This is a genomic window from Micavibrio sp. TMED2, from assembly GCA_002168225.1.
GTDB lineage: Bacteria > Pseudomonadota > Alphaproteobacteria > TMED2 > TMED2 > TMED2.
Window position 1 is genome coordinate 1 of the sequence record NHBH01000007.1, and the last position, 57671, is coordinate 57671.

A 57671-nucleotide genomic window follows, 5' to 3' on the forward strand; every position below is an offset into this window, starting at 1 on the left:
CTATCGTGATCCGGCCAGCCTCAAGCCCCATCCGCGCAATACCCGCACTCATTCCAAAGCGCAGATCGAACAGATCGCACAATCGATCCGCAGCTTTGGCTTTACCAACCCGATCCTGATCGATGAGCAGAATGAGATCATTGCCGGCCATGGCCGGTTGTTGGGTGCCAAGGCTTGCAGTCTGACGCAGGTACCGGTCATTCAGCTTAGTGATCTCTCCGAGGTTCAGAAGCGTGCCTTGCGGATTGCGGATAACAAGATTGCGCTCAATGCCGGCTGGGACCGTGATTTGCTGGTGGCCGAGCTGGGCGAGATCCAGACCATGGATCTGGATTTTGATCTGACCCTGACCGGGTTTGAGACCGGTGAGATCGACGTGCTTCTGGATAGTGTTGGCCAGGATGAGGAGCCGCCAGTCCCGGAGGCGGCTGTAGTGCCGCGTGCGAGGCTGGGTGATGTCTTTGCGCTGGGCGATCATCGCTTGGGCTGTGGTGATGCCCGTGATGCCGGGTTCCTGCAGCAGGTAATGGGGCAGGGGCACCAGGTCGCAGCTGCGTTCATGGANCCGCCTTATAATGTNCCGATCAATGGTTTTGTGAATGCCCGTGGNNGGCATCAGGAGTTTGCCATGGCCTCGGGTGAGATGAGTGAAGCTGAGTTCCGAAGCTTCCTGACCGAAACCCTCTCGGTCGCCGCNNNTGNNTCAAAGAATGGGGCNGTTCANTTTGTCTGTATGGATTGGCGCCATATGGATGATCTCAGCCATGTGGGTGACGCGGTCTATGGCGATCTTCTGAACTTGTGTGTCTGGAACAAATCCAATGCCGGGATGGGNTCGCTTTATCGCTCCAAGCATGAGNTGGTGTTTGTGTTCAGGGTTGGTGACAAGCCGCACTTCAATGCGGTTGAGCTGGGCAAGCATGGTCGCCATCGCAGTAATGTCTGGGACTACGCCTCGGTCAATACCTTCCAGAAGAGCCGGGCCGCTGATCTGGCCCTGCATCCGACGGTCAAGCCGATCGCGCTGGTTGAGGATGCGATCAAGGATGTAACCCGGCGGGGTGAACGGGTACTGGATCTGTTTACCGGATCCGGCACGACCTTGCTGGCAGCAGAGCGTGCGGGTCGCCAGTTTGTNGGGCTGGAGATTGATCCGGCTTATGTCGATATCGCAATCGAGCGCTGGGAGCAGATGACGGGCCAGATCGCCAAAAAGCTGGAGCTTGCCGATGCGTGATTTCAGCGANGAGTATATGGNGCCTTNTCCCGAACTTCTGGAGACCGGGTCTGATGATGANGATGACGCTGGTCACAAACCGAGAAAGCGTCGGACCCGCCAATCCAAACAACAGCTTCTGGCGCTGGAGCTATCCCCCATAGAGGTGATGCTGGATGAGCCGATCCAAAAGGCTGATGGCGCTGCGCTCAGCATCGATGATGCGCTGATGTACAAGACGGTGCAGGATGCGCTTGCAGGTAAGCGGACCGCAATCAAGGAGGTTATACACGCCCTGATTGAGCGTGAGGAGCTCAGGGTTGAGCTGCGGGCAAAACATATCAAGCCAGCCCCTCTGCAGATTGTTGTGGAGACAGAGCCGTTCAATGCGTATCGGGCCATGGATGTCCTGGGCATTATGCTTCGGGTGGAAGAGCCGGGGTATGACTATCTCCTTAACAGGCTGGACAGTTGGGTGATTGAGGCGGCAATGGCCCGTCGGCGGACGGCTGGTGCGCTATCAGACACTGAGATGAATGCAGTCCGGTCGGCCGCAATTGACCCGAAACTCCCGGTTATTGAAGCGGAGTACGATGACTGATAGCGGCGCTTCAACCGATAATGGCGCCTATGCCGGTTATGGTGCGCCGCCAGCGCATGGGCGTTTCTGCAAGGGGCAGAGCGGCAACCCGCGCGGTCGTCCCAGGAAGCCGCCATTCGAGTTGCCGTATGATGCTGTATTCAATGCCAGCATTACGGTCATGCAGAACGGGCAGCCAAAGCAGGTGACAGTGGAAGAGGCTTTGATCCTGAAGATCAAGAAAGACGCACTCACTGGCACAGCACGGGCAACAACGGATCTGCGCAAGCTCCTGGCGATCGGGCCCAAGGTCAGGCAGGCCCGTCAGGCGGGTGTCCCTGACAAATTTCATATCCGGACAACGGAGGTGAACAGCATCGGTGAGGCAATAAGCGCGCTGCGGATTGTAAAGAAGTTTGATCCCTACGGGCCAAACTGCCGATACATGCTGGAGCCATGGATTGTGCAGCTGGCACTTAACCGTTTGGGCAATAGGCAGCTATCGGTTGAAGATCAGCAGCAGGTCTATGCCAGCACGAGAACCCCGCATAAGGTCGACTGGCCAGACTGGTGGGTTATTAAGCGGGGTTAGAGCTGTGGCTTTTGTCATCGTCTGAATGGCCTAACATAAAATAACTGCACCAATGACAATGATGCAAAAAATAACCCTTGAATTTATTGGTCTGAGGTGCATATTATGCATCATGATTGATGATGCGCCATATATCTGTGAGCTAAGTGAGATCGCCGAGGTTGCTGCAGGGTATCCTATTCGCGGCTCCGTGGAGTCGCTGCCTGAAGGCGAAGTCGGTGTGATCCAGCTTCGAAATGTGGATGCCGATCAGGCGATCCGATGGGGCGAGATCTATAAAGCCGATATCCCGCGAAAGAGAACGCAAAAGCGGCTGGATGAGCGATCAGTGCTTTTCAGTGGTCGCGGGCTAAACATTTATGCATTGAGCATTGGTCAAACGCCATTTCCAGCTGTGGCCTCGCCGCATTTCTTTGTGATTTATTGCACAAGCGATCTTCTAATCCCGTCCTTTCTTGCTTGGCAGCTGAATCAAGCGCCTGCGCAAAATTACTTTCGGTCGGTTTCGGCAGGCTCCGCCCAAAAGAGTGTGCGGCGTCGTGATCTGGAAATGCTGGAAGTCTCCGTTCCGTCCCTGTCCAAACAAGAAGCTATTTTGAATCTGTGGCGCACCGCTCAAAAGGAGCGCGAAGCGTTGCGCGCCATCGAGGCGTGTCGCATGCATCAACTTGAAGCGGTTGCAAACGATCTCCTCTCCAGCCGTCAGGAAAGAGCCAAATGACCACTGCCATCAAGCAAGAAGAAATCAATAAAGCCGTTTGGTCAGCCTGCGACACCTTTCGCGGTACCGTCTCTGCCGATATCTATAAGGACTATGTCCTGACCATGCTGTTCCTGAAATATATCAGCGATGTGTGGCAGGATCATTATGACCGATACAAAGGCGAATATGGCGATGAGCCCGAGCTGATCGCTGAGATGATGAAGTCTGAGCGCTTCATCCTACCTGAGAGCGCCAACTTTTATACCCTTCACAAGCGCCGTCATGAGGCGGGAAATGGTGAGCGCATCGATAAAGCGCTGCACGCCATCGAAGAGGCTAATATCGGCAAGCTGCGTGATGTTTTCCAGGATATCAGCTTCAATTCGAACAAGCTGGGTGAGGAAGCCCAGAAGAACGAGCTGCTCAAAGACCTACTCGAAGACTTCGCCAAAGACACCCTCAATCTGCGCCCGTCGCGCATCGGCAAGCTCGATATCATCGGCAACGCTTATGAGTATCTGATCAAGCAATTCGCGGCGGATTCAGGGCGTAAAGCCGGTGAGTTTTATACCCCACCGGAAGTATCCGAACTCATGGCAGAGCTAGTGGACCCGAAGGAAGGCGATGCGATCTGCGATCCAACCTGCGGCTCCGGCTCGCTTTTGATGAAATGCGGTCGGCTGATCCAACAGCGCTTTGAGGGCTCTAAGAAATACGCTCTCTACGGTCAAGAAGCCATTGGCAGCACCTGGGCGCTCGCCAAAATGAACATGTTTCTGCATGGCGAGGACAATCACCGGATTGAGTGGGGCGACACGATCCGTAACCCAAAACTCCTCGATGGCGAGGACCGGCTCCAGCATTACGATATTGTTGTCGCAAACCCGCCTTTTAGCCTCGACAAATGGGGGCATGGCAGCGCAGAGGCCGACAGGTTCAGCCGCTTCCGGCGCGGTATTCCGCCCAAGACCAAGGGCGATTATGCATTCATCCTGCACATGATCGAAACCATGAAGCCTAAGACAGGCCGCATGGCGGTGGTCGCCCCCCATGGCGTGTTGTTCCGGGGATCGTCGGAGGGGAAAATCCGCAAACAACTGGTCGATGAAAACCTCCTCGATTGCGTGATCGGCCTGCCGGAAAAACTGTTTTACGGCACTGGCATCCCGGCAGCCATCCTTGTGCTGAAAAAGCAGAAGGCTGACAACAAGGTCCTGTTCATCGATGCCAGCCGCGAGTTCCAATCCGGCAAGAACCAAAACCAACTATCCGATGACAACATCAAAAAGATCATCGAAACCTATCAGGCGCGCGAGACTGTCGACAAATATGCCTATCTCGCCACGCCGGACGAGATCGCCGAGAACGACTATAACCTCAACATCCCGCGTTATGTGGACACGTTTGAGGAAGAGGAAGAAATCGACCTGATGGCGGTGCGCGCTGAGCGTGAGAAGCTGAAGGCTGAGCTGGCCGAGCTTGAGACTAAAATGGACGGCTACCTCAAAGAGCTGGGGTATCTCTGATGAGCCAGGCCGAGCCGCCAAAGGGTGAGCTGATCCTCTATCAGACCGAGGATGGTGAGAGCCAGATCCAGCTCCGTGCCCTGGACGGGACCGTCTGGCTGACCCAGGCCGAGATTGCCGAGCTGTTCGACACCACGAAGCAGAATGTCAGCCTGCATCTCAAAAATATATTCGAAGACAGCGAGTTAGACGAGGATTCAGTTGTCAAGGAATCCTTGACTACTGCCGCCGATGGCAAGGGCTATCGGACAAAGATCTATAATCTCGAAGCGATACTCGCCATTGGCTTCCGCGTCCGCTCCCCGCGCGCGACCCAGTTCCGGCGCTGGGCCAACACGGCGTTGCGCGAGTATCTGGTGAAGGGCTTCGTCATGAATGACGAGCGCTTGAAAGACCCGGACGCGGATTATTTCGAAGAGCTGCTCGCCCGCATCCGCGACATTCGCTCCTCGGAAAAACTGTTCTACAAAAAGGTGCTGGAGATTTACGCGACCAGCATCGATTACGACCCGAGCGATGAGGCATCCCAGCGGTTTTTCCAGACGGTGCAGAACAAGATGCATTGGGCAGCCCACGGCCATACGGCGGCGGAGATTGTGGTCAAACGCGCCGACGCGGCCAAGGATCACATGGGCCTCACCGCCTGGGCCAACCAGTCAAAGGGCGGCCCACCACGCAAAGCCGACGCCGTTATCGCCAAAAATTATCTGAACCAAGAAGAGATCGAAGCGCTGAACCGCATCGTCACCGCCTATCTGGAATTTGCCGAGGTTCAGGCGATGAACCGTAAGCCCATGACCATGGGCGACTGGATCACCAAGCTGGACGATTTCCTCAAACTCGGCGACCGCGATGTCCTCACCCATGCGGGCAAGGTCACGGCCAAGCTGGCGAAGGACAAAGGCAGCGCGGAATACGAACGCTGGCACACCCGCGCCATCAACGCCCCCAGCCCGGTGGAGGAGCATTTCATCGATGCTATAAACAAAACCAAAAAGCTCGAAGCCGCCAAGCCGAAGGCAACGCGCAAGCGTTCAATCAAGAAGGGTACTGAGGAATGATTCCAGAAGGCTGGAAAGAAAGGCCGCTTTCACAACTCGTTTCGCGTCTGGATGCGGGTGTGAGCGTCAATTCAGGAGATCGACAGTCTGACGGGGTTGAGCCTGGCATTCTCAAAACGAGCTGCGTATCCAATGGAGTGTTCCGACCGCAAGAAAACAAAGTAGTCAATTCAGAAGTGGAAATCATTCGCCTAGCCGAGTCCGTTAAGGCGGGAAGTATAATAATCAGCCGAATGAACACACCGGCTTTGGTCGGCGCAAACGCACTAATCAAAAGAGACTTTCAATATCTTTTCCTGCCTGATCGCCTTTGGCAGGCAAAGCCTAGAAATTCCAAAGTAGATATGCCGTGGCTCGCCTACTATCTTGGAAGTCCACGTGGCAGACATGCACTCTCTGCAGGTGCGACTGGCACTAGTGGTAGTATGAAGAATATCTCGAAATCCGATGTATTTGCTATTCGATTGCTTGTTCCACCGCTTTCCGAGCAAAAGCGGATTGCAGAGATTTTGTCGACCTGGGACCGGGCGATTGAGACGACCGAGAAGCTGATCGCCAACAGCGAAGCGCAAAAAAAAGCGCTCATGCAACAACTCCTAACCGCCAAAAAACGCCTCCCGGGTTTCAGTGGGGAGTGGAAAGCAGTCGCTTTTAATGAGCTATTCGAGCGCGTGCGCGATAAAAATGTTGAGCTCAACGAAAATGTCTTAACGATCTCAGCCCAACATGGCTTGGTAAGCCAAACCGAATATTTCAAAAAGAGTGTAGCGGGTAGAGATCTGTCGGGATACACGCTGATCAAGCAGGGTGATTTTGCTTATAACAAAAGCTATTCAGCTGGTTACCCTATGGGCGCGATAAAGCCGCTTGAGCATTATCACAAGGGGATTGTGTCCAGCCTATACATCTGTTTTCGGGTTCTGGGACGATCGGCTCATCATGATTTTTATCGGCATTATTTTGAAGGAAGTTATTTCAATAAAGAGATTTACGGGATCGCCCAGGAGGGCGCACGCAACCATGGCTTATTGAATGTAAGTGTAACTGACTTCTTCAGTGCTCGAATTGTAGCGCCCCAGATTGAAGAGCAAAAAGCAATAGCATCTGTAATAAACGCTGCCGAGCATGAGATCATCAAGCTAGAAACACTTTGCCGTGACTTAAAAGCAGAAAAATCGGCCCTGATGCAGCAACTCTTGACCGGCAAGCGCCGCGTCAAACTCGATAAGGAGGTCGAAGCGACATGAAGTTTGGATTGTTTTTTGGCGCAGGCGCGGAAGTTGGTTACGGCCTGCCCTTGGGTGGGAAGTTCGCGATTGATCTCTTTCGACAAGACAATACGAAAGAAAAGAGTGCCCTTAGAGAAGTATTGAACGGGCTTAATAACCTTACGATGTACGCAACAAAATGGCTTCCTGATAACTACAAGGGAAAACGCATCCATGCATTTGGCAAGACAGAGTTTAGATCGTTAATTGAGTCTTCAATCGAGTATCGAAAAGCGACCATTGTAGAGCGGCTGAACGCGTTCGACCAATTGGCTGCAAACGCGCTGGATAGTTGTGATATTAAGCAGGAAATTCTTGAGCAAAAATTTAAAGAGTTCACAGGGAAAGATTATGGATCTGAGATTTACAGCCAAGAAATCAAAGTAAATCCAACGCTTACAGGTAATGTTCTTTTATTTGAATCGGAGTTCTACTCTGCAGTATTGGATGTAATTCGTAAAGAGGGCGACACAGCAGACATCGAAAAATACGCTACCTCGATCCTTCAGCTTCTAATCGGTGCATACGGGCAAGAACTCGTGCAAAAGGTTAATCAGGAGATATTTACAAAGGCCCCGGATGATCTCACAATACTGGACGACATCAGCGGCATGTTTCGCCTGGAATTTGACAAGATAGGAAACACAGCGCTTGGATTACTTCTCGCCTCGGGAGCTCGCTGCGAGGTAAATGATACCTCAGGAATTCAGGACATACTTCTCGCTGTTCTTCAAGAAGCATTGGAGCTTCTGTTCACTGAGGTGCTGGACTATCAATCGCTGATCGATAGTCATTGGCGCTACCTGTACTCACCGCGTGAAGATTGGGCCAAGTTCACAAAGATGGTGATCTTCCTGCACACAACCCGTAGTTACATGCTCCAACAGCTTGAAGCAAATATCGATGCTGACGCTGAAGGATATTATCACGATATGCTTAAGCTGCTGGATAGTAGCGATACAATTGAGGCAATCGGCACTGCAAACTATAATAACCTAATCGAGCGTGTATGCGGTAAAATTATCGAAAAAACTTCTATTTATCATTTAAATGGAAGCGTGAACGACTTCTATAATCCGTACAAAAATACTGTCATCCACGACGATGACGGGAAGATACCAACTGATCAAATCCATGTACCCTTTATGCTTACACAGAGCGGGGTCAAGCCACTTACGTCGATAAGCATGTCACGTCGTTACGTGGAGCTATTTGATAAATTCAAAGAGACAGATGCGATTATCGCTATCGGTTATAACTTCAACATTGATGACAACCATATTAATGGTCTGTTCCGACAGCTAATTGAAGATGAGGGCAAAACTCTATTCTGGGTGACCCCAATCGATGAAAAATCCGATGGTCATCTCACAAAAACGCTAGAAGAAAAAATGCGTCTTCCAACGTCTGTTAGAGATCAAGTTCATATAGTCCGCGTAAATCGAGAAAGCCGACAAACTGACGATGGATTATTATGGGTTGATCAAATCAGGGCAACTCTTGCCGAAAGCTCTGTAGAGAGTTCTGAGGCTAAATGACCCAAGCTCCAAACACCGCCGAGCAATATTCTGCGCATGTGCCTGCGTTGGCGACATTGATGGGGCTCGGTTGGGGTTATCTGCCGGCGGATAAGTGTGCGGCGCTGCGGGGTGGTAATAAGCAGGTCATCCTCAGAAGCGTGCTGATCGACGAGCTCAAGACGCGACGGTTCGACTATAAGGGCCAGAGCTATCCGCTATCGAATAACGCCATCGACCAGATTGTGCGCGACCTGTCCGCGCCGAAAATGCAGGAGGGCCTCGGCGAAGCGAATGAAAAGCTCTACCACATGCTCACCCTCGGCATCACCGTCACCGAGTTTGTGGAGGGTAAGAAGCATGCAGTCACCGTGCCCATCATCAACTGGGCGGAGCCGGAAAAGAACAGCTTTCTCGTCACCGATGAGCTGGAGGTTCTGACCACCGACGGCACCCGCACGCGCCGCCCGGATATTGTATGCTACGTCAACGGCCTGCCGCTGGTGATTATTGAGGCGAAGCGCCCGGATTCCGGCAATCCGAATAAATCCATGGTTGAGGAAGGAATCAGCCAATCGATCCGTAACCAGAAGAACGATGAGATCCCGCACCTCTTTGCCTATTCACAGCTGCTGATGTCGGTTAGCGGCACCGAGGGCCGCTATGCCACCACCAAAACGCCCAAGAAATTTTGGGCCACCTGGCATGAGGAGGAATTCGGCGAACCGCATTTCGCGCGTATCAAGAATGCGCCGCTGCCGCTGGCGGATCGCGACGCGCTACTGTTCGGGCGACCGCCATCGGTGCAGCGGCATTTCAACCGCCTGTGGGATGGTGAGCAATTCGTCACCGATCAGGACCGTTTGCTGATCAGCCTGTTGAGCCATGACCGGCTGCTTGAATTCATCCGCTATTTTATTATCTTTGATCGCAAAATCGGCAAGGTTGCCGCACGTTATCAGCAGGCTTTCGGTATTAAGGCACTGCTCAAACAGATAGCGAGTTTTCGGCCCGATGGCGGGCGTGAAGGCGGTGTGATCTGGCACACAACCGGCTCGGGCAAGAGCTTTACCATGGTCTTCCTGTGCAAAGCGCTGTTGCTGCGCGAAAGCCTCGCCGAGTGCCGGGTTGTGGTGGTGACAGACCGGGTCGATCTGGAGAAGCAACTGGCGCGCACGTTCCTGACCGGGGGTGCGCTCGGCCTCATGGATGGCGGACGACGTGAAGAGAACAAGGCGAAGGCGTCCACGGGGCGTGACCTTGCCAAACGGATCGGCCAGGGGAATGAGCGGATCATTTTCTCAATCATCAACAAGTTCGGAACCGCGTCCAAACTGCCGGAATGCTATAACCCATCAGAAAACATTATCGTCCTGATTGACGAAGGCCACCGCAGCCAGAGTGGTGAAAATCATGAGCGCATGAAGAAGGCGCTGCCCAATGCGTCCTATGTCGCGTTCACCGGCACGCCGCTGCTCAAGAACGATAAAACCACGAATAAGTTTGGCCCGATCATCCATGCCTACACCATGCAGCGGGCGGTGGAGGATGGCACGGTCACACCGCTGCTTTATGAAGAGCGCCGTCCAATCCTTGATATCAATGATACGGCAATCGACAAATGGTTCGATAAGATCACCGGCGACCTTTCGGACAAACAGAAGAGCGACCTGAAAGAGAAATACGGCAAGAAGGGGCAGGTCTATGGCGCGCAAGAGCGGATCAATCTTATTGCCTGGGATATCGCCACGCATTTCGAGGACAATTTCAAGGCGCTGAATAACGGGCTCAAAGGGCAGTTGGCGACCGACAGCAAGCTCTCAGCCATTCGTTATAAGAAGGCGTTGGACGCGACCGGCAAGGTAACCAGCGCCGTGGTGATCTCACCACCGGACACGCGCGAAGGCCATGAAGATGTTGATGAGTCCGAACTGCCAGAGGTTCAACAGTGGTGGAAGGACAACGTCCATGATGAGCCTGAGGAGTATGAGCGGAAGATCATCGAGGATTTTGGTGAGGAAGGCCCGCCTGATATTCTGATCGTCGTCGATAAGCTTCTCACCGGCTTTGATGAGCCCAAAAACGCGGTTCTGTATATCGATAAACCGCTGAAGCAGCACAATCTGATCCAGGCCATTGCGCGTGTTAACCGGCTGCATGAAGAAAAGAAATACGGTCTGCTTATCGATTATCGCGGCATCCTGAAGGAGCTGGATACGGCAATCTCGGAGTATCAAGACCTCGCCGAGCGCACCCAAGGCGGGTTTGATATCGATGACCTTGAAGGACTGTATACGGATGTCTCAACGGAGTACAAACGCATCCCCGGGCTCCATGATGCGCTCTGGGCCATCTTTTTTGGCGTCAAAAACAAAGGCGATCGTGAGCAATACCGTCAGCTTCTGATCCCAGCCTATGAAACTGACGATGACGGCGAGAGCATCGATGGCAACCAGAAGCGGCGCGAAGACTTTTATGATGCTCTGACGGAGTATGGGATGTGCCTGAAGGTAGCCCTCGGGTCGCAGTCCTTTTTTGAAGACCCATCAATCACTGAGAGCCAGATTGCCCGATACAAGAGAGACCTCAAGTTTTTCAGCGAAATTCGCCGGACCGCAAAGCAAGACGCGCAAGAGACTATCGATTTCAGCGCCTATGAAGACCAGATCAGAAGGCTTGTTGATCGTCACGTGGTTGGTGAGGACATCCGCGAGGCCGATGGTGTCTACCTGGTCAATGAGCTCGGTATCAAAGATGATCCGGAGGAGTGGTCAGAGGAAAAGCTCAGAAATGAAACCGATCTTATCAAATCGCGTTTGAAACGAACGATTGAACAGGAGCTCGCGGATGATCCCTATGCTCAGGCCCATTTTTCGGAGTTGCTAAAGCAAGCGATTGCCGAAGCTGATGCGCTTTTTGAGCATCCGTTTAAGCAGTATGCCCTCTTTAAGGAATTTGAGGAGGGGGTTAAAGACCGCGATATCAAGGCCATTCCTAATATCATCGCTGATAACAAACACGCCCGCGCCTATTTCGGCATTTTGACCCTCGAGGTTCCAGAAGGAGATCCAGACGAGTTTGCACAAATTGGGCTCTCTCTCGACAGTATTGTTACTACTGCAGTCGCTGAGAATTCCCTGAATACTCAGAACATAGAAGCCGCCATTCGGAAAAATGCTCTTCCACTGTTGTTCAAATCGATCGGGCTTGAGAAGGCTAAAGTGGCTATTGAGAAACTCATCGACGTCACGCGGGTGGGCCTTTCACGAGGTGATCTGTGATAAGTGGCGAAATCCGCTATGGCTCTGAACGAATTGGGTTCGACGTTACCGTTAACCCAGGCCTCATAGATCGCATCCGCATACACGTGCACCCAAATTGCCGAGTGGAAGTTGAAGCACCACCCCATAAGAACGTCGGTGACATAAAGAACTCTGTCGCAAAACGTGCACGCTGGATTTCTAAACAGCTTGCCCAGGTGCGTTCGGCACGTGCGTATGCGTTACCTCGAGAATACATCACTGGAGAAACACATTTCTACATAGGGCGGCGATACAAACTTCTAGTGATTGAATCTCTGGAGATGCCGAGTGAGGTAAAGCTACAGGGCGGCACTATTCAGGTGATGTTACGGAAGTCTGATAAAGCTGCCATTCGACGTAGGCTTAACGAATGGTATCAGCACCGCGCATATGATTACTTCAGTCGTCGTATGGTTTTGGTTGCAAGTGGTTTTTCGTGGATCAAAGAGACGCCGGAGATCAAGCTGGTTGCCATGGAGAAGCAGTGGGGAAGTTGTGCACCGGCAGGTACAATTCATCTCAACCCCTGGCTCATAAGGGCGCCGGTAGATTGCATTGACTACGTTATCGCCCATGAGCTGTGTCATCTTCGTGAACGCAATCACAGCCAAGCTTACTATAAGCTACTAACGCGCTACTGCCCGGATTGGGAGCACCGGAAGGCTAAGTTGGATGGCATGGCAGAACTTATTTTAGCTGAGTGATTTTTCCGGCACTGGGCACTGTACGAAGAAACTGCTCCCTAAGCTGATTGGTGCTAGGTTTTCCGCATGAGCAATCCGTTCCGCCATTTCAAACCCTCGTCTAAAAAGCACCGTTTTTGAGAGGTACGGACAGCCCAGAGCGACTGCTCAAACCCTTCCGCGTGATGCCCGAAATCCGTCATTCGATGCGGGCTCAGCAACAGCCAAGGGCGGATTCCGGACCTTCGCCGCGAATGCGCGAGACTCTTGGCCATCCTGCGAAAGCAGACATCACCGGGACTGCCGTCTCCGACGAGACTCTGCGACACCGCGTGACCGCACCGCACGTCTTACCTTATGCTGGGGTGGTGATAGACGACCGGTTGCTGGCTAACGTACAAACGGATTCTCAGCTGAATGGGACGCAAAACCGTCCCGGGCAGGGACCATGCTCTTAATTGAAGGGTCCGGCTGGGCGTGGCATATCATCAGAAGGATGATACTTCCGGGAGCAGCTAAGTTGTGTATTGAGGAATTAGAACAGAAAAACATCTGTCATCAGTGTATTGGGGAAGGATATCTGTCTGACGCAGTTGAAAGCGCGGGCACCATGGGTAAGTGCGACTACTGTGGCGACGATGAAGAGCCTACAGTTCCGCTGGTCCAAGTGGCAGATAGGGTAGAAGCCGTTTTCAATGATCATTTCGAGCGAACGCCTGCTGAACCCAATTGGTATGAAGAACAACTTCTTAAGGACAAGGAGATTGAATTCTCATGGTGGCGCGAAGGCCAACCCACAATTGACGCCATTGAAGAAGTCGCAGGCGTTAGCTTGGACGTGGCCCGTGATCTGCAAAAGATCCTAAACGACCGTCACGCAAGTTATGATGAATATTGGGAAGAGACTGAATTTGACGAGGATGCACATTATTGGGACACACCTGCTGACTATTCTGATGTTTGGGGGCAATGGCGGGCTTTCGAAAAGGAACTGAAGACTGAGACCCGATACTTTAGTCCGCGCGCAGCAGAATTTTTAAAGATGATCTTTGCTGATCTCGCCACCTTGAAGACGCGAGATGGGAAATCACTTGTGATTGAAGCCGGCCCGATACCGAGGTTGAGGAGTTCTACCGCGCACGCCATTTTGAGACTGAAAGTTCTTTGATCCGCGCCATGAAGGCGCCAGACCGCGAGCTTGGTCCACCTCCCTCGAAGCTTGCTTCAGCTGGACGTATGAATTCGCGAGGTGTTTCGGTTTTTTACGGCGCGAACGTTCCTGACGCTGCACTGGCGGAAGTTCGCCCACCAGTCGGGAGCCAGGTCCTGGTGGCAAAATTTCGACTAAAACGTAACGTTAGATTGCTCGATTTATCTTCTTTGCCACTGATTGGTATCGCCGGGAGCTACTTCGATCCCGAGTTTCTACCTCTTCTGAAGCGAACCAAATTTCTTGGAGACTTGGCAGCGATCATGTCGATGCCGGTCATGCCAAACGACGCAGACTTGGAATACCTGCCAACCCAGGTTATTTCAGACTACTTGTCAGCAGCCACTGACACTCCTCTTGATGGTATATTGTTCCCTTCCGTGCAAACTGATGTGCGCGAAGAGGAAGAGGGTGAAGGAGAGGTTCCTAAATTCGTAAACGTAGTGCTCTTCAACAAGTCGTCACGGGTAACAAGAATAGATTATCCTGAAGAAGCCGTGATCGATGCAAGTACTTGGCAAATGTACAATGAAGGGCCGGAACCAGAATACCGAGTGAGTGTTCAGGTGCCAGAATCTGAAGAATCTGGGGCAGTCGAAGTGGACGTGACAAAGACACCGTTTGAGCTTGCATTGGAAATGCAAGACGTTCCGATTGATTTAGACGGGCGTCTTGAAACACTTGAAGTGGACGTGAATTCTCTGTCTGTTCACGTTGTTAAAGGCGTTCGCATTCTTGCTGCCTCGCATGATGTCAGCTGGTCACAATACACTGAGCGAAATATTAGTGGCTTCTAATTAAAAAATGTATTTATTGTCTCGACCGCAATGCTCGGCTTTGCAGCCAAATAGGCGTCACAAAAACACTGACGCCGGACCTTGGAGCAATCTCAGCGAATTCACCTTTTTTTCGAGGGGCTGCCGCACAGCGTTAGAATATGCTGTGCAATGCATCACGTCCGGTTGGGTTATATTCCCCCACCAATGCCAGCTTATGGGAAGCTGCAATGCATCAACGGTTCATGCAGTGAACGGCGGGTTTGGGCCGGTCGCGCCCATGCTGCAACTCCGAACACACACAAGATCGACGTGGTCAGCTTGAGCCCCTAGTTGACAGTCGCTTCGCTTTCGAAAACGAACGTTTTTCGGACGCCTTGAGAAGCCCGCTTTGAGCGGGCTTTTCTATCTTCAGCTGTATCCGAAAACTATGTCTTGAAACATAGTGTCCGAAAAGCTATGATATATACAAGTTTTCGGAAGGCTTGATTGTGCTTGTCGGTTACGCCCGTGTCTCGACCCAGGACCAGAAGCCCGAGCTTCAGCTCGACGCGCTGACCGCTGTTGGCTGCGAGAAGGTGTTCGAGGAGAAGGCCTCCGGCGCACAGCGCGATCGGCCCCAGCTGCAGGCGGCCCTGGACTACATGCGCGACGGCGACACGCTGGTAGTCTGGAAACTGGACCGCCTGGCGCGCTCAATCAAACAGCTGATCGAGACCGTCGAGATGCTTGAGGGCAGGGGGATCGGATTTCGCTCGATCACCGAGGCAATCGACACCACCACCTCCGGCGGCCGTCTCGTCTTTCACATCTTTGCGGTCCTGGCCGAGTTCGAACGATCGATCATCCGGGAGCGCACCATGGCCGGTCTGGCATCGGCCCGCGCGCGCGGACGGCTGGGCGGACGACCGGCAGCCTTGTCCNATGAGGATCTGGCACATGCACGGGCCTTGCTGGCTGATCCGGAGATCACGGTGCATCAGGTTGCGAAGCGGCTTGGCGTGGCGCCGTCGACGCTCTACCGGCATCTGCCGGGCGGGCGCAGCCAAGTGTCAGGGGATCAGTGATGTTATCGCTGCCCGGCCGTCCTTTCCATCTGATGCTACTGGCACCAGCCTTTACACCTTTGCCGCGACAGATGTAAGTCGAATAAGCATGATAATTCCCACTATCGCTGCGATGGCCGAACCAGCCAGGATTCCGAGCTTCGCAGCATTAAGCATCGCGGAGTCAAAGGCCAGACTGGCGATAAATAGCGACATCGTGAATCCGATTCCCGTGAGAAATGAACCCGCCGCTATGAACGACCAAGACAAACCGGGGCCAAGCACCGCCACGCCGAAACGGACGGCTAGCCAGCTGAACCCAAGAACGCCGATCGGTTTGCCGAGCATCAATCCGAGAATAATCGCCAAGGAGACGGGTTGTCCAAAATCGGTACTGTGAATCGTGATACCGGTATTGGCCAGCGCGAAGATCGGCATTATGGCAAAGCCGACCCAAGGGTGCAGCAGCATCTCGAGCCGCTCAACCGGTGAGAACGACTCTGTGACTGCCCTTCCGGCCTGATGGAGTTCATTGCGGCTAGCTGCGTCTCCGCTCCGCTGATTACCGGTCGGAATGGCAAGCACACGCCCAAGTATTGCGCGTAAACGTATATCGCTCACCCAGATGTGTGTTGGTGTCATGAGGCCGAGAATGACGCCCGCGATGGTCGCATGGATACCGGAGGCATCGAAGCACAGCCAGATAGCTACTCCGAGCATAAAATAGATCGGGATGCTCCTGATCCCGAGGCGCGAGGCGCATGCAACGATGCCAATTCCTGTAAAGCCTAGAGCGAGCGCAGACCCACTCAAATCCTCCCCGTATCCGAGAGTGACCACAAGTATCGCACCGACATCATCGAATATTGCGAGGGAGAGCAGGAAAAGACGCAAGGTAGGTGGGATCCGGGTTCCGAAAAGCGCCAGGCACCCGATCACGAACGCCGTATCGGTTGCCATCACGGTTCCCCATCCGTGCATTCCGGGCTGTCCAGACATCAATGTCAGATAGAGCAAGACCGGCACAACCATACCACCCAAAGCGCCCGCGAAAGGCAACGCAGCCTGCCGGGGATTCCGCAATTCGCCAAGCACAAACTCTCTCTTGAGCTCCAGCGAAAGCACAAAGAAAAAGAGGGTCATCAACCCTTCGTTGATCCAACGGTGCAGAGAACGGGTGAACTCCAAAGAGCCGAATGTCAGTCCAATAGGGGGCTCCCAGAAGCCCATGTAAGCTTCGCGCCATGGGGAATTTGCCATCAATAGCCCCAGCAGCACCGCCAAAAGCAAGAGCCCACCCGCCGCCGCTTCGACCTTTAGAAAGCGGGCGAAGGGCTTTGTGATCATGTCAGCAGCCTCATCAGGCAATTTTGCGTCGTATTGATCAGCCATTGACTCTGGGTGCTTCATTGCTTTTTGAATTATTATTAGCCGCGAGAAGCATGAATCCTGTAAGTTGCGCCATAATTAAAGTGATGGGTCAATCTGCTCAGGGTCTTCTGACTGAGTTTCCACCGGAAATTATCTGGTTTATTAGATCGGCAACAGCCCGGTGTGCCTCTACCTCGTCATCAGTGCCAATCGCGTTTTTGTGAGAAGCAGCCGCATCGCGGAGAATGTTCACGATTTCATGCTCGGGCAGAAGCTTATGATCGTTCAGAGTCAACAGCATAGCTTCGCAAATTGAGAGAGCAGCCATTCCTGAAAGATCCCTCTCGTTCAGCATGTTGCATGCTTCCTTTCGAGTAACGATGATGGATTACAAAATCCTATGGCCATATATGTCATATAGTATAGTCTCAGATAGTAAGAAATGCTGAACTGATCGAAATCAGTCTATGGCAAATTTATTCTGGAATATTGAATAGACTGGTGGAGAATCTATGAGCGCTACAGAATTGAGTCCATTAAATCGCAAACTCCTTGCATTTGTTGCTTTATCGGAAGATGAACTGGATGTGCTAAAGCGTCTGCATATGCGCCAGCGATCCTTCGTGGCAGGGCATGATCTCGTGCAGCAAGGACAGTCGGATCAGGCCGCTTATATCTTGGCTGATGGCTGGGTCTGTTCCTACAAGCTTCAACCTGATGGCACGCGACAGATCGTGGACTTCCAGATACCAGGAGACTTTCTTGGATTGCGCAGCGTGTTGTTGCGCACGTCCGACCATAGCTTCGAGCCCATCACGGAAATTAAGGCAGCGGAAGTTTTTGCAAGCGACCTTCTGGAGGCATTCGAGAAGACCTCTCGTCTAGCGATGGCCATCCTCTGGGCGGTTTCACGGGATGAGGCCATGGTAGTTGAGCATCTGGTTGGCGTAGGACGACGCGACGCGAATGCCCGTATGGCGCATTTTCTGCTGGAGCTTGGAGCGCGGCTGGCTCTGGTTGGGATGGGGAGCAAAGAAGGGTATGGCTGCCCGCTCACACAATATCATTTGGCCGATGCTCTTGGCTTAAGTGCCGTCCATGTAAACCGTGTACTGCGGCAACTTCGCGAAAATGGTTTGGTGACCTTTCGGGACGGCTATGTTGCGTTCAATAACTATAATGGATTGGTGGAACTTTCTGAGTTTGATCCTGCCTACTTAGATCAGAGCGGCCCACTTCTTGTCTGAGGATCGGCTATCGCTGATCTTCTCGGGGCCGCTTCCAGATTGATCTGTTAGCACTGGAGATTTGGTGCCACTAACTTGGATCAGGGCAGAGCCTTCCATTTCAGGATAAAAACAAAACAGTCAGAAGAATAGCTGCCCTCATGCACCACATGGAATGGGCGACCATAGCTGAAAAGTCAGCATAAGAAAAACACTGAAGCAGCGCTTTACTCAACAGAGGATTTACCATGAATATCCCTGAATGGCTTAGGCCCGGTATCTACGGCGTTGCAATCGGAGCAATTCTTGTTGGTGTCGTGGGTTTCTCCTGGGGCGGCTGGGTAACAAGCAAAACCGCAGATGACAGAGCTCAGGCATTGTCCCGGGACAATGTTGTCTCGGCCATGGTGCCTGTTTGTCTGGATATAGCTCGTAAGGATCCAGAAAGAATGGCAAAGCTGGAAACGATCGAGTCGGCAGCAAGCTACAAGAAACGGGATGCTCTGATGGCTACTGGCTGGGCCACCGCACCGGGAGGAGAGACTCCGGACCGGGATGTCGCCCAAGCCTGTCTTTCAGCCCTCGAACTTTGAGAGAACCAGCCGTATCTCTGATCCGCACATTCGAGGCTAAATAACTATGGTGCAAACAAGTAAGTTGCCTCCTGAGATGACCGATCTCGAACGGCGCGTGCTCGCCCATGAAAGGGTCCTTCAGACGCTGATCGCCTATATGTCCCGCACGGAACCACGTTTTGTTGAACACCTTGAAGATAAATTCGTAGCACCGTTGAAGATGGTGCCTCATGAGCATGATTATCGTGATTCCGACGATTACGCAGCCGAATTTATTCGGGCGGTAATGCTTCTGGGAGAAGCAAGTGTGCCTCGGGATTCGGCATCAACCCAAGCCGTGGATCATCCGCAACCAATAGCGGATAAAAGATTGCAGGATTTTTCATCCGGCTCTCCCGTACGACGTGAAAGAGTTCAGATCAGGCAAAGAAACGGCATTTGGGAAGTGAAGGTCGATAACGTCTTTCACGGCGACTACCACCAAAAAGAGCAAGCCATGACGGCAGCTGCCTTGTTGAAACTGTCCCTGCGATGACGAATGGTATCAGACCAAAAATACCGCGAGAATTTCCAATTCAGGAGGCTGAAAACGAAGGCATGCCGCCGATAGCTGATGTCGACGACATCTTGCCAACTACTACCCGGGCGGGGCGGCAAAAAGTTATGCCCCGACGGTGGCAATCGAAGTCCAGAAAAGAGGAAGTGACTGGCGGCGGTGAACCCAAGGGAAGCAGGCTGGTACGGTTTCTTGTAAGGATGTTCGCACTGGCCGGCATAGTTTCGTGTGTTGCTTTCCCGGCGCTTGCACAGAATGGCACAACCAGTCCGCTCCCTGATAACGCACAGCCGCGAAGCTATGGCAGCGGTTGGGACTGTATCCCTGGTTACCGATTAAGCGGTACTGAGTGTATCAGGATCATGATTCCAGAACATGCCTATGCGACAGGACGATCATATGGAACGGGCTGGGCGTGCCACCGAGGATACGAGGAAATAGGCAAGGCATCCTGTAATCCAATTCATATCCCGGCCAATGCATTTCTCGAATCTTCGGGCTATAACTGGCAATGTGTCCGTGGGTTTCGGCGGGAACGAGAAACCTGTGTACTCATTGTGTTGCCGGACAACGCACATCTATCGGATCGACCTTCAATCTCGGGCTGGGAGTGCGATCGCGGTTTCACGGAAAACGCACAGAAATGCATCCAGATTGCTGTACCCCGGAACGGATATCTTACAGATGATAATTACCGGTCAGGCTGGTCCTGTGAAAGAGGATATTCTAAAATCAAAGAGGGGTGTGAGGCAATACTACTGCCCACCAATGCTTTTCTCGATCCGAGACCTTATGGACCGGGATGGCGCTGCGAGCGCGGGTACGAGCCTCAGAAAAGCACGTGTGTTTTGATCGACGTTCCAGAAAACGGACATCTAGATCGCTCTGGTAACCAGTGGCGCTGCAATCGAGGCTTCCAATTGAAAAGAGGGACATGCGTCCTTCAGCAATAATACACCTGCCTCTCGATTTGATAGGACATCAGAAATGCGCGTTAGTATAGGCTGTCGTCTACGCTATGAATTTGCACAACCGACACCATTAATTGCAATGTTAAATGTTCATTTTTCTCGCTTTGGCGATTTGGAGCGAGCCGATTATCTTGTGACCTCACCCAGCGTGCCGATCGAAAACTACAGAGATGGCTTTGGGAACTGGTGCACACGACTGGTGGCGCCTGTCGGTAAGTTCACATTATATTCCGATGGTATATTTCGTGATCCTGGTACACTTGATCCCATATCGCCGGATGCAATCCAACATTCTGTTCAAGATCTGCCTTCCGATACACTGGTCTTCCTTTTAGGGAGCCGCTATTGCGATACGGACATTCTCTCGGAGGAAGCATGGCGCCTGTTTGAGAATACTCCACCAAGTTGGGCACGGGTACAGGCGATTTGCAACTTTGTACATAAGAATGTGTCATTCGATTATATGCAGGCAAGTGCGACGCGCACGGCTTCCGATACACTGGCAGGGCGACACGGGGTATGTCGTGATTTTGCGCATCTCGCTATCACCTTCTGCCGATGCATGAACATTCCGGCCCGTTACTGCACAGGTTACCTCAGTGATATAGGCGAGTCTCATCCCTACCCGCCGGGGGACTTCGCCGCTTGGATGGAGGTTTTTCTGGATGGTCAATGGTGGGTGTTCGACCCGCGAAACAATAAGAGGAGAACTGCGAGAATACTTGTTGCACGAGGGCGGGATGCCGCAGATGTGCCTTTGACGCAAACATTCGGGTTGAACACAATGACAGATTTCGAAGTCTGGACTAATCAATTAACGTGATTGAAGCCTTATAAAGCAGGAACAGCTGAATATATCTGAGTTTTCAATGTCGATATTTATTGCGAGCTGAAATCAGCTTCCCCTCTTTCCACTGAAGCCAAAGCTGTTGCTGAACACTGTTTCAAAGGAGTACCCAATAATGATGGACGATCCGGTTGATCTCGATGCAAGACGAAGTGCGGAAGGAAAGATCGAGACCGAAATCCGGCGGCACTCCCTAAAAGACTTCGAGGCGGATCAGAGGGCGCTTCGCCTACGACAGGAAGAGCTTGAAGAGCAACTTCTCGCCGAACCGGCCTCGGACTGGCATGAGGCGACGATAAAGGCACAATATCTGATTAGGCTTTATGCCGAGACAGCTGAAGCCCAGGATGCGAGGCGACAAAAACTCATTAAGCGCGCGCTCGGTGATCTTGCGCGGCTGATCCAGCAGGAGCGCACAGAGAAGTGACCATGCATACGCATCAGGGCGTCCGCCGATAGCCGAATTGGCATCCTATTGCCCACACACAGGATGTCGTACTGAGGGTAGAAGATGGTGACACTGAAAGTTGTGCATGAGACAATCTACCGATATCGGAATCCGGTTGGTTTGGGCAAACACCGACTAATGTTGCGCCCGCGCGAGACACGGGACCTTCGGCTAATTTCGTTCAACCTCGACGTGACGCCTCATGCGTCCATAACCTGGGCACAAGATGTGGCGGGCAACTCTGTCGCCACAGCAGACGTTGCTGCCCTTAGCAATATCATGGAGATCAAGAGTGTAGCCGTACTGGAATTGACCGCTCCAGTTTGGCCAATTTTTGATATCGCTGCTTCAGCAATATCCTACCCGTTTTCGTACTCGGACGATGACTGGACAGATATTGGCGCACTTTCCCAATCGCAGCACTCTGACCCAGACAATCGTCTGGCAGTTTGGGTCAATAGTTTCGTCATGCATCGTCCCACCGATACCTTATCACTACTCAAGGATATTTCGAACGGGGTGTTCAGAAAGATTGCCTACCAGGCGCGCTACACCGAGGACACGCAAGCGCCACTGGATACATTGAACAGAGGCTGGGGGTCCTGCCGCGATTTTGCAGTTCTGTTTGCAGAGGCCGTTAGAACTCTTGGTTTTGGTGCCCGGCTAGTTTCAGGTTATCTACTTGATTCATCGGATTGTTTGACAGGCTCTACAAACGGCGGTTCCACTCATGCGTGGGTTGAGGTCTTTGTGCCAGGGGCTGGCTGGATTGCATTCGACCCCACGAACCAGGCAGTAGGTTCAGGCAATCTTATTCCTGTCGCCGTTGGTCGCCATATTGGGCAAGTTGCTCCTGTGAGCGGAAGTTTCCGCGGGACCGACACGGATCTCATCGAAATGGTTGTCCTGATAGCTGTCCATGCTGGATGAGCCTAATTTAGGGTTGATTTGGCTTGCAAAATAAACTTGCCCGCGAAGGTTGGTGCCAGTTACGGACCCTGCCTCGAGCTGATCGCCGCCTGATCTTTCTTTCCATAAGATAAGTTATTGAATTTACAAATCTAAGCCACGATGGGCACTGTCAGAAGAAACAGCGGGATTTGCTGGCATGCTCCACGCCGGGCAACCGATAAGGCAGGCGAGCCCTATATCGGCCTATCCACACCGCGCGGCGACCGGTTCGGCAACGGCCGCGCCGTGCGCAACCTGTTTGAGACCTATCTCCGCCGCCAGGCCAAACGGCTGTCAGTTGCATCCAAGAAGCTGACCCGNGCTCAGCTGAGAATGCTCTCGGTCAAGGATGTGCCGGAAGCCGCAGGAGGTCCAGTGAACGACTAAAAAAAAGGGGGGGGGCTAATGCTTGAAACAATTTTCTCGGTGCCAAGCAACAAACTCGCGCCTCGGCCGGTTGGCAGGACGGTCTGGAGCCATAAGCTTACCGGACAAGTTGACGATAGTCTTTACGGCATCAGGATCATTACTCTGCCTGGATACGAGTATATCCAAATCGTCGGATAGCCCAATCAATCCTCGATCAAACATCCAATGTGCAGTGCCGGATAGTGCGAGCCCGTTGCTCACAATGTCTGGGCCGTCATGCTCCACTGGTTTTATGTGAGCGGCCTCGGCCTCTGCACGTCCGCCGCCATTTATAATTCGTAGCCCTGTTATTGCGCATCGTTCACCGTAGGCGCGGAGCACGTTTTTTCGAAAGTTCCGGTCACGAACAGCACGGTTCGTTAACTGGCTTATCCGTTGACGGGCGGGCAGATGTTGAAATGGTGCATGCGCTTCTTGCAAACCACTGACCGGCACGCTTTGATCAGTTCGTGGTAGGATATCGTCATCCTTTCCGAGACCGCGTTCAACGATCCGTGCAAAGTCTTCTGGAGATAGCACTCTTACAGCTGCCTGAGCACGGCCCGATATCTTTCCATCATCATTCAAAAGGCCCTGCTCTATGATGTCGTCAGCATCGCGAAACGGTACCGGGTCGCCAAAGTCTAGATATGACCCAGGTTCGATGACAGCTAGATGCATGTCAGCGTTTCGCGGGTCGGCAATGATCTCTTGCACTTTGGCCACGGCGAAATAACCTTTCGTGCCCCTCACTTTTGAAGGTTCAAGATAAACAATCCAATCGCCCTCACACTGCTGCGCACGTGTGAGGTACTGTTTCGGAAACTGATATCTTTCCGAAGGGACATCATCGTAGATTGAGTCTGTTCGATGAATGAAAACACCAAAAGTCATGCGCTTCAGAATGCCCATAAATTAAGCGAGAGCCAACTTGAAAGCTTCCGATTAAGAGGCTCTGTCAGAAGAAGCTGCCTCCTCGGGCGAGCGGTGGACCATGAGGGCGAGGTGCTCGAAAGCTTCGTTACCAGAAAGCGCGACAAGGCAGCGGCACTGGCGTTTATGAAGAAAGCCATGAAGCAATACGGCCAGCCAAAATCGATCGTCACGGACAAGCTGCGCTCATATCGCGCCGCCATGATTGAGATCGGTAATGAAGATCGCCAGAAAACCGGACGATACCTGAACAACCGGGCGGAGAATGCGCATTTACCATTCCGGCGACGGGAACGTGCCATGCTCCGGTTCAGGCAGATGAGCTGCCTGCAAAAGTTCGTCTCAATACACGCCTCCGTTCACAACCACTTCAACCAGAACCGTTCACAGACAGCCCGATCTACATACAAGAGACTCCGCAACCAAGCCCTCGCAGAATGGCGCCAGTTGCTGGCGGCCTGAAATAATCCTCAAGCTGGAAATCTGATAGAGGTTGCGTTTAGCTTGAGGGCATCAATTTTGGTCGTGTTTTCTAAATTTTATTTTACTTGAGAAAGAGAGGCGTTTTATTTTTTTTGATAAATGCTGATTATAAATTTGCTAAAATTGTTTTTATATGTTTAGTTACGAACAACATATTTGCTTTTGAATTTTTGTAAACCAGCGATACGCTGAAACTGACCTTCTCTTTCAAATTTGTGATATCTAACTCTGTTGCACATGCTGTGCAGCAGTGATTTTCTATGATTGATTGAAAGGAATCGTCATGAATACTGGTACTGTAAAATTTTTTAATTCTTCCAAGGGTTTTGGCTTTATTGAACGTAATGATGGTGGATCAGATATTTTTGTTCACATCTCCGCGGTTGAGCGTGCGGGCATGGACTCGCTCGCCGAAGGTCAGAAATTAAATTTTGATGTTGTGATGAATAGCCGAAGCGGTAAGAGCGCGGCCGAAAATCTTGTCGCAGCATAATGATGTCGCATCTATCCATCTCTGACCACGGATGTACTGGCATTGATTGAATAGATGTATAACGGAGGCCGGGTTCGCCCGGCCTTTATTTTTAATTATGAGGTAAAAATGAATAAGACTTATAATAAACATACTCTTTTTAAACCTAGAGTTTCGAAAGCTGAGACGAAGGCTGATATAACAAACAAAGTTGCAAGGGCAATAATCAGTGCTGATGCTGAGCGTCGAGAGAGTAAGATCGCGCGTCTGAGGCAGGTACGGCTCGAAGCAAAAACCTGTTGAGGGGCGCTGTCAGAAGAAACTGCCTCCTAAGCTGATTGGTGTTAGTGTCGCGGCATGAGCAATCCGTTTCGCTATTTCAAGACCTCTCCTGAGATCATTCGTTTGGCCGTGATGCTGTATGTCCGGTTTCCGCTGTCACTGCGGAACGTTGAGTATCTGCTCCACGAGCGTGGCATCGATATCAGCCATGAGACTGTGCGCTACTGGTGGAACCGGTTCGGCCCGTTGATGGCCAGTGAGATCCGAAAACAGCGTGCACAACAGATGCGGCAACACATAATGGCGATGGCATCTCGATGAGGTCTGCGTGAAGATCGATGGTGTTACGCACTACCTGTGGCGAGCGGTGGATCATGAGGGCGAAGTACTCGAAAGCTTCGTTACCAGAAAGCGCGACAAGGCGGCGGCACTGACGTTTCTGAAGAAGGCCATGAAGCAATACGGCCAGCCCAGAGTGATCGTCACGGACAAGCTGCGCTCATATCGCGCCGCCATGATTGAGATCGGTAATGAAGCTAGCCAGCATACTGGCCGGTATCTGAACAACCGGGCGGAGAATGCGCATTTACCATTCCGGCGATGGGAGCGTGCAATGCGCCGGTTCAGGCAGATAAGCTGCCTGCAAAAGTTCGCCTCAATACATGCCTTAGTTCACAACCACTTCAACCAAAACCGTTCACTCGAAACCCGCTCCAGATACAAGGGCCTCCGCAACCAGGCCCTCGCAGAATGGCGCCAGCTGCTGGCGGCCTGAAATAAACCTTAGGCTGGAAATCTGAGACTCGATGCGTTTAGTCTGACAGCACCGCCATCAACCCCCGGATACGATCTTTGTAAATCTGGCAGCACCGTGCCTTGTTTTGTCCTAAACAGCGGGGAAGATCAGGCGGGCCTGGAAGTGGTGATTGTGCTGGCTTTCCAGTTCGAGGCGGCCGTTATAGGCCTCGACAATATCCTCGACGATCGCGAGGCCGAGGCCGGAGCCGTGCATGTGTTCGTCCAGCCGGTGGCCCCGTAGCTTCAGGTTGCCGAGTTCACTTTCTGCGACACCGGGGCCGTCATCACGGATCGACAGGATGATGTTTTGGGTACCGGCCACATAGTTGATGGCGATCTCGGTCCGCGCATGTCGAATGGCATTTTCCAGCAGGTTGCCGAGGATTTCGGTGAAGTCGCTGGCATCGATGGCCAGACTGGCATCCTCATCGATGGTGATGACGAAGTCTATGTCCGAGGCCTGGGGCAGACGTCCCAGAATTTGCACGATGCGGGTGACATGCGGGCGTATTTCCAGCCGGGTCACAGCACCGGCTGTTGAACCGCGCACGCGGGCGCGTACAAGCTCACGACGGATATGGTTTTCGAGCTGGTCGACCGCCTGTTCGATCCCTTCAGCCTGTTCTGCCGTTACGACACCGGTATGCCGCAGGTGCTCCATCTCTCCCTGAATGACCGTCAGTGGTGTTTTCAGGCCGTGGGCCAGATCGGCTGCCCGTGAGCGGGCTTTCTCCACCGCCTGATCCAGTGCATCCAGCAGGTCATTCATTTCGCTGACCAGCGTGGTCAATTCGCTTGGGCCGGTGCCGGGCAGGCGGGCTATGGTGCCCCGGCGGATGGCACTGACGGCATTTCTGATCCGGTTCAGCGGATGGCTGGCGATCTGTATCTGCACCATGCCCACAAGAAACAGCAGGATGCCGAGAATCCAGAGATAGATATCAATCTCGCTTTTAAAGGCCTTGAGCGCATTATGAACCTCGCTCCGTGGCACGGTGGCGATGAGATGGGCAACAGTCGGGGTGCGCCGGCCATCAATCACGATGCTTCTGCTGACTGTGCGCAAGGCGGCGATCAGGGGCTGATCGTCGGGCCCCTGAACCGGGATGAAGTCAATGCTGCCGTTGCTGGTGTTACCTGCGACGTCAAGCGAGGCGTCCCATAGCGAGCGGGAGCGCAATGTCTGGCCATTGGTGGCAACCTGCCAGTAGTAACCGCTCAGAGGTCGCTGATAACCCGGCTCAAGCCGTGCCAGTTCCTCGCCCAGTAACTCACCCGCATTCTGTGCCGATCCGGTGCCGAGGGCGTTATCAAGCTTGGCGCCCATGAAGTTCAGCCGTTCGTTCAACTCGTCATGCACCCGCTGCTCCACATGCCGCTCGAACAGGTCGCTCATGAAGATCTGGGCGACAAACAGCATGATAAGGAGTGAGACAAGGGTGCCGAGCAGCAGCCGGCTGCGCAAGGACTTAAACAGCGGGACAATCATGGCGCGGCCACGCCTTCTTCCTCGCCCGCAAGCCGATAGCCGAAGCCCCGGCGGCTCTCGATCTCTGTCTTGCCCAGCTTGCGCCTTGTCCGTGCGATCAGCGCTTCCACGGCATTGATGTCTTTCTGATCGGCATGGTCATAGATCAGCTCGAGCAGATCGGCACCGCTCAGCCAGCGATCCCGCTGGGTCATCAGGCACATCACCAGACGGTATTCAAGCGGGGCGAGGTCGACTGGCTGGCCGTCCTTGCTGACCTTCATCTGGCGCGGATCGATGCTGAGACGCCCGGCCTCCATGATCGGCGCGGCAAATCCGCCGGTACGCCGCATCAGGGCGCGCAGACGGGCGAGCAGTTCCTCGGTGCGAAACGGTTTGGTCAGGTAGTCATCGGCACCGGCATCCATGCCATCGACCCGTTCGATCCAGCTTGATCGGGCGGTCAGGACCAGCACGGGCGTATTGATGCCTTCCTCACGCCAGCGCCGCAGCATGGTCATGCCGTCGAGTTCCGGCAGGCCGAGGTCGAGGATGATACCGCTGAGGGTCTCGACCGAGCCGAGCTCCCAGCCCTCCATGCCATCGCCGGTGGACAGGACGGCATAGCCATTGCCTTCCAGTGCCCGGACGATCTGACCACGCAGCCGTTCGTCGTCTTCAATGACGAGCAGTTTCAACGCTTCAGCTCCTGATCCACAAAAGCGCCGGTGCTGCCATCGACGTAATATTCGATCACTTCACCGTTCGGCTGGATCATTTCAAATTCATAAACCCAGCGGTCATCGATCTGCTCCAGCTCGATTTCGATCAACTGGCCATGCAGCCTGTCTCTGGTCAGGGCCAGAATATCGACCAGCGGTTTGATCTCACCGCGTTCCATCGCGGCCCGTGCCTGTTCGTGATCAGGAGCGCTGCCGAGCATATCCGCCTGTGCCATGCCGGCAAGCAGGCACAACAGCAGGCTGCAAACGAGCGTGTACTGCAGACGGTCGAACAGTCTTTTGCAAGGATTGGTCATCATGATGCGCACTCTGCCTCAACGAACCTGACATTTATCTGACATCCGGCGTCAGGATGCCATCAGTAATCCCGCCCTAGTATCCGCTCATCGATTTTTAACCCTCTGAAATCCGGGAGATGGATATGCGTTTTGCTCGTATTGTTTCTGCTGCTGTGATCACCCTGGCTGCGATTGCTGGCGGTTCCGGCAATGCCCTGGCCGACAATGATGATCTGGTCTGTACCAAAGCGCCGGAGAGTGCCTGGATGTCGCTTGACGAGATCAAGGAGCAGCTGACCGAGGCGGGCTATGAGGTTCGCAAGGTCAAGGCGGAAGAGCATTGCGCCGAGGCCTATGTGATCACGCCGGAGCATGAAAAGGCCGAGCTGTATATCGATCCAACGACAGGCGACATCGTCGATCAGGACATTGACTGATGACTGTCGAAACGGAAGGTCAGGCGCAGTCGGGCACAATCAGGGTCTGGGACCCGGCTGTACGGCTGTTTCACTGGTCGCTGGTAGCGGCATTCATCACCGCATATCTCAGCGGTGGTGAGATCCGCTGGCTGCATGAGAATGTCGGCTATATCGCGGCTGGACTGATTGCGTTCCGGGTCATCTGGGGATTTGTCGGGACGACACATGCACGGTTTGCCGATTTTGTCCGCAAGCCGGGCAGTGTCCTCGACTATCTGCGGGACATACGCCGTGGCCATCCCCGCCGCTATCTGGGGCATAACCCGGCAGGTGGGGCGATGGTGCTGGCCCTGATGCTGGCAGTCTCGCTTATCGCGCTGTCGGGCTTCCTGATGACCACTGACCGGTTCTGGGGCGTTGAGTGGGTTGAGGATGTGCATGAACTCATCGTCAACGCCACGCTCATCCTTGTTTTTCTCCACATCGCAGGCGTCGTCCTCGCTTCCCGCCAGCATCACGAGAATCTCGTGCTCTCGATGCTGACCGGGCGGAAGCGGCGAGACTGAACTCACCATCATGGAAAAGGCCAATCCCATGCCCGATTGCATCGCAACCGGCAGCGAACTTGCTGTTACCATCAACATGAATGCCGCTGTCGAAGTGTCGGTGGTGATCCCCGCGCTCAATGAAGCCGAGAATCTGGCCGCGCTGGTGGCGGAGGTTTCTGCCGCTGTCGAGGGGCGTTACAGATACGAAATCATCGTGATCGATGACGGCAGTACTGATCCGACCCCGACAGTGCTTGCCAATCTGCAAGCAGCTGATGCCGCTATCATCGGTCTGCGGCATCGCCAGCCCTGCGGCCAGAGTGCCGCCATGCTGTCCGGTGTCCGGCGGGCAGAGGGGCTGATTGTGGTCACGCTTGACGGTGACGGCCAGAATGATCCGGCGGATATTCCGCGTCTGGTTGAAACCCTGCGCTATGCGGGCCGCCATATCGGCCTCGTCGCTGGGCGGCGCAAACGTCGGCAGGACAGTCTGGTCAAGCGTCTGTCGTCCCGCTTTGCCAATGGGCTGCGGCGACGTTTGTTGAATGACGGCGTTGACGATACCGGCTGCGGTATTCGGGCGATCTGGCGTGACCTGTATCTGGAACTGCCATATTTCGATCATATGCACCGCTTTCTGCCGGTGCTCGTACAGCGGGAAGGGTGCGATGTGGTATCGGTTGACGTGAACCACCGCCCGCGCAGCCATGGCCGATCCAAATACGGCACGATTGATCGAGCCCTGGCCGGTATTCTCGATCTGGCCGGTGTCATGCGGCTGCAGCATCGGCGCAACCGCGCCCGCATTCATGCCGACCCGGATACACGCCCACAGTCTCAATCCATACAATCAAGGCTCTGAGATGTTCAGCACGACAACACTCTGGCTTGCGCTTGGTTTTTCCGGGCAGGCACTGTTTTCCGCCCGGTTTCTGGTGCAATGGCTGGTCAGTGAGCGTGCCGGACGCAGCATTGTGCCGGAAGTTTTCTGGTACCTGTCGATCGGTGGCGGGGCGGCACTGCTCTGCTATGCGATCTGGCGTCAGGATCCGGTGATCATTCTGGGACAGTCGACCGGGCTTGTGGTCTATACCCGCAATCTGGTCCTGCTCAAACGATCTGCACGGGCAGCGACGCTTGATGACGTGGAAGGTGCATCAGTGCCATGAGCCTTGATACCGTTGTCCTTAAACCAGCCGAACAGGCTGGTCGTGCCAGCCTTGCATACTGGCTGCCTTTGGCGCTCATCGCAGGCTATTGGCTGATTGCCTGTGGTCATGCCGTTCTGTTGCGCCCGCCCTTGCCGGTGGATGAGACCCGTTATCTGAGTGTGGCATGGGAGATGTTTCACACCGGTGACTGGCTGGTGCCGAGCCGCAATTTTCAGCCCTATGATCACAAACCGCCATTGCTGTTCTGGCTGATCAATGCGGTCTGGTCACTGACCGGCTTTTCCGTGCCGCTCGCCCGTATCCTGCCGTTTTTCGAGGCCATGCTTGTTGTGGCCCTCACCATGCGGCTGGCGCGTCGTCTCTGCCCCGATGCCGCTGACGTTCCGATGCTTGCCGGGATGGTCTATTCCGGTTCGGTGCTGATCACCATCTATGGCACGCTGGTGATGTTCGACCAGTTATTGACGGCCGGCATTCTCGTCTCGGTCACGGCTGTATGGGATGCCGCGAAACACGGACGATGGTGTTGGCAGGAACTTGCCGCCCTGTCTCTCGGGCTTGGCCTTGCCATGCTGGCAAAAGGGCCGGTGGCACTGGTTTCGGTCATGGCGGTTGGTCTCGGCTGGCAGTTCTGGCGACCTCCAGGGAGTGCGTCATGCAGCTTTCGGAACTGGTATGGTGGTCTGTTTTTCGGCGTCTTGCTCGGCGGTCTGATACTGGCAGCCTGGGCCATACCGGCCGCATTAACCGGCGGCGAGGCCTTTGCCGAAAAGCTGCTCTGGGAACAGACAGCGGGCCGCATGCACAATTCCTTCGCCCATAAAGAACCGATCTGGTGGTACTTGGTTGCGGCACCAATCCTGCTCGCCCCATGGGTCTTATGGCCTGATCTGTGGCGCATGGCGACCGATGCCGTGAAGCGCTGGCGGTTGTCGGAGGGTAAGACAACGGCATCGAGCAGAATGCTTGCCATATGGTTCCTGTCCGGCCTGTTGTTGTTCTCGCTGATCAGCGGGAAGAAGCCGCACTACCTGATCCAGCTCATGCCTGCCGCTGCGATCTGGATTGCCATGATGGCCAACCGTCTGGATCGACAGGGCAATGCTTTCAGCTCTGGGCGGTTATTGGGACTGTTGCCAATACTACCTGCATTTATTGCGATGGCTTTATGTGGTGTCATTCTGGTGCAGCCCGGTTTTCTGCCTCCCAATGCTCTCGACTTCATCAGTGAGTTAAGCCGCCCGGCGACCCTGACCGGTTTGGCTGTGCTGATTGTCTTTTGCGTATTTGCTGCTGTTCGGCTGCCTGATCGACGGGATGGCAAGACCGGTACGAATACCGTTGTCCTGCTCTGCTGCCAGAGCCTGATGCTGTTTGTGATTGTGCATCTCATCGGTGGTGGCTTTGTCCGGCGTGAGTTTTCGCCGGAACCAATGGCGGCCTATCTGGCCCAGCATCTTGGCGACCGGCCATTGGCCAATATCGGACGCTATGACGGCGAGCTTGGTGCCTTCGTGCCACTGACCCGCCCGGTTGATGAACTGACACGGGACAATGCCCCACTCTGGCTGACCCATCACCCCGACGGCATTGTCCTGCTCCGTGATCGCCATCCGACCATGGATTTGCCCGGTGCTGTCGAATTCGCAACCCGCTACCGCAACCGCGACTGGCTGGCGTTGGTCAACCAGTCTAAATAATAGTGATATCAGTGCTGTGTTGCATATATAGACAAATCGATATTTCTATATTCGACTGTTCAACGCTTTGCTGCATAGTATGTTTTTCAGCAGGAAATCTGAGACCTGTTGCGTTTAGTCTGACAGCACCGCCATAATTCCCCAGATACGGTCTTTGTAAATCTGGCTGCCCTGTAAGCCGCGGTTTTGCCGTGTTTAGTGTGGCTGCATTTGGAAACCTGCGCAGGAATGGTTTGTCCCGTGTCAGCGCAGCACTATGTCATGTTGTGTAGTTCCAGATCGTCACACGGCAAGCAAGCGGCCATCAATGATGGATTCTTCAACAGCAACCCGGCGCACTCTTTTGCAAGGTGGTTCTGCCGCCTTGCTTGGCACAATGCTACATTTCACCGGCCTCGTTCGGTCGGCATCTGCGCAAAATTATACGCTGGAACAGGTGCTGGAGAATGCCGATGCACTCACTGCACTTGAAACCGTGCTCGTTGCCAAGGGTGGGGAAGTTGTCGCCGAGCGGGGCTATAATGGCCACTCGGCGACGGTGCCAACCAATATCAAATCCGCTTCCAAAACCGTGATGTCAGCGTTGGTCGGTATCGCCATTGACCGGGGAATGCTGTCAGGCACCGATCAGCCGATTATTGAAATATTGCGTGATGATATGCCGGCCGACCCTGATCCCCGGCTGTCCGAGATCACGATCGGGCACCTGCTTTCGATGCAGGCCGGATTGCAGCGAACGTCGGGCGCCAATTACGGCAGTTGGGTTGCCAGCAGCAACTGGGTCCGCAATGCGCTGTCCCGGCCATTCGTTGATGAACCGGGTGGCGACATGTTGTATTCGACCGGCTCCAGCCATTTGCTCTCGGCAATCCTGACAAAGGTGACCGGCAAATCAACCCGTGCCAATGCGCTGGACTGGTTTGCAGCGGTTGACGGTTTCGGCATTGGTGGCTGGGATCGCGATCCGCAAGGGATTTACCTGGGCGGCAACCAGATGGCCATGAGCCCACGGTCGTTGCTGGCATTCGGCGAGGTATATCGCAACCATGGTCAGGCGGCAGATGGCACGCAGGTGGTTTCTGCTGACTGGATCAGGCAATCATGGACTGCCCGCACCCGATCCCGGTACACCGGTGACGGTTACGGTTACGGTTGGTTTCTCGGTCGGATCAATGGAGCAGATGTGCGCTATGCCTGGGGCTATGGCGGGCAAATGCTTTATGTCGTACCGGATCATGACCTGACCGTGGTGATGACGTCAGATGCCAACCCAAGGCGTACAACCATTACCCACCGCGATGATCTGCACCAATTGCTGGGCTCCATTATCACGGCACTATCTGGCGATGACAAAGCTGCCTCCCGATCCTGAACGCAATACCGCTTCTGCTTCATTGGTGCCTATGACCGCACCTGCTACAACCTTGGCGCATAAACTAGCCTTTCAGCAGGTAATCTGAGGGCCGTGGAGTTTAGTCTTACAGCGCCGCTATAAAATCCAGACTTTGTCTTCGTCAATCCTGACGTCACAGAAGCGCTGGTATTCTCACGGCCCTGCGGAACAATCTGTCGTCTCTGTTAATTTTTAGGCAATTGTCAAAATTGATATTGTATTTATTTTTAATATCTTGGTTTGAATTTTGTTGAATTATTATTTAATAATTTTAAATATAGGGTTGTTGTGAATGGTTTTATTATGGTAATGCTCGATTGTTGTTTTTTGTAGAAAGTAGTAAAAATTCAAGAGGTATGATTTAGTAATGGCATATAAAGCTACTGTATTTTCAGTAATGATAGCATCTCCTGCTGATGTTATCGAAGAAAGAAATATTATTCGGGATATTATCCATGAATGGAATGACATAAATTCAAAATCGACTAAATGTGTTGTTCTTCCAGTTAGTTGGGAAACGCATTCTGCTCCTGACTTGTCTGGCCGAGCCCAAGATATTATAAACCAAAATGTTTTGGATAATTGCGATTTACTGATTGGTGTGTTTTGGACTCGATTAGGAACCCCTACGGGTGATTTTGAGAGTGGAACAGTTGAAGAGATCAAACGTCACATCAACGAAAAAAAACCAGCAATGGTATATTTTTCTACTGCACCGGTTGCTCCAGAAAGCCTCGATCCGGTTCAATACTCTGCTCTTAAAGAGTTTAAAAAATGGTGCTTGGATCAGGGGTTGGTCGAAACCTATGACAATATCTCTGATTTTTCAGACAAATTTAGGCGACAAATTCAAATAAAGATTCGAGATAACCTTAATTTGTCTCAAGCTGTCGCTGGAGGTGCGCAAGAATTTTTTGGGGAGGCAAATTCGGTAAGTGATGGCGCTGTAGAAGAACGTTTGTCGAATGAGGCTCAAAGATTGTTGGTTGAGGCAGCAAAGGATCGCAACAGAATTATTACTCACATGCGGTATATTGGTGGGCAAGCAATACAGACAAATGGAATTAACTTTGTAGATTCAAAAGACCAGCGGTCTATTGCCCGCTGGGAGGCCGCACTCGAACAGTTGCAAGGCGAAAAGCTAATAAAACCGCGTGGGGTCAAGGGTGAGGTATTCGAGGTGACGTCAAGGGGCTTTGATATTGCAGATAAGCTGTCTCCGCTTGTGGGCTAATTTACTATTGGAATTATGATGTTTTACGCGCTGTTGGTGGGTTAATTCACTCGTTCTGGCCGTAACCTACTGGGTATTAGTAGTGGCCAGTTCCGGGTCGAAATTTTGGTCGGCGGCTTCGACGTCATGTTCGGGGAAGCCCTTGATCGGGCCGATTTCCTCGGCGTCGCGCTTGATGTCGACCGGGCTCAGCGCATAGGCGGTGAGCAGTTCGGCCAGCGACTGCAGGGCATGCATGTGAATACGTTCATACCCATGGCTGGCGTCGATGCCGAAGGTGGCAAGTGCCGTGCGTACATCGGCACCGGCCTCGATTGCCGAGGCGCTGTCGGAACGGTAATGTACGAAGACGTCCCGTTGATGGGGAATATCGTTTTCCGTGCACAGGTCGATCAGCTTGTGCGTGGTGTAGTAATCGAACGGGCCGGTCATATCGGCCATGCCGATGGTGACGCCGAATTCGGCGCTGTTCTGGCCCGGTGCGGTACAGCCGTTATCCACCACGACCATTGATGCAATATCCTGTGTCAGCACGTGGCTGGCACCGTGGCCGACCTCTTCAGAGATCGAGAACAGCCAGATCGTGTCGACCACCGGGGTGGCGTTGGCATCGCGCATCGCCTTGAGCGCGGCCAGCATGGTGGCGACGCCAGCCTTGTCGTCCAGATGTCGTGACACGATGAAGCCGTTATCGAGAAACTCCGGCTGCGGATCGATGGCGACTATGTCACCGATACCGATGCCGAGCGCGGTTACCTCCTCGACACTGCCGGCGCGCGCATCAATGCGCAGGCGCACATGGTCCCAGCCAACCGGCGCGGTATCCACTTCTTCGCCGAAAGCATGGCCGGATGCCTTGGGCGGCAGGATGGTGCCGCGATAGCTGCCCTGTTTCGAGAAGATGGTCGCACGGGCACCCTCGGCAAACCGGGCCGACCAGTGGCCGATGGAGACGAGCTTCAGCTTGCCGTCTGTATCGATGCTGCGGATTTGTGCGCCCAATGTATCCAGATGCGAGACAAAGGCCCGTGCGGGCTGCTTGTCCACGCCCGGCATGCGCGCGCGGATGGCACCGCGGCGGGTCAGTTCAAAATCCACGCCGAGCCGGGACAGCTCGTCGCAAACCTCACGCACCACATTGTCGGTAAAGCCGGTCGGGCTGGCGATATCCAGCAGTTGCTGGAGCTGGGTTCGGAGGTAGTCGGTATCGATTTCAAGTTTTGTCATGTACGCGCGTCGGCCTTGTCGGTTTCCTGTTCGACGGTCAGTTCGTGGAACTCGGCCCGTCGCTCCTGTGCCCTCTTGGATAAAGGAAACAGGAGATCAATGAAACGCTCTGCTGTCGGTTGCGGTTCATGATTGGCAAGACCGGGGCGTTCATTGGCCTCGATGAAGATGTAGTCCGGCTGGGTGTGATCCTTGATCATCAGGTCGATACCGGTAACCGGAATATCGATTGCCTTGGCCATGCGGATCGCGGCACCAATAAGGGCCGGGTGGGTTTCGGCGGTGACATCGTGAATTGTCCCGCCGGTATGCAGATTGGCGGTCTTGCGGACAGTGATCTCGGTGCCCTCTGTTGGCACGCTGTCGAGGGTATAGCCGGCATTCTCGATGCAACGCTCGGTTTCCGCATCCATGGGAATACGGCTTTCACCGCCGGTTGCCGCGGCGCGGCGCCGGCTTTGGGCTGCGATCAGGTCGCGGACGCTCCGGTGACCATCGCCGACAATGCGGGCCGGTCGCCGGATCGCTACCGCAACGACCTCATAATCGATTACGACAAGGCGAAGATCCTCGCCGTCATAGCAGGCTTCCAGGATCACATCCTCACAGACCTCTTTGGCCCGGGCGATGGCGGCATCGACTTCAGCCACTGTTTTCAGACCAACCGAGATGCCCTTGCCTTGCTCGCCGCGTGCCGGTTTGACCACGACAGAGCCATGTTTTTCGAGGAAGGCGGCATGGTCTTCCGGTGTTGTGCCGATACATTGTTCCGCGACATTGACGCCTACCTTGTCGGCAATCCGGCGGGTGACGCGTTTGTCATCGCAGATCGACATTGCGACGGCGGAAGTAAATTCGCTGAGGGACTCCCGGCAATTGACGGTGCGACCGCCGTAGCTGAGGCGGAAATATCCATCCTCTGCATCGATGATATGAACAAATATACCCCGGCGGCGCGCCTCATCGGTGATCAGTCTGGCATAGGGGTTGAGCTCGCTGTCCGGCAATTCACCAGCATAGAGCTTCTCATTGATCGGGTTCTTGTGCTTGACCGCAAAGGCCGTGATCTTGCGAAAACCCAGCTTCTCATAAAGCGCGATTGCCTGTTCATTATCGTGCAGAACAGACAGGTCCATATAGGATGCGCCGCGTGCCTTGAAATGTTCGGCCAGATGGCGGACCAGTGCTTCGCCGAGACCGGCATGAGGCGCCTGCGGTGAAACCGACAGACACCACAGGGATGATCCGCGTTCCGGGTCCTTGAAGGCGAGGTGATGATCCACCCCCATGACAGAGGCCAGTATTTCCCCGGTTTCGGCATCCTCGGCGACCAGAACGGTTAGTGCCCGGGCATCCTTGCGTGACCAGAAGAAATCTGCGGCGATATTCACCATGCCGCATTTGGAATAGATCAGATTGATCGCCTCGGCATCTTCTTGCGTGGTCAGGCGGCGGATGAAGAACGCCTTGTTCTGCCGTCGTTTGGCCCGATAGGTCGCCAGATCAAGCCGGAAGGCGTGGGACGGATCGAGAAACAGCTCCTGCGGTGCGTTGGCAAGCAGCAGGTGCGGATCCTTGACGTAAAAGGCGATGTCGCGTTGTTCCGGCGCTTCGGCCCGGATCGTATCGGCGAGTGCCTCGGTTGATTCGAATGTCTGGGCAAAGATAAGTCGCCCCCAGCCGCAATCGAAGACGACATCCTTGTCGCCTGTCTGCTCGACAGCGATCGGCGGCCGCATCCCCTCGCTGCGGATGCGGCGCAGACGGTGTTCCTGACTGCGCTGACGGACCTGACTAGTCGGCGCCATGATTATACCCCCTGTGCCTGCAGCCACATTTCGACCATGCCCACCTGCCAGAGGGCAGAGCCCCGCAGCTTGGTGATGTGACCGGTTGGGTCATCGAACAGCTGGTCAAGATATCCCTGTTGGAACAGGCCGCGTTCCTTTGCCTTCTGGCTGCTCAGGGCATCGCGCACCATATCGAGATACGGGCCTTGTATGTATTTCAGTTCCGGCACCGGGAAATAGCCCTTGGGTCTATCGATGACCTCGGACGGGACGACCTTGCGGGCGGCTTCTTTCAGCACGCCTTTGCCGTTCTGGGCCAGCTTGTGTTCGGCGGGAATGCGGGCGGCAAGCTCGACCAGCTCATGGTCGAGGAACGGTACCCGCGCCTCGAGGCCCCATGCCATGGTCATGTTGTCGACCCGTTTCACCGGATCATCGACCAGCAGTACATTGGTATCAAATCGCAGTGCCTTGTCGACCGGATCATCAGCGCCGGGCTGTGCGAAATGCGCCTGCAGCAATGCCAGGCTCTCATCCCGTTCCGGCAGATAATCCGGGTTGATCTGCGTTGCCAGTTCCTTGTGAGTTCGATCAAAAACCGTGCCGGCATAGGTCTCGACCGGATCATTGGTTTCGGCCAGTGGCGGATACCAGTGGTAGCCGGCAAAGACCTCGTCCGCGCCCTGTCCGGACTGAACGACCTTGATCGATTTTGTGACCTCCCGGGACAGCAGGTAAAAGCCGATATTGTCATAGGAGACCATCGGCTCTGCCATGGATGAAATGGCGTTTGGCAGGTTATTCCGCATCTCATCCGACGGAATCATGATCTTGTGATGATCGGTGCCGTATTTGTTGGCGATTATGTCGGAGTAGATGAACTCGTCGCCCTTTTCGCCATTTGCGGCCTCAAAGCCGATGGAGTAGGTCGAGAGATGCTGTTGCCCTTCCTCGGCCAGCAGGCCGACGATCAGCGAACTGTCAACACCGCCGGAGAGCAAGACGCCGACGGGAACATCGGCAACCATGCGACGCCGCACGGCCTGACGCAGCCCATCAAGCACCATGTCGCGCCATTCGGCCATCGGGCGGCGCGCGTCTTCTTCGCTGCGGGTGAAGTCCGGCTCCCAGTAGCGGATATCCTTCAGGCGGCCATCCGGCTCGACAAGCCGAACCGTGGCTGGCGGCAGTTTGCGGACACCTTTCAGGATTGTGCGCGGCGGTGGCACGACCGCGTGCCAGCTCATGTAGTGGTGCAGGGCAACCGGATCGATTGTCGTATCGATGTCGCCGCCGGCAAGCAGTGACGGCAGTGTCGAGGAAAAGCGAATGCCGCTGTCATCCTGTGTGTAGTAGAGCGGCTTGATGCCGAAACGGTCGCGTGCAAAGGCAACGCGGCCAGTCTCGCGGTCATAGATCGCAAAGGCGAACATGCCTTGCAGGCGTTTCACGGAATCCGGGCCCCAGGCATGCCATGCCTTGAGAATGACTTCGGTATCGCCGGTTGAGGAAAAGCTGTAACCGGCGGCAATCAGTTCATCGCGCAGTTCCGGGTAGTTGTAGATACAGCCATTGAAGGCAATGGTCAGGCCGAGCTGGGTGTCGACGAAAGGCTGTGCCGATGCCTCCGAAAGATCGATAATGCGTAACCGTCTGTGACCGAAGCCGACCCGTCCGCGAATGACGATGCCGCCGCCATCAGGCCCGCGCGGAGCAAGGGCTTCAGACATCCGCTCAATGCGTGCCGCAGAGGCGGTCGCAGAGGTTTTATTTTTGAAGAGAATTTCTCCACAAATTCCACACACAATTCGTACCTGTTTCTGATTAATGCTAAAAAGATGTCCAACGACATATGGTTGTTGCGTGTCAGATCAAGGTTATTTTTTCATTTTTTGCTAATAAAGGCCAAATTTTTGACGTTATAAGTAATTTTCAAAATTCTGGAGTTGTTGTTTCGTAAACGGCAATGACTTGTTTGTTGTACTTTTGTGTGCTTGATTTTTTGTTGCGATGGGGGTTTTATTTTTTGTGGCTCTTGGTTGTAAATTTTGCGACCAACGCGGCACTGAATTTTTCCTGACAGCATCACAGCGTTGCCATTTCCAAGCCGGGCTCAATAAAAAAGCTGCGCCCGAGTGGTTACGGGCGCAGCCTTTATCTGTTGTCTGATGATGCCTGATCAGGCGTGGAGATCGAAGCGATCGGCGTTCATGACCTTGGTCCAGGCGGCAACGAAATCCTGTACGAATTTCTCTCCATTGTCGTCCTGGGCATAGAGCTCGGCATAGGAGCGCAGGATCGAGTTCGAGCCGAATGCGAGGTCAACGCGTGATGCCGTCCATTTGACCGTATCGGTCTTGCGATCACGGATTTCATAGACGCCATTGCCAGCCGGTACCCATTTGTAGGCCATATCGGTCAGGTTGACGAAGAAATCGTTGGTCAGGGCGCCTTCGCGGTCGGTGAACACGCCATGTTTGGTGCCACCGTAATTGGTGCCCATGACCCGCATGCCGCCGACCAGTACGGTCATTTCCGGTGCGGTGAGGCCGAGCAGCTGGGTGCGGTCCAGCATCATTTCTTCTGCCGTTACCACATATTCCTTCATGATCCAGTTGCGATAACCATCCGCCAGTGGCTCGAGAGCCTCGAAGGAGTCCGCATCGGTCTGCTCATCGCTGGCGTCGCCGCGACCGGGTGCGAACGGTACCTCGACCGCATAACCGGCTGCCTTGATCGCCTGTTCGACGCCGACATTGCCCGCGAGGACAATGACATCGGCGATGGATGCACCGGCCTCTTTGGCAATCGGCTCAAGTACTGACAGAACTTTGGCGAGGCGCTCCGGTTCGTTGCCGACCCAGTCCTTCTGTGGTGCCAGACGGATGCGGGCACCATTGGCACCGCCACGCAGGTCGGAGCCGCGGAAGTTGCGGGCGCTGTCCCATGCGGTGGCGACCATCTCGGCGAGGCTGAGACCGCTGGCGGCGATCTTGGCCTTGACCGCTGCCACATCGTAATCGGTGCTGCCAGCCGGGATCGGGTCCTGCCAGATCAGATCCTCTGCCGGCACATCGGGGCCGACATAACGGATTTTCGGGCCCATGTCGCGGTGGGTCAGTTTGAACCACGCGCGGGCGAAGGTGTCCCGGAAATAGGCTTCATCGGCCATGAATTTCTGACAGATCGCGTTGTAGGTCGGGTCCATCTTCATCGCCATATCGGCATCGGTCATGATCGGGTTGTGACGGATCGATGGATCGGAGGCATCGACTGGCTTGTCCTCTTCCCGGATATTCACCGGCTCCCATTGATGGGCACCGGCCGGGCTCTTTTTCAGTTCCCAGTCGTAACCGAACAGCAGCTTGAAATAGCCCATGTCGAACACGGTCGGATTGGTGGTCCATGCTCCTTCGATACCGGAGGTGACAGCGTTGGATGCCTTGCCCTTCATATTCGGGTTGTCCCAGCCGAAGCCCTGCATTTCAGGGCCTGCCGCTTCCGGCTCTGGCCCAAGGGTGCTGGCATCGCCATTGCCGTGGCACTTGCCGACCGTATGGCCACCAACGGTAAGTGCAGCGGTTTCCTCGTCATTCATCGCCATACGGGCAAAGGTTACCCGCACCTGCTCGGCGGTCTTGAGTGGATCGGGCTGGCCGTTCACGCCTTCCGGGTTAACATAGATCAGGCCCATCTGGACTGCCGCCAGCGGATTTTCCATGGTGTCGGGCTTGGTGAGGTCGGTGTAACGGCTGTCGGACGGTGCCAGCCATTCCTTCTCGGCACCCCAGTAGATGTCTTTTTCCGGATGCCAGATGTCCTCACGACCGAAGCCGAACCCGAAGGTTTTCAGGCCCATGGATTCATAGGCGATATTGCCGGCGAGGATCATCAGATCGGCCCAGCTGACGCTGTTGCCGTATTTCTTCTTGATCGGCCAGAGCAGACGGCGCGCCTTGTCGAGGCTGGCATTGTCCGGCCAGGAGTTGAGCGGGGCAAAGCGCTGGTTGCCGGTGCCGCCGCCGCCGCGACCATCGGCGAGGCGATAGGAACCGGCCGCATGCCATGCCATGCGGATCATGAGGCCGCCATAATGGCCCCAGTCGGCAGGCCACCATTCCTGACTGTCGGTCATCAGTGCATGGAGGTCTTTTTTCAGCGCATCGACATCAAGCTTCTTCAGGGCTTCACGATAATTGAAGTCCTTGCCCATGGGGTTGGTCTTGGTGTCGTGCTGATGCAGGATGTCGAGATTGAGGGAATTGGGCCACCAGCTCGTGACGCTTGAGCCTGCCATGGTGTTGCCGCCATGCATGACGGGGCATTTGCCGCCGCCTGAAACATCGATACCGTCCATTGTTATGTCTCCTCTCCTGCAATCAGGTTTGTTTATCGGTTGGTATAAAATTGGTCATATCGGGCGTCGCGCGCGCATTGTCCGAAGCCCGCAATCGAGGCCTGTTTATAACAGTTCTAAATATTATTGGAATTTTGAAATTCTAATCTTTGTGATAAGTTTTTCTTATGAATGGCCTGACTATGAAACATCTCAGATACTTCGAGGCACTGGCGCGTCATGGCCATTTTGGTCGGGCCGCCGATGCCTGCGGTATCTCGCAGCCTGCACTCTCGGTTCAGATCAAGGAACTGGAGGCATTGCTGGGTGCGCCGCTGACCGAACGCAGCGCCCGGCAGATACGGTTGAGCAGTCTCGGTGAGACCTTTGCCCGGCGGGCACGCGAAATATTGCGCTCGGTTGATGAACTGAACGACCTTGTCCGTGCCGAAAGCGGCGTCCTTACGGGGCGCTTGCGCATCGGCATCATCCCGACCATCGCACCCTATCTGCTGCCGGGGCTGATCCGTGAACTGGGGGCGCAAAGCCCTGATCTCGATATCCTGCCGCGTGAGGCGGTGACCCAGACCCTGATCCGGGATCTGAACGAGGGGAGGCTCGACATGGCCGTTGTGGCGTTGCCGGTATCTGAGCCCGCGCTACATGAAGAAGTCCTGTTCGATGAAGAGTTTGTGCTGGTTCGGCCCCGTGCCGATGCCGACAAACCGGTACCCGATGCCGAGCAGTTGCGGGAGATGCGCCTGCTGTTGCTCGAGGAGGGCCATTGCTTTCGCAATCAGGCGCTGTCCTTCTGCAAGCCGTCGACACTGGCGGCACGGGACATGATGGAGGGCTGCTCACTGTCGACACTGGTGCGCATGGTTGGTTCCAATATCGGGGTCACATTGATCCCGGAAATGGCGGTGCCGACCGAAACCCGTCTCGCCGATGTCTCGGTTGAACGTTTACCATCACCGCGTCCGACGCGCACGGTCGGCATGGTCTGGCGCAAGTCCAGCCCATTGGCGCCACAATGGGCCGAGATTGCCCGTACCCTGCAGGGTTGTGGCCGCGACCGGCTGATCTGATTGGCCATGCCGCGCCGCACCTCTCTCCGCTATGTCCGAGAGCATGACGCAGGAGCGCCTCAATCTTGTCATGCCGGTATGTTTCGCGCTTCGTTGAGACTGCAGACTAATAAAATCAGTCGCCTAGAAGAGGTGTCGCTTCTGCAAATAAATTATCATCGTTATCTACCAGCGGGGTTTCTGTGCGAAAGCGAATGTAATTCCCATTGCCTAAATCTTGATGATTCATTTCAAGTGGCCCGAGCGTATCGATAATTGACTTAGCCACAGATCGGTCGCCCAAGAATCCTACTAAACGCATGGAGTAGTTCCATTCTATGGCCCAAGACCAGCATTTCGTGTCTGGGTAGTGTCTAATGCAGATGCTATAGAAACCTTCCGCTGTATGTCCAATTACACATGGTGCCCAGTTTGATACGGCATCGGCAAAATCCGTGATGATCTTGTTACCATAATCAGTACGTCTCACGATAATTAATGGGTGGAAATCTCCTGGCCAGCAATAACCACGTTTTTTGTTCTTCTGGTACGTTATCCAGTAGAAAAACCCAGTAAGTTGTAGGCGTGCTAACGCAAAGGCACGTTTTTCGTCAATCTGTGGTGGAGATACGAAGTTGAAGTTACAGGTGATATTAGATCCAAAAGGTAAGCTGAATTTAATGTTTTCGTGACTGTACTTCACTGGCTTTTTTGTTCTACGACTAATTGCATTTGTAGCCTTACGGCTTGCCTCTTCTTTGGTGGCACTATCATAGTTTGGATTTGCTTTTTCGCCCTCAAACTGGAGCGTAATGGCCGATATATCATCTTCCAAGTCGGCCTTGCGATTATTGCATGGTTCACAGGCATTAACGATCAAGTTCCAATGCCTATTTAACTTCCCTTTAGGGACGAATTTACGCCCTACGACATGTTCCTTGCTGATAACGGGTACGGTAGTCAGGTCACAGCCACAATAAGGGCAAGTCATATTTTTAAGACGAATTACCTTGTTGGTGGGGTAGTGGGTTAGAGTTGAATTCAATGCACTTGTCCTAATTTTTACCGCTTTAAACTCATGAGAGCGCTTTCTAAAGTAGCAAACATTCTGAGTGTCCGATTGCATATTGATGAAAATCCGCACTACGTTGATCTGAATCAATGCCCGCAACTTACAGTTGTATTTTTATAAGGCTGTCGACTGGCGCTATTCGGGCCTGACGGCACAGCAACGGGAGGGACCATCTGATGAGCAAAACCAGAAAAACAACAACCGGCCCCCGGTCATTTACAGGCGCTTTTCCACTGTTTGATATGGAAGCGCTGATTTGCGCCCATGAGCGGTCACTGAAATCCGCGGCTGAGGCGCAGGAACATTTCTTCCAGCAAATCATCTCGATGAACCGGGAGTGCTTCAAGTTCATCGAGAGCCGTCTGGAGCAGGACCGTGAGGCCCTCAAGAGCCTCGGCAGTTGCAACTGTCCCGGCGATGTCATGAAGGTGTATGGCCAGTTCTTCGAGACGGCGGCGAAAAACTACTCCGATGAATTCGGCCGGATTGCCAGCCTGTATGAAAAACAGGTCGAGGAAGCCGTGGAGGACGTCAAACAGCAGGTTGACCAGACCACGATGGCGGCACTTTAAGCCCGACTGCTCCGCCCGCGAGGGCTGCTCAATGATCAGGATTTAACCGTGATCAGGATTGGATGTTGTCATGCCTTACAAATCCATAGTGACCTATATCGAGGACAAACCGGATACCCAGCCATGGCTGAAGACTGCCGTGGAAATCGCCCGGCAATATTCTGCCCATCTGACCATTGCGGTGCACAGCCGGTTGGCCGATCATCCGCCCTTCATCTATGGCGATGCTTCCGGCATGGCGGTCGCCGAGTTCATTGAAGAGAGCAAGCAGGCGACCGAAGCGCTCGTCGCGGCGGCGCGGGAAGTCTTGCTGGCTGAGGATATTCTCGGCGAGGTCTGCCCGGTTGCCTATCCATACGGTGCGCCCGGTTATGAGTTCGGTCGATTGGCACAATTCGCCGATCTGATCGTGCTTGGCGGGATGTACGGTGCGGGGGCTGGCAAGACCATGGCCGAGGTATTCTCCGGCGCGCTGTTCGACTGCGATGCGACGCTGCTGGCAGCACCGTCAGGTATGGGCGCACTCCGCCCGGACAATATATTGATTGCCTGGAATGACAGTCGTGAGGCGCTGCGGGCCGTGCGGCGTGCCATGCCGCTGCTGGGCAAGGCCGGTACGGTGACGATCCTGATGATTGACCCATCCACCCGCGCCGATGATATGCCGGGTGCCGAGTTGGCGACCATGCTTGACCGCTATGGCATCAAGGCGGAGATATCCACGATACCCCGCGGCAACCAGCCGGTCGGTGATCTGATCGCGCAACGGGCACAGGAGGCGGGCGCTGATCTGGTGGTCATGGGCGGCTATGGTCATTCAAGATTTCAGGAATATGTCCTGGGTGGTGCGACCCGCGATTTTCTGAAGCAGTTGCCTGTCCCGGTCTTGATGGCACATTGATCAATTCGTGAACGCCCAACCGTGTAAATGATGCTGTGGCTTGCGATTTCTTTGGTTTCGTTCGATATCCGAAATATTGTTTTCCTGTGCAATAAACGGCATTATATAAAAATAAATATATAATTTTATCATTTTTTATCTTATCCGGTTATGCTTTTAAATTGATGGGTGTATGGTTTTAACTTGAATTAGTGGTTTTGTTTTCTTTAGTCTTGTTGCAGCAGGATATGAGGCGTCCGCTCAAGCCTCTTCTATATGGTGTCTTGACGGTTTGATGGCGTCATCCGGGAACGGGCGAGTTTATGGAGAACAAGTCGGCTCTGGCTGAGCGGCGTAGCGGATCTGCAGTGCTATCGGCGCATGCGCTGTCGACCCTTGGGCCGAGCCCGGCACTGGACCGGATTGTCAGGCTCGCCGCTTCGCTGTTCGACATGCTTATCGCCGTGGTCTCGGTACTTGACGACAAGCGGCAGTTTACCCTCGCCAGCTATGGCCCGCCCCTCGGGGAGGTGGAGCCTGAAACTGCTTTCTGCGCCCATACCCTGTCATCCGATGGCGCAGTGGTGGTTCCGGACACCGTGGCAGACCGGCGGTTTTGCAATAACCCGCTGGTAACCGCTGATCCATCAATCCGCTTCTATGCCGGAATACCGTTGTGTCAGGAGGGGCAGCGCTCCGCCATTGCCACACTGTGTCTGATGGATACCGAACCGCGTGACCGTTTCTCCGCTGAGGAGATGGCACGCTTTCAGGAACTCGCGGCCCTTGTGGTCGATATTATCGAAGGCTATGGCGCGGCTGCCCGGCAGCGTGAGGGTGAAGCCGATGCCGATGCCGCAGGTCTGGGCCTCGACCCGGTACAGTTGCAGCGGTTCTTCCAGCAACTGCCGATTGCCATGGCCATGTTCGATCTGGACATGACCTATCTTGCGGCAAGCGCCAGCTGGCTTGATCTCAACCAGCTGGGCCAACAGGACCTGATTGGCCGGAACCATGATGAGGTCATGCCCTATCTGCCGGATGAGTGGCGCAAACAGAGCAGGCTCGCGCTCGATACCGGCGCGCTGGTTATTTCCGAGAACGTGCTGCCGCTGCCGGACGGGCCGACAATCTGGGTACGCCGGACCATCGTGCCATGGCATGACCGGCATGGCGGTATTGGCGGGGTAATCAAGTTCTTCGAGGATATTACCGATGCCAAGCTCCATGAGCAGGAGAAGGCACGTAACCGTGTCTTTCTGGAATCCGTGCTGGCCAATATCAAGGATGGCATCGTTGCCTGTAACGAGGATGCCGAACTGATCCTTTTCAATGATGCGGCGCAGGAGTTTCACGGCAAGGGAGTGCGCAATCTGCCCCCGGAACAGTGGGCGGCACATTATGATTTGTACGGATCTGATGGTGTAACTCGTCTGGCTGTCGATGAGGTGCCGTTGGTTCGGGCGGCCAAGGGCGATCTGGTCATCGATCAGGAGATGGTCATTGCACCGAAGGATGGTTCCAGAAAGATCATCATGTGTCATGCCGCACCAATGCATGACCGTGACGGGCAGCTGACGGGCGCCGTGGCCACCATGACCGATGTTACGGCGGAACGGGAAGCGCGCGCCGAGGCCACAAAGGCCGAGTTACTCTACCGGGCCATCTTTAACCAGACATTCCAGCTTTGTGTTGTCCTGGATATCAGGGGCTACATTATCGAGGCCAATGATGCGGTTCTGGAGTTGACGGGTCGTACGCGTGAGGCGCTGACCCAGAAACCCATATGGATGCACAACTGGTGGCCCAGCCGGGAAAATCTCAGTCACGAGCTTGAGGTGTCTTTCCGCCGTGCTCTGCGTGGCGAGTTTATACGCTACAATGTGGAGATTCAGGATCGGAATGGCCGTGTGGTGCCGATCGATTTCTCCCTGAAGCCGGTATTTGACGGCCATGGCAATGTCACCACCATCATTGCCGAGGGCCGGGATATCACCGAACAGCGCCAGCAGGAGGCGCGGATCAATGAGCAGAAGGATCGGTTCCGCCTGCTCTATGATGAAACGCCGGTGATGATGTATTCGATCGATGCCACGGGCTGTCTGATCAGCGTCAGCAACTACTGGCTGCGGGTTATGGGTTATGACCGTAACGAGGTGATCGGCAGGCGCTCGGTTGATTTCCTGACCCCGGAATCCCGGAAAAAGGCGGTGGACGAGGTATTGCCCGCATTCTTTGAAAAGGGTGAATGCCGCGATGTTGAATACCAGATGGTCAAGAAGGATGGCGAGCTGATCGAGGTGCTGCTCTCGGCCATCGCCATGTATGATGACGGCCAGTTCCAGCGCTCTCTTGCGGTGATGACCGATGTCACGGACCGCAAAGCCGTCGAGTACAAGCTGGTTCAGGCACAGAAGATGGAAATGGTCGGGCAACTTACCGGCGGCCTCGCCCATGACTTCAACAACCTGCTCAGCGTGGTGATGGGCAACCTGCAACTGCTGGAGCGGGAGGTCGAGACAACCGAAAAGACCTCAAGGCAGATTACGGCGGCGCTCGATGCGGCCGAGCGTGGTGCCGAACTGACCCGGCGCTTGCTGGCGTTCTCAAGGCGTCAGAAGCTCGAGAGCAGCATCTTTGAACCCAACCAGATGATTAGGGGTTTACGCGATCTGCTCACCAGCAGTCTAGGGGAGCACATCAAGCTGCAGGTCAGCCTGATGCCTGACATTGCCAATGTGGTGACGGATCGGGCGCAACTGGAATCCGCCATTCTCAATCTTGCGGTCAATGCCCGTGATGCCATGCCTAACGGCGGCAACCTGACCATCGAGAGTGCGGAGACAAGCATCACACATCCGCGCCGGTTTCAGGCGGATGAAATCCTGCCGGGCAATTATGTTGTGATTTCCGTAATTGATACGGGGGTCGGTATTCCACAGGACAAGATTGCCAGCGTGTTCGAGCCGTTCTTTACCACCAAAGCGGTGGGCAAGGGCAGCGGGCTGGGGCTCAGCATGATCTATGGCCTGATGCGGCAATCCGGCGGCTATGTCCAGATTGACAGCGTGGTCGGGCGCGGCACCACGGTCCGGCTGTATCTGCCTGCCGTCACCGAACGCGCCGATCGGGCGGCAGAGCCGGTCAAATCAGCCGGTCTGGTCAAAGGGTCCGGCGAGATTATATTAGTGGTCGAAGATCAGGATGCGGTGCGTGATGTTGCGGTCGGACTTATCGAGGAGCTCGGTTACACGGTCCTCAAGGCGACAAACGGACCGGAGGCTATGGAGATTGTTTCCTCGATCTGTCGGATCGATCTGTTGTTTACGGATATTGTGATGCCGGGTGGTATGGACGGGCCAACGCTTGCGATTGAGGCACGCAAGTTGCGGCCCGAACTGCCGGTGATCTTTACCACCGGTTATGCCGATGCGTCGGTTCTGAGAAAAATCCGCAAGTCGGTTAATGGAGGCGTGGTGACAAAGCCATACAGGCGCGATGATCTGGCAGAAAAGATCAGCATCGCGCTGGATAAAAAAACTGTTTCCTCATAGGGCACTACAAGATTTTGAGAGGCGAGTATGTCTGGTGAGCTGAAATATGACGACAAGATTGCGCTGGTCATTGATGATCAGGAGCCGGTGCGTGAAATGGTGCGTTCCATGCTGCGATCGCTGGGCTTCATGGAAATCCGTGTGGCCAGCAACGCCCTTGATGCCATCGAGCTGATGTCCAAGGGGCGGGCGATTGATCTGATCGTCTGTGATTATTCGATGCCCTATTTGTCCGGGCTGGATTTTGTCGGGGCGGTACGCACCGATCAGGCAAATGCGCGTAAGGATACGCCGATCATCATTCTCACCGGCTATGCCGAGGATGACAAGGTGCAGACCGCTGCCTGGCTGCAGGTACAGGCCTTCATCCGCAAGCCGGTTTCGCTCGACCATCTGGCGAAACGGATCGGCCATGCAATGGAGAACCCGCCGGGCGAGGTGGGCCATATCATTGATCCCGAGCGGGTAAAGGCGAAACTGCTGCAGGCCGAAATTGAGCGGATGCAGTTTGATGCCTCACCGAACGAACTGATGGATCAGGCCAAGCTGGATGAACTGTTCCTGACGCTCAAGAAGGAAGCCGACGGCGACATGAATGCGGCGATGGAACGGCTGGTTGTACCGGTTGATGATGTGCGGACCGGTGATGTTGTGGTCAGCGATATCAAGCTTGGCACCGGCGAAATCATTGTGCCCAAGGGGGCTATCGTCACCGAGAAGATCATCAAGACCCTGCGCCGGATGGAGGAGCGGAATATGCTCGCCGGCATGGCGGTTGTCCCCCGCAAAAAGGCGGTACCGGCGGCATAACCGAAAAACGGGCCATCAAGGCCCGTTTTCCATATCCGCTGGAGCTATTTGAACTATGACCCTCCTCAGCCCGCTGCCTTCACCTCGAGGCGGCGTTTGTGCAGGGTTGGTTCGGTATAGCCGTTTGGCTGTTTCGTCCCCTCGAAGACGAGGTCGCAGGCAGCCTTGAACGCGATAGAGTTGTCGAAATTGCCCGCCATCGGCTTGTAGTCGGGATCACCGGCATTCTGCTCATCGACCTTCTTTGCCATCCGTTTCATTACGGTCATGACCTGATCTTCCGAACAGATACCGTGGCGCAGCCAGTTGGCGATGTGCTGGCTGGAGATACGCAAGGTGGCGCGGTCTTCCATCAGACCGACATCATTGATGTCCGGCACTTTCGAGCAACCTACCCCGGCATCAACCCAGCGCACCACATAACCGAGGATGCCCTGCGCGTTGTTCGCCAGTTCCTGCTCGATATCGCTGTCCTGCCAGTTCGGGCGTTCGACCACCGGAATGGTCAGCAGCTTGTCGAGCGAGGCCCGCTCACGGCTGGCCAGCTTCTCCTGCTGCTCGGCCACGCTGATTGCGTGATAATGGGTGGCATGCAGGGTGGCGGCGGTTGGTGACGGCACCCATGCGGTATTGGCACCCGCCTTCGGGTGACCGGTTTTCTGAACCAGCATATCGGCCATCATGTCGGGCATGGCCCACATGCCCTTGCCGATCTGGGCCTTGCCGCGGAACCCGCATTCGAGGCCGATATCGACATTCTGGTCCTCATAGGCGCTGATCCAGTCGGCGCCCTTGATGTCGCCCTTGCGGACAAACGGACCTGCCTCCATTGAGGTGTGGATCTCGTCGCCGGTGCGGTCGAGGAAGCCGGTGTTGATGAAGAAGATGCGATCCTTCACCGCGCGGATGCATTCCTTGAGGTTGGCCGAGGTGCGGCGTTCCTCATCCATCACGCCGACCTTGATGGTGTTTTCCGCAAGGCCGAGCAGTTTCTCGACGGTCGCGAAAATCTCGTTGGTGAAAGCGACTTCTTCCGGCCCGTGCATTTTCGGCTTCACGATATAGACCGAACCGGCCCGGCTGTTCTTGCGGTCGCTGTCACCGCGCAGGTCATGGAGGGCGACCAGCGGGGTGATAAAGGCATCCATCAACCCTTCCGGCATCTCATTGCCAGCGGCATCGAGAATGGTCGGGTTGGTCATCAGGTGGCCGACATTGCGCAGCAGCAGCAGCGAGCGACCGTGGAGGCTGACCGTACCACCGGAACGGGCGGTATACTCACGGTCGGCATTCAGGCGACGCTCAACGGTCTTGCCACCCTTCTGGAAGGTGTCGGTCAGGGTGCCTTTGACCAGGCCCAGCCAGTTGCGATAGGCCAGCACCTTGTCCTCGGCATCGACGGCGGCAACGCTGTCCTCAAGGTCGAGAATGGTCGACATGGCGCTTTCCAGCACGAGGTCGGCGATACCGGCCTTGTCATCCTTGCCGATCGGGTGAGTGCGGTCGATGCGGATGTCGATATGCAGGCCGTTATGCTGCAACAGGATCGAGGACGGATCGGCAGCATCACCCTGATAGCCTTCGAACTGGGTCGGGCTGGCCAGCGCGGTTTGCTTGTCGCCCAGAGCAACCATCACCGCATCACCGCTGACGCTCAGTTTGGTCGCATCAGTCCAGTCACCGCTTTCCAGCGGGGCGTATTTGTTCAGAAAGTCACGGGCCCAGGCGATAACCTTGGCACCACGGGTCGGGTTGTAACCCCCGGCACGTTCTGCGCCGCCTTCCTCGCTGATGGCATCGGTGCCATAGAGCGCGTCATAGAGGCTACCCCAGCGGGCATTGGCAGCGTTGAGGGCATAACGGGCATTGAGGATTGGCACCACCAGCTGTGGACCGGCAACCTCGGCGATTTCCGGGTCGGTATTGGCGGTGGTGATTGCGAATTTGTCGCCTTCCGGGACCAGATAGCCGATCTCGGTCAGGAATTTCTTATAGGCACCCATATCGCTGACCGGGCCGGGATTGGCGCGGTGGTATTCGTCGATCTTGGCCTGCAGCGCATCACGCTTGGCGAGCAGGGCGCGGTTCTTCGGGGCCAATGTGTCAAGCCCCGCGGTAAAGCCGTTCCAGAATGTATCCTGATCGATACCGGTGCCGGGAATTGCTTCGTCATTGACGAAATCGACCAGTTCCTTGGCCACCTTATAGCCGTTTACGTCCACGCGTGCGGTCATGGGAAATCCTCCAGATATGTTTGAATTCTTGTCGGCGTGCTGCTGCTGGCTTAACCGGCATCGGCGGTCAGGCCGACCGCTTCAATCCCGGCAATGGCGCAGGCCTCATCATTATCAGAGGTATCGCCGGTGATGCCGACAGCGCCGATCAGCGTGCCTGCATCCTTGATCAGCACGCCACCCGGAACCGGTACCAGATGACCGTCAGCGAGGGCATTGACCGACTGAATGAAATAGGGCTGTTCCTGCGCGCGGTTGAAAATCGCACGGCTGCCGATACCGAGGGAGATCGCGCCATAGGCCTTGCCATGGGCAACCTTCGGACGGAGCAGGCTGGAGCCGTCTTCACGCTCGGTTGCAACGGTGACGCCATGGACATCAAGGACCGTAACCGTCAGCGGTTTCAGGTTCAGTTCCCGACCCTTGGCACGGGCGGCTTCAATGATTTTCTTTGCGGTATCGAGGGTGAGGGTAGCCATGATCTGCGGCACTCCGTTTTTTATCAAACTGTTGGTCCCTGCTAACTAGGCTGTTGTAGGCCGGGCGGCAAGACCTTGGCTCGCAAAACCGTGATCCGCAAATAGCTTATGCACAAAAGACAATAAAGCCGGACAATGCTGCCGAGGCGGGTTTTGCCGCCGGTCGTGCACGGATCATTGGAAACACGAGATTTTTTCACCTATGCTGTTGAAAATACAATAATATCCGCATAACGGGTTAGGCAGTGCAGCTATATTTCATCAAGACCACCGGTGAAGATGGCGTCGAACGACTGGATTTTCAGTTCGGCGATGCCGATGCCGATATGGCTGTGGATGGCCGGTTTTCCCTGCTGCCTGATGAGCGATTCCGCAATCTCGACTATGCCACGCTGGCCGCCGCCGCGCCGGGCATTGTCACGCTCGATGCCAATGGTATCGCCCATCTGCAGCCGGAGGATGGCTGATCATGGTGCGGCGTACCCATCCGGTGCTGAAATTTGTTGGCGGCACGTCACCCGGCTTCCGGGAACAGGTTGCCGATGCCGTTGATGCGATTGACACCAACGCCCTGACCCTGATCCACAAGGCGCGCTATACGATCTATGGGGTATCCAGTCTGGTTGCTGCTGATCCTGAACTCGCCACAACCAGTACCGGTGCGCATAACACTGCGCCCAGCTTCGCCCATGTCGAGGGCATCGCTCAGCAGAAAAAGCGCCGGGCCATGATCGCCGAGACCTATACCAGCCTCGTTGATGACAAGCCCCGCCGGAATGCCCGTATCGGCGGGGCCGTGCGCCATGAGGTCGGGCATGTCATGTCCTATATCCTGAACAATATGAGCGAGGACAGGCTGTTCCAGAAGGCCCATGCCCATGATGTCGGCAATCTCGCCAAACGGGTAGGAGCCCAGACCGCCCGCGGCCTGCGCTATTACACGGCCCAGACCAAACGGGGACGAAGCGAGGCTTATGCCGAGATGTGGGCCCAGACCAATGGCGGCGGCTCCATGGCTGTCGATCTGACCGAGGCCATGCCGACGGTCGCTCGATATCTGCAGGTGGTAAACCGCAACATTGCCGCCGGTCGTAATCCGCGGGCCAATCTGGTCGCCGAACGCATCGGTCTGCCGGGGCGGCTGGAGACACTTGGCAGGCTCCTGACCGGCGTGCCAAAAACCGGCAAGCGCACAACCCTCTACGTCAAACCAGCGGCGGAACCGAAACCGCAGGCGGAAGTCAAACCGGTACATCTGGCGCGTGATCAGGTTGTGGCGGCAACCGCCCGATCCGATGGCGACCGGAATGCAGATAAAATGGCGGCTTGGCGGGCAAAGCGGGGCTACGGCAGAAACGGTCTGGCACAGGTGGAACCGAAAAGCCGCTCAACAGTCGATCTGAGGGCCTAAATATGCTGATTTGTTGCCGGGCGATTGAACGACCCGTCATGTGAGTTTAAGAGACTGATTATCATTTGCTTGTTTTTGATGCCGATACCGGCCGTTAAAGGAACACTCCAGTGACCCATTATGTAGCCAATGACTTGTTGCAGGTTATGCCCGAGGCTATCGCCGATCTGGCAAACCGTGTCCGGCTGACGATCCTCGAATACACACCGGATTGCGAGGAAGCGACGATCCCGGCGGCAAAGTCGATACATTACATTCTGAAGGGGTCAAAATACGTGCCGGGTCCGTTCCTGACACTGGCCGTCACGCCGCGGACAATTACCCTGCACTTCCTCTATGGCGATCAGGTCAATGATCCCGAGAAGCTGCTTGAGGGTTATGGGGGGCGTCAGCGGATTTACCGGGTTACCAATGTGGATGAAGCCCAGCATCCGGGTCTGAAAGCGCTGATTGAATCCGCCCGCATGGTACGCCAGCGCTGATCTTATAGCTGCTATCCCGCCGCTGGCTCTGGACAGATGGCGGCAAGCACGGCATATCTGCGCGCAAGATTACCGGCGGATGGCCTTCGCATATCTTTGCACCCCATCCGGACATCCGCCTCCAGCAGTTGAATTCCGAAGGTCTCAGAATAATGACGGGTATGTTTGCACAACGGGTATCGATCGAGCAAATCGAGGAAGGCTTTGAACTGGCACCGAAATTCGATGCCGATGGTTTGTTGCCTGTGGTCACCACCTCCGCCAAGACCGGTGAGGTGCTGATGCTCGGTTACATGACCGAGGAAGCGTTGAAGCTGACGATCCAGACCGGTGAGGCCCATTATTACAGCCGCAGCCGCAAGAAGCTCTGGCGCAAGGGTGCAGATTCCGGCCTGCTGCAGATCGTCAAGGAAATCCGCGTCGATGACGATCAGGATGCCGTCTGGATCTCTGTCGAGATCGACGGCCCTTACGGTGAGGCGAGCTGCCATGTGGGCTATCGCTCATGCTTCTATCGCTCGGTCGCCGTCGGTCAGGGCGAGGACAAGCCAGCCAAGCTCGAGTTTGAAGAGGATGAGCTGGTTTTTGACCCGAAAGAGGTCTATGGCGACGCGCCGAACCCGACCCAGGTCTGATTACCGACAGGCCGGTTTCCTTGTCTGGTGATCCATCAGAGACAACAACCGTAAGGCGCATAGCATGGCGTCGCTGGCTGGTGCGCGGCTTCTGGCTGTTCGCACTCATCGGTGCGGTTGTGCTGCCTGATCTGTTTTTTCAGCAGCAGGACAGCGGTACCGGCGACGCGCTTGCCCGGCTCGAGGCACAGCTGAAGGATCGCTATAGCTTCTCCCATATTGATCCCTCGAGTGTCGACCGCCTGCGCAATGGTGAGGGCGGCGTGGTTATCTTTGACGTGCGCCAGCCCGAGGAATATGCGGTCAGCCACTTGCCCGATGCCATTCGGATTGATCCCGATATCTCCAATCTGGATTTTCTGGCGCGCTACGGGGCCATGGTGGCGGATCGGCAGGCGCTGTTTTACTGCACAGTCGGTCGCCGCTCCTCACGCCTGATTGCCCGGCTGGAAAAGCCTTTGGCCGCAGCCGGTACCACGCTGCACAACCTGTCAGGCGGCATATTCCGTTGGCACAGCGTTGGCGGTGATCTGGTCACCATTGATGGTCAACCAACCGACCGGGTGCATCCCTATAATGATCAGGTCAGGGCATTGATGCCGGACACTGAACGACAACCCTGACAGGTCTATCGCATGATAATGTCGATCATGCTCGGATCGGCTGTGCAGCTCTCGGTCATATGGATCATAAAGTCGCCAAGGGTAATCGGCATGTTCTCAAGCTTGGTGCCATTGATATAGAAACCGACCACCCGTGGCTGATCGAGGGTCAGGAAGCCGAGTTCGACACAGATGCCCCGGGGCACATTGGTCAGGTTGAGCCGGGCCAGCGCATTGTCATCGCCAAACGGGGCGGCACCGATGCCGCCATTCTCCCACGGTACGCTGAGGCCATTCTCGCCGACCAGTCCGGTCGGTACGATATCCCATTTGCCGAGCAGATCAGTGCTCAGCTCTGCATAATTGCCCATCTGGTCAGCCATGACCGGAATCACCGCGGCGAGGCGGGCGATTTTCAGGGCCGACTGGTCCGGTGTGATGGACTGGGCGGCGGCATTCAAGGGGCTGAATATCAGGCCAAGACACAGACAAATCATGGCCGGAACGGCACGGCAGAGAGAAAATTGCATGGTCATCATGAGCGTAACTGTCAAACGGGCCACAATCTGAGGCACACTGGCATCATACAGGCAAAGAGCGCCATGACTACCAAAGCGCTGAAACAGCAATACTGAATAAAATCAGCATCGGGGAGAGTTTTCGTGAGTGATGAGCCGATTGCCGCCCAGCGGATGCCGGTCGATCTCGAGTTTCTGGCGCTGGCCGAGCATATTCTGAAGGAAGCGCTGATTGTCCGTGATGCCGATGGTCATGCCATGGACCCCCATTCCGTTGAATCTGATCCGGCCCGGTTTGATTTCCGGGCGCGTCTCGCCTGGACGCTGGTGATTGTCGCCTTCTGGCAGTTGGTGGATGATGCAGGCTACACGCGGCAGGAGTTGAATGTGGACAACCGCACTCTCTATGACGCGCTGAAGGGTTTGCGCACGGCGGCGATCTTCCATGACTGGGAACTGCAGCCGCTGAACCCGGTCAGCCAGCAGAATGCCCTGCGCAGCATCATCCGCCGCTGTGAATTTGAAGGAACGATTGATGGCATTCCCTGTAACCTTCGGGTTCAGGCGGGACGGGTCACATTTGAGGGTGATTGTCTGATCAGCCTGATGCGGCATTTGCTGCATATGCTCGACCCGTCATTGGCAGATGCCGAAACGGCTGCTAAAGCCTGAATGCCATTTGCGCTCTCATGCCTGATGATTGCCACTGACGATGATCGAATGACGATGACCGAACCGACCGCCCAGACACCACGCCCGCTGTTCAATGCTGCTGAAGACCATGCCATGTCCCCGGTTAAACGGCTGGTCGCCTGGATTGTCCGGGGCACGATCATCAGTCTGTTTCTGGCGATTGTCGGCACGATTGTAATCTTTACCGGCTATGCCGAGACCGGTGAGGCCGGGGCTCCCTGGCTTGATCATGTGACCAGTATCACCGGGTTTTTCTGGGGGCTGGTTCTGCTGTTGCTGGTTGCCCTGCCGGTACCGTTGTTCCTCAGTCTGAAACAGCAGCGTAATCAGAAGCGCGGGCAATAATACGCATATCCGGGTGTTCATGCCGGGCTGTGCATATCATTGTATTGAAGTCGTTGCCAATTCGCGCGAAAGCACCTATAAACACTATTAGGGGTTTTTATAGGGGGACTAAAGTGTGCTGTATGGCATGCTCGAAATTCATAAAAACTGGTAATGCACAGTAAGGCGATGCGGGCAATCCGCATGGCCCATTTCGCGTTTGGGAACG

52 protein-coding genes and 3 pseudogenes are annotated in these 57671 nt (G+C 54.8%); 42 read left to right on the top strand and 13 right to left on the bottom strand.

Annotated features, from left to right (window positions below):
* Positions 1 to 19 precede the first annotated feature (19 nt).
* The 13 genes and pseudogenes from CBB62_11030 to CBB62_11090 all read left to right on the top strand — a co-directional run bounded on the left by CBB62_11030 (position 20) and on the right by CBB62_11090 (position 15501).
* Positions 20 to 1237, top strand: a pseudogene (locus tag CBB62_11030) (DNA methylase N-4).
* The gene (locus CBB62_11035; GenBank protein OUT40008.1) at positions 1230 to 1817 is read left to right on the top strand and encodes a hypothetical protein; all 588 of its coding nucleotides are present in this window, start codon (positions 1230 to 1232) and stop codon (positions 1815 to 1817) included. The pseudogene CBB62_11030 and the gene CBB62_11035 overlap by 8 nt, the downstream one beginning before the upstream one ends.
* The gene (locus CBB62_11040) at positions 1810 to 2388 is read left to right on the top strand and encodes a hypothetical protein (GenBank protein OUT40009.1); all 579 of its coding nucleotides are present in this window, start codon (positions 1810 to 1812) and stop codon (positions 2386 to 2388) included. The genes CBB62_11035 and CBB62_11040 overlap by 8 nt, the downstream gene beginning before the upstream one ends.
* Positions 2389 to 2440: 52 nt before the next feature.
* On the top strand, positions 2441 to 3109 hold the full coding sequence (locus tag CBB62_11045; GenBank protein OUT40010.1) for a hypothetical protein: 669 nt from the start codon (positions 2441 to 2443) through the stop codon (positions 3107 to 3109).
* A complete protein-coding gene (locus CBB62_11050; GenBank protein OUT40011.1) occupies positions 3106 to 4617 on the top strand; it encodes a type I restriction-modification system subunit M in 1512 nt (503 codons plus the stop codon). Before CBB62_11045 ends, CBB62_11050 begins: the two co-directional genes overlap by 4 nt.
* Entirely contained in the window at positions 4617 to 5678 is a 1062-nt protein-coding gene (locus tag CBB62_11055; protein OUT40012.1) for a hydroxyacid dehydrogenase, read from the top strand. The genes CBB62_11050 and CBB62_11055 overlap by 1 nt, the downstream gene beginning before the upstream one ends.
* Complete coding sequence (locus tag CBB62_11060; GenBank protein OUT40013.1) at positions 5675 to 6925, top strand: hypothetical protein; 1251 nt, start codon at positions 5675 to 5677, stop codon at positions 6923 to 6925. Before CBB62_11055 ends, CBB62_11060 begins: the two co-directional genes overlap by 4 nt.
* The gene (locus CBB62_11065) at positions 6922 to 8484 is read left to right on the top strand and encodes a hypothetical protein (protein ID OUT40014.1); all 1563 of its coding nucleotides are present in this window, start codon (positions 6922 to 6924) and stop codon (positions 8482 to 8484) included. Before CBB62_11060 ends, CBB62_11065 begins: the two co-directional genes overlap by 4 nt.
* On the top strand, positions 8481 to 11744 hold the full coding sequence (locus CBB62_11070) for a DEAD/DEAH box helicase (protein OUT40015.1): 3264 nt from the start codon (positions 8481 to 8483) through the stop codon (positions 11742 to 11744). The genes CBB62_11065 and CBB62_11070 overlap by 4 nt, the downstream gene beginning before the upstream one ends.
* Complete coding sequence (locus CBB62_11075) at positions 11744 to 12469, top strand: metal-dependent hydrolase (protein ID OUT40065.1); 726 nt, start codon at positions 11744 to 11746, stop codon at positions 12467 to 12469. Before CBB62_11070 ends, CBB62_11075 begins: the two co-directional genes overlap by 1 nt.
* A gap of 427 nt (positions 12470 to 12896) precedes the next feature.
* Complete coding sequence (locus CBB62_11080; GenBank protein OUT40016.1) at positions 12897 to 13616, top strand: hypothetical protein; 720 nt, start codon at positions 12897 to 12899, stop codon at positions 13614 to 13616.
* Positions 13613 to 14455: a hypothetical protein gene (locus CBB62_11085; protein ID OUT40017.1), complete on the top strand. Its 843-nt coding sequence runs from the start codon at positions 13613 to 13615 to the stop codon at positions 14453 to 14455. The genes CBB62_11080 and CBB62_11085 overlap by 4 nt, the downstream gene beginning before the upstream one ends.
* A 470-nt stretch (positions 14456 to 14925) precedes the next feature.
* Positions 14926 to 15501 (top strand): recombinase, encoded by a 576-nt coding sequence (locus tag CBB62_11090; protein OUT40066.1) that lies wholly within the window; start codon positions 14926 to 14928, stop codon positions 15499 to 15501.
* A 51-nt stretch (positions 15502 to 15552) separates the two neighbouring features.
* Here CBB62_11090 and CBB62_11095 read toward each other — a convergent pair whose 3' ends face one another.
* Positions 15553 to 16872 (bottom strand): Na+/H+ antiporter NhaA, encoded by a 1320-nt coding sequence (locus tag CBB62_11095; protein ID OUT40067.1) that lies wholly within the window; start codon positions 16870 to 16872, stop codon positions 15553 to 15555.
* Positions 16873 to 16969: 97 nt separating this feature from the next.
* Entirely contained in the window at positions 16970 to 17206 is a 237-nt protein-coding gene (locus CBB62_11100) for a hypothetical protein (protein ID OUT40018.1), read from the bottom strand.
* 157 nt (positions 17207 to 17363) lie between these two features.
* Here CBB62_11100 and CBB62_11105 point away from each other — a divergent pair, with 157 nt between their 5' ends.
* The 7 genes from CBB62_11105 (at position 17364) to CBB62_11135 (ending at position 22812) form a co-directional block, all read left to right on the top strand.
* Positions 17364 to 18098, top strand: a complete 735-nt coding sequence (locus CBB62_11105) for a Crp/Fnr family transcriptional regulator (GenBank protein ID OUT40019.1) — start codon at positions 17364 to 17366, stop codon at positions 18096 to 18098.
* A gap of 227 nt (positions 18099 to 18325) precedes the next feature.
* On the top strand, positions 18326 to 18670 hold the full coding sequence (locus CBB62_11110; GenBank protein OUT40020.1) for a hypothetical protein: 345 nt from the start codon (positions 18326 to 18328) through the stop codon (positions 18668 to 18670).
* 46 nt (positions 18671 to 18716) lie between these two features.
* Positions 18717 to 19187 carry a hypothetical protein gene (locus CBB62_11115; GenBank protein ID OUT40021.1) on the top strand — a complete coding sequence of 157 codons (471 nt, stop codon included), beginning with the start codon at positions 18717 to 18719 and terminating at the stop codon, positions 19185 to 19187.
* Between the two features lie 1008 nt (positions 19188 to 20195).
* On the top strand, positions 20196 to 21002 hold the full coding sequence (locus tag CBB62_11120; protein OUT40022.1) for a transglutaminase: 807 nt from the start codon (positions 20196 to 20198) through the stop codon (positions 21000 to 21002).
* A 106-nt stretch (positions 21003 to 21108) separates the two neighbouring features.
* The gene (locus CBB62_11125; protein OUT40023.1) at positions 21109 to 21453 is read left to right on the top strand and encodes a hypothetical protein; all 345 of its coding nucleotides are present in this window, start codon (positions 21109 to 21111) and stop codon (positions 21451 to 21453) included.
* Positions 21454 to 21537: 84 nt separating this feature from the next.
* Positions 21538 to 22404 (top strand): transglutaminase, encoded by an 867-nt coding sequence (locus tag CBB62_11130; protein ID OUT40024.1) that lies wholly within the window; start codon positions 21538 to 21540, stop codon positions 22402 to 22404.
* Between the two features lie 141 nt (positions 22405 to 22545).
* Positions 22546 to 22812, top strand: coding sequence for a hypothetical protein (locus tag CBB62_11135; protein OUT40025.1), 267 nt, complete (start codon positions 22546 to 22548; stop codon positions 22810 to 22812).
* 15 nt (positions 22813 to 22827) lie between these two features.
* On the opposite strand, the gene CBB62_11140 is transcribed toward CBB62_11135, so the two are convergent.
* Positions 22828 to 23727, bottom strand: a complete 900-nt coding sequence (locus CBB62_11140; GenBank protein OUT40068.1) for a restriction endonuclease — start codon at positions 23725 to 23727, stop codon at positions 22828 to 22830.
* A gap of 81 nt (positions 23728 to 23808) precedes the next feature.
* Here CBB62_11140 and CBB62_11145 point away from each other — a divergent pair.
* The 3 genes and pseudogenes from CBB62_11145 (at position 23809) to CBB62_11155 (ending at position 25778) form a co-directional block, all read left to right on the top strand.
* Positions 23809 to 24228 (top strand): annotated as a pseudogene (locus CBB62_11145) (IS6 family transposase).
* Positions 24229 to 24532: 304 nt separating this feature from the next.
* On the top strand, positions 24533 to 24742 hold the full coding sequence (locus CBB62_11150) for a cold-shock protein (GenBank protein ID OUT40026.1): 210 nt from the start codon (positions 24533 to 24535) through the stop codon (positions 24740 to 24742).
* Positions 24743 to 25078: 336 nt separating this feature from the next.
* Positions 25079 to 25778: pseudogene (locus tag CBB62_11155) on the top strand (IS6 family transposase).
* 111 nt (positions 25779 to 25889) lie between these two features.
* Here CBB62_11155 and CBB62_11160 read toward each other — a convergent pair.
* From CBB62_11160 to CBB62_11170, 3 genes are read right to left on the bottom strand one after another with little or no spacing between them, the layout of a single operon-like run.
* Positions 25890 to 27290 (bottom strand): hypothetical protein, encoded by a 1401-nt coding sequence (locus CBB62_11160; protein OUT40027.1) that lies wholly within the window; start codon positions 27288 to 27290, stop codon positions 25890 to 25892.
* Positions 27287 to 27967 (bottom strand): DNA-binding response regulator, encoded by a 681-nt coding sequence (locus CBB62_11165; GenBank protein ID OUT40028.1) that lies wholly within the window; start codon positions 27965 to 27967, stop codon positions 27287 to 27289. Before CBB62_11165 ends, CBB62_11160 begins: the two co-directional genes overlap by 4 nt.
* Positions 27964 to 28311, bottom strand: coding sequence for a hypothetical protein (locus tag CBB62_11170; GenBank protein OUT40029.1), 348 nt, complete (start codon positions 28309 to 28311; stop codon positions 27964 to 27966). The genes CBB62_11165 and CBB62_11170 overlap by 4 nt, the downstream gene beginning before the upstream one ends.
* Before the next feature lie 116 nt (positions 28312 to 28427).
* On the opposite strand from CBB62_11170, the gene CBB62_11175 reads away from it, so the two are divergent.
* The 7 genes from CBB62_11175 (at position 28428) to CBB62_11205 (ending at position 34756) form a co-directional block, all read left to right on the top strand.
* Positions 28428 to 28727, top strand: coding sequence for a hypothetical protein (locus tag CBB62_11175; protein ID OUT40030.1), 300 nt, complete (start codon positions 28428 to 28430; stop codon positions 28725 to 28727).
* On the top strand, positions 28727 to 29275 hold the full coding sequence (locus CBB62_11180) for a cytochrome B (GenBank protein OUT40031.1): 549 nt from the start codon (positions 28727 to 28729) through the stop codon (positions 29273 to 29275). Before CBB62_11175 ends, CBB62_11180 begins: the two co-directional genes overlap by 1 nt.
* A 76-nt stretch (positions 29276 to 29351) precedes the next feature.
* Positions 29352 to 30119, top strand: coding sequence for a hypothetical protein (locus tag CBB62_11185; GenBank protein ID OUT40069.1), 768 nt, complete (start codon positions 29352 to 29354; stop codon positions 30117 to 30119).
* Position 30120: 1 nt separating this feature from the next.
* On the top strand, positions 30121 to 30426 hold the full coding sequence (locus tag CBB62_11190; GenBank protein ID OUT40032.1) for a hypothetical protein: 306 nt from the start codon (positions 30121 to 30123) through the stop codon (positions 30424 to 30426).
* A complete protein-coding gene (locus CBB62_11195) occupies positions 30423 to 32129 on the top strand; it encodes a hypothetical protein (GenBank protein ID OUT40033.1) in 1707 nt (568 codons plus the stop codon). The genes CBB62_11190 and CBB62_11195 overlap by 4 nt, the downstream gene beginning before the upstream one ends.
* Positions 32130 to 32436: 307 nt before the next feature.
* Positions 32437 to 33501: a 6-aminohexanoate hydrolase gene (locus CBB62_11200; GenBank protein ID OUT40034.1), complete on the top strand. Its 1065-nt coding sequence runs from the start codon at positions 32437 to 32439 to the stop codon at positions 33499 to 33501.
* A gap of 388 nt (positions 33502 to 33889) precedes the next feature.
* The gene (locus CBB62_11205; GenBank protein OUT40035.1) at positions 33890 to 34756 is read left to right on the top strand and encodes a DUF4062 domain-containing protein; all 867 of its coding nucleotides are present in this window, start codon (positions 33890 to 33892) and stop codon (positions 34754 to 34756) included.
* 66 nt (positions 34757 to 34822) lie between these two features.
* On the opposite strand, the gene CBB62_11210 is transcribed toward CBB62_11205, so the two are convergent.
* The 4 genes from CBB62_11210 to CBB62_11225 form a co-directional block, all read right to left on the bottom strand.
* Positions 34823 to 35983: a peptidase M42 gene (locus CBB62_11210; GenBank protein ID OUT40036.1), complete on the bottom strand. Its 1161-nt coding sequence runs from the start codon at positions 35981 to 35983 to the stop codon at positions 34823 to 34825.
* Complete coding sequence (locus tag CBB62_11215) at positions 35980 to 37791, bottom strand: GNAT family N-acetyltransferase (protein ID OUT40037.1); 1812 nt, start codon at positions 37789 to 37791, stop codon at positions 35980 to 35982. The genes CBB62_11210 and CBB62_11215 overlap by 4 nt, the downstream gene beginning before the upstream one ends.
* Positions 37792 to 37793: 2 nt before the next feature.
* A complete protein-coding gene (locus tag CBB62_11220; GenBank protein ID OUT40038.1) occupies positions 37794 to 39578 on the bottom strand; it encodes an asparagine synthase (glutamine-hydrolyzing) in 1785 nt (594 codons plus the stop codon).
* Positions 39579 to 39952: 374 nt separating this feature from the next.
* A complete protein-coding gene (locus CBB62_11225; GenBank protein OUT40039.1) occupies positions 39953 to 42130 on the bottom strand; it encodes a catalase/peroxidase HPI in 2178 nt (725 codons plus the stop codon).
* Positions 42131 to 42297: 167 nt separating this feature from the next.
* Here CBB62_11225 and CBB62_11230 point away from each other — a divergent pair, with 167 nt between their 5' ends.
* The 5 genes from CBB62_11230 to CBB62_11250 all read left to right on the top strand — a co-directional run bounded on the left by CBB62_11230 (position 42298) and on the right by CBB62_11250 (position 50064).
* Positions 42298 to 43197: a LysR family transcriptional regulator gene (locus tag CBB62_11230; protein ID OUT40040.1), complete on the top strand. Its 900-nt coding sequence runs from the start codon at positions 42298 to 42300 to the stop codon at positions 43195 to 43197.
* Positions 43198 to 44424: 1227 nt separating this feature from the next.
* Positions 44425 to 44820, top strand: coding sequence for a hypothetical protein (locus CBB62_11235; GenBank protein ID OUT40041.1), 396 nt, complete (start codon positions 44425 to 44427; stop codon positions 44818 to 44820).
* A gap of 58 nt (positions 44821 to 44878) precedes the next feature.
* Positions 44879 to 45721: a hypothetical protein gene (locus tag CBB62_11240; GenBank protein OUT40042.1), complete on the top strand. Its 843-nt coding sequence runs from the start codon at positions 44879 to 44881 to the stop codon at positions 45719 to 45721.
* A gap of 302 nt (positions 45722 to 46023) precedes the next feature.
* Positions 46024 to 49254 carry a hypothetical protein gene (locus tag CBB62_11245; protein OUT40043.1) on the top strand — a complete coding sequence of 1077 codons (3231 nt, stop codon included), beginning with the start codon at positions 46024 to 46026 and terminating at the stop codon, positions 49252 to 49254.
* Positions 49255 to 49281: 27 nt separating this feature from the next.
* Entirely contained in the window at positions 49282 to 50064 is a 783-nt protein-coding gene (locus CBB62_11250; GenBank protein ID OUT40044.1) for a hypothetical protein, read from the top strand.
* A gap of 65 nt (positions 50065 to 50129) precedes the next feature.
* On the opposite strand, the gene CBB62_11255 is transcribed toward CBB62_11250, so the two are convergent.
* Together CBB62_11255 and CBB62_11260 are read right to left on the bottom strand one after the other, a co-directional pair.
* On the bottom strand, positions 50130 to 52298 hold the full coding sequence (locus CBB62_11255; protein ID OUT40045.1) for a malate synthase G: 2169 nt from the start codon (positions 52296 to 52298) through the stop codon (positions 50130 to 50132).
* 50 nt (positions 52299 to 52348) lie between these two features.
* Positions 52349 to 52777, bottom strand: coding sequence for a GlcG protein (locus CBB62_11260; protein OUT40070.1), 429 nt, complete (start codon positions 52775 to 52777; stop codon positions 52349 to 52351).
* Between the two features lie 245 nt (positions 52778 to 53022).
* On the opposite strand from CBB62_11260, the gene CBB62_11265 reads away from it, so the two are divergent.
* The 5 genes from CBB62_11265 (at position 53023) to CBB62_11285 (ending at position 55928) form a co-directional block, all read left to right on the top strand.
* Positions 53023 to 53244: a hypothetical protein gene (locus tag CBB62_11265; GenBank protein OUT40046.1), complete on the top strand. Its 222-nt coding sequence runs from the start codon at positions 53023 to 53025 to the stop codon at positions 53242 to 53244.
* Between the two features lie 2 nt (positions 53245 to 53246).
* Positions 53247 to 54188 (top strand): hypothetical protein, encoded by a 942-nt coding sequence (locus CBB62_11270; protein OUT40047.1) that lies wholly within the window; start codon positions 53247 to 53249, stop codon positions 54186 to 54188.
* A 110-nt stretch (positions 54189 to 54298) separates the two neighbouring features.
* The gene (locus tag CBB62_11275; protein OUT40048.1) at positions 54299 to 54670 is read left to right on the top strand and encodes a hypothetical protein; all 372 of its coding nucleotides are present in this window, start codon (positions 54299 to 54301) and stop codon (positions 54668 to 54670) included.
* A gap of 152 nt (positions 54671 to 54822) precedes the next feature.
* On the top strand, positions 54823 to 55305 hold the full coding sequence (locus tag CBB62_11280; protein ID OUT40049.1) for a phosphoribosyl-AMP cyclohydrolase: 483 nt from the start codon (positions 54823 to 54825) through the stop codon (positions 55303 to 55305).
* Positions 55302 to 55928, top strand: a complete 627-nt coding sequence (locus CBB62_11285; GenBank protein OUT40050.1) for a hypothetical protein — start codon at positions 55302 to 55304, stop codon at positions 55926 to 55928. The genes CBB62_11280 and CBB62_11285 overlap by 4 nt, the downstream gene beginning before the upstream one ends.
* A 5-nt stretch (positions 55929 to 55933) precedes the next feature.
* Here CBB62_11285 and CBB62_11290 read toward each other — a convergent pair whose 3' ends face one another.
* Positions 55934 to 56404, bottom strand: coding sequence for a hypothetical protein (locus tag CBB62_11290; GenBank protein OUT40051.1), 471 nt, complete (start codon positions 56402 to 56404; stop codon positions 55934 to 55936).
* Between the two features lie 165 nt (positions 56405 to 56569).
* Here CBB62_11290 and CBB62_11295 point away from each other — a divergent pair, with 165 nt between their 5' ends.
* Together CBB62_11295 and CBB62_11300 are read left to right on the top strand one after the other, a co-directional pair.
* Positions 56570 to 57097, top strand: coding sequence for a hypothetical protein (locus CBB62_11295; protein ID OUT40052.1), 528 nt, complete (start codon positions 56570 to 56572; stop codon positions 57095 to 57097).
* Complete coding sequence (locus tag CBB62_11300) at positions 57098 to 57463, top strand: hypothetical protein (GenBank protein OUT40053.1); 366 nt, start codon at positions 57098 to 57100, stop codon at positions 57461 to 57463. It abuts the gene before it with no gap.
* The last annotated feature ends 208 nt before the right edge of the window (positions 57464 to 57671 follow it).

Bases quoted from the DNA above. Each gene is read 5' to 3' on its own strand.
- CBB62_11040 (OUT40009.1), top strand. From the start codon at position 1,810: ATGACTGATAGCGGCGCTTCAACCGATAATGGCGCCTATGCCGGTTAT.
- CBB62_11045 (OUT40010.1), top strand. From the start codon at position 2,441: ATGACAATGATGCAAAAAATAACCCTTGAATTTATTGGTCTGAGGTGC.
- CBB62_11050 (OUT40011.1), top strand. From the start codon at position 3,106: ATGACCACTGCCATCAAGCAAGAAGAAATCAATAAAGCCGTTTGGTCA.
- CBB62_11055 (OUT40012.1), top strand. From the start codon at position 4,617: ATGAGCCAGGCCGAGCCGCCAAAGGGTGAGCTGATCCTCTATCAGACC.
- CBB62_11060 (OUT40013.1), top strand. From the start codon at position 5,675: ATGATTCCAGAAGGCTGGAAAGAAAGGCCGCTTTCACAACTCGTTTCG.
- CBB62_11065 (OUT40014.1), top strand. From the start codon at position 6,922: ATGAAGTTTGGATTGTTTTTTGGCGCAGGCGCGGAAGTTGGTTACGGC.
- CBB62_11070 (OUT40015.1), top strand. From the start codon at position 8,481: ATGACCCAAGCTCCAAACACCGCCGAGCAATATTCTGCGCATGTGCCT.
- CBB62_11080 (OUT40016.1), top strand. From the start codon at position 12,897: ATGCTCTTAATTGAAGGGTCCGGCTGGGCGTGGCATATCATCAGAAGG.
- CBB62_11095 (OUT40067.1), bottom strand. From the start codon at position 16,872: ATGGCTGATCAATACGACGCAAAATTGCCTGATGAGGCTGCTGACATG.
- CBB62_11100 (OUT40018.1), bottom strand. From the start codon at position 17,206: ATGCTGAACGAGAGGGATCTTTCAGGAATGGCTGCTCTCTCAATTTGC.
- CBB62_11105 (OUT40019.1), top strand. From the start codon at position 17,364: ATGAGCGCTACAGAATTGAGTCCATTAAATCGCAAACTCCTTGCATTT.
- CBB62_11110 (OUT40020.1), top strand. From the start codon at position 18,326: ATGAATATCCCTGAATGGCTTAGGCCCGGTATCTACGGCGTTGCAATC.
- CBB62_11115 (OUT40021.1), top strand. From the start codon at position 18,717: ATGGTGCAAACAAGTAAGTTGCCTCCTGAGATGACCGATCTCGAACGG.
- CBB62_11120 (OUT40022.1), top strand. From the start codon at position 20,196: ATGCGCGTTAGTATAGGCTGTCGTCTACGCTATGAATTTGCACAACCG.
- CBB62_11130 (OUT40024.1), top strand. From the start codon at position 21,538: ATGGTGACACTGAAAGTTGTGCATGAGACAATCTACCGATATCGGAAT.
- CBB62_11140 (OUT40068.1), bottom strand. From the start codon at position 23,727: ATGACTTTTGGTGTTTTCATTCATCGAACAGACTCAATCTACGATGAT.
- CBB62_11150 (OUT40026.1), top strand. From the start codon at position 24,533: ATGAATACTGGTACTGTAAAATTTTTTAATTCTTCCAAGGGTTTTGGC.
- CBB62_11160 (OUT40027.1), bottom strand. From the start codon at position 27,290: ATGATTGTCCCGCTGTTTAAGTCCTTGCGCAGCCGGCTGCTGCTCGGC.
- CBB62_11170 (OUT40029.1), bottom strand. From the start codon at position 28,311: ATGATGACCAATCCTTGCAAAAGACTGTTCGACCGTCTGCAGTACACG.
- CBB62_11175 (OUT40030.1), top strand. From the start codon at position 28,428: ATGGATATGCGTTTTGCTCGTATTGTTTCTGCTGCTGTGATCACCCTG.
- CBB62_11180 (OUT40031.1), top strand. From the start codon at position 28,727: ATGACTGTCGAAACGGAAGGTCAGGCGCAGTCGGGCACAATCAGGGTC.
- CBB62_11185 (OUT40069.1), top strand. From the start codon at position 29,352: ATGAATGCCGCTGTCGAAGTGTCGGTGGTGATCCCCGCGCTCAATGAA.
- CBB62_11190 (OUT40032.1), top strand. From the start codon at position 30,121: ATGTTCAGCACGACAACACTCTGGCTTGCGCTTGGTTTTTCCGGGCAG.
- CBB62_11195 (OUT40033.1), top strand. From the start codon at position 30,423: ATGAGCCTTGATACCGTTGTCCTTAAACCAGCCGAACAGGCTGGTCGT.
- CBB62_11200 (OUT40034.1), top strand. From the start codon at position 32,437: ATGATGGATTCTTCAACAGCAACCCGGCGCACTCTTTTGCAAGGTGGT.
- CBB62_11205 (OUT40035.1), top strand. From the start codon at position 33,890: ATGGCATATAAAGCTACTGTATTTTCAGTAATGATAGCATCTCCTGCT.
- CBB62_11210 (OUT40036.1), bottom strand. From the start codon at position 35,983: ATGACAAAACTTGAAATCGATACCGACTACCTCCGAACCCAGCTCCAG.
- CBB62_11215 (OUT40037.1), bottom strand. From the start codon at position 37,791: ATGGCGCCGACTAGTCAGGTCCGTCAGCGCAGTCAGGAACACCGTCTG.
- CBB62_11225 (OUT40039.1), bottom strand. From the start codon at position 42,130: ATGGACGGTATCGATGTTTCAGGCGGCGGCAAATGCCCCGTCATGCAT.
- CBB62_11230 (OUT40040.1), top strand. From the start codon at position 42,298: ATGAATGGCCTGACTATGAAACATCTCAGATACTTCGAGGCACTGGCG.
- CBB62_11235 (OUT40041.1), top strand. From the start codon at position 44,425: ATGAGCAAAACCAGAAAAACAACAACCGGCCCCCGGTCATTTACAGGC.
- CBB62_11245 (OUT40043.1), top strand. From the start codon at position 46,024: ATGGAGAACAAGTCGGCTCTGGCTGAGCGGCGTAGCGGATCTGCAGTG.
- CBB62_11250 (OUT40044.1), top strand. From the start codon at position 49,282: ATGTCTGGTGAGCTGAAATATGACGACAAGATTGCGCTGGTCATTGAT.
- CBB62_11255 (OUT40045.1), bottom strand. From the start codon at position 52,298: ATGACCGCACGCGTGGACGTAAACGGCTATAAGGTGGCCAAGGAACTG.
- CBB62_11260 (OUT40070.1), bottom strand. From the start codon at position 52,777: ATGGCTACCCTCACCCTCGATACCGCAAAGAAAATCATTGAAGCCGCC.
- CBB62_11270 (OUT40047.1), top strand. From the start codon at position 53,247: ATGGTGCGGCGTACCCATCCGGTGCTGAAATTTGTTGGCGGCACGTCA.
- CBB62_11280 (OUT40049.1), top strand. From the start codon at position 54,823: ATGACGGGTATGTTTGCACAACGGGTATCGATCGAGCAAATCGAGGAA.
- CBB62_11290 (OUT40051.1), bottom strand. From the start codon at position 56,404: ATGATTTGTCTGTGTCTTGGCCTGATATTCAGCCCCTTGAATGCCGCC.
- CBB62_11300 (OUT40053.1), top strand. From the start codon at position 57,098: ATGCCATTTGCGCTCTCATGCCTGATGATTGCCACTGACGATGATCGA.